Below are 56,235 nucleotides of genomic sequence, written 5' to 3'. Positions count from 1 at the left end.
GACCAACAGCAAGCGCCCGGTCACCAAGCTGGAGGACATGAATGGCATCAAGCTGCGCGTGATGCAGAACAACGTGTTCCTCGACAGCTTCAAGACCCTGGGAGCCAATGCTGTTCCACTGCCGTTCTCGGAACTGTTCACCGCCCTCGAGACCAACACGGTGGACGGCCAGGAGAACCCCTACAACACCATCCTGTCGAGCAAGTTCTACGAGGTGCAGAAGTACCTCACGGTGACCAACCACGTTTACAGCCCCTGGATCGTGCTGGTCAGCAAGAAGTACTGGGACGGCCTCAACAAGGCCGAGCAGAAGGTGCTGCTCGATGCCGCGAGGAAGAGCCGCGACTTCGAGCGCCAGGATACGCGCGCCGAGGCCGACAAGGCGCTGGCCGACCTCAAGGCCAAGGGCATGCAGGTCAACGAACTGTCGCCCGCAGAAGCCAACCGCATGCGCGAGAAACTGGGGGCGGTCAACACCAGCATTGCCGCCAACGTGGGCGAGGCGCTGTGGAAGGACGTGCAGGGCGCCGTGGCGCAGGCGCGTGGGAGCAAATAAGCCTGGGTGAGACGCGGCTGCCGCAACGCCATTGCGGCTCCCAAAGACAAAAGGCCGAGGCCCCGAAAGGGGCCTCGGCCTTTTTGCATTTGCAACTGCCTGCCCGCACCGCCTTGCGGCGCGGGCCGGACGGATTACAGGGAGCCGATTTCGCCGGACGAGATCTTGCCAGTGCGCAGGGCGTCTGCAGCTTGGGCATTCACCGCGTTGCGGTCAGCGGTGGAGGTGTAGACCAAGGCACGCGAACCGACGGGGATGGCACCGCTGGTTTGGGGTACTGCCGAGGCTTCGGCTTGCACTTCGGCACGGGTGCGGTTCGTTTCGAACTTCGTGGCGAACTGCGAGGCATCGACTTCGTCGGCCTGGGCACCGAAAGAAGCGAAAGCGGCCACGGCGGCGATGGAGAGGAAGCGTGCGGTCTTGTTCATGGTGAAACTCCGGTGAAATTCAAAAAAATGAGGGCGATGTACTTGGAAATACGCAGCAGGAGAGGGCCTGGATTCAGCGAATCAAACGCTGATCAACCACGCTCACCCGAAGGGATCTGGCCGGTGCGCACGGCATCGGCGGCCTGGGCACGCACGGCGGCGCGGTCGGCGGTGGATTGATACGTCACCACACGCGAACCTGCGGGCTCGATGGAGCGGGTCTGGGCCACGGTGGCGGCTTCGGCGGCCACTTCGGCGCGGGTGCGGTTCGTCTCGAACTTCGTGGCGAACTGCGAGGCATCGGCCTCGTCGGCCTGGGCACCGAACGAAGCGAAAGCAGCCACGGCGGCGATGGAGAGGAAGCGGGCGGTCTTGTTCATGATGAAAATCCTTGAAATTAAAAAGCGTCTCAGAAAAAACCGGGACAAAGCGGAAAGTGACAACTGCTTCAAACCGGGTTCGGTGAGTCGCCTTGCGGGTTCGGCTCATCGATGGGATGAACTGTACGCCGCGGTGGTACATAGAAAAACTACTCGGTCGCAAACTAACTGTTCCAGTTTTTGAAACAATCCAGACGCCTGTCTTTCTGCCTGCGGCCCGAGGGCCGGTAGCCAGTCGCAAGCGATCGTGGTGGCAGGAGAGGTGGGCGGTGAATCCTTTCGAAAGCGCGTTGGACATGGGCTGTATCGTGCCGGGCGGCGCGGCATGCGTCGTCTCAGCGCGGTTTCGGTTCTTTTCGGTTTGTTTCGGGTTCTCCCGAATGCAACAAGTGCGAAACATGTGCATCGAGTCCGTGGGGAACGCGCCAAAGGTGTGGTGAATGGCACTTGCGCGGGTTGCATCGGCAAGGCTTATGGGCTGAAATCACTCTGTACCTGTTTCAGCCATCACGAGGGAGGTTCCAATGACCGTAGTCGCCAAGATTCTTCAATCCAAACCCGATGCCACCGTGCATACCATCGGGCCCGCCACTTCGGTGTTCGATGCGCTCAAGCTCATGGCGGACAAGGGCATCGGCGCGTTGATCGTGACCGAAGGCGCCGACATCGTGGGCATCTTCACCGAGCGGGACTACGCGCGAAAAATCGCGCTCATGGGGCGCACGTCCTCGGTCACCCAGGTGCGGGACGTGATGACGACCGCCGTGCTGTTCGTGCGGCCCGACCACACCAGCGAGCAGTGCATGCAGCTGATGACCGGCAACCGGCTGCGCCACCTGCCCGTGGTGGACGACAGCAGCAAGCTCGTGGGCATGATTTCCATCGGTGACCTGGTCAAGGACATCATTTCCGAGCAGAAATTCATCATCGAGCAGCTGGAGCAGTACATCACTGGGGCGCGCTGACGGCAGGAGATGCCCGGCAGCCCAGGCGCGTGGGCGAGAAAACCGGTTGGCCGGCAGCCTGTATCGGCCGAGAAGCCGCTGCTAGCCGGCGACGAGAATCGGCTCGCAAGCCTCACCGGCTTGCTGGCGCTCGAACATGATCCGGTAGGCCGTTTCGAGGTCGCGTGTGAAGCGTTGACCATCAAACAGCGGCGAGTTGGTGCGCAGCCTTTGAAGCTTGGCACGAACGGCCGCCAAGGTCTCGGGTTGGCTGGCAAGTTCAATGGCACGGGCTTCGTAGTCCCGCGGGGTGTGGGTAATCAATTCGGGCAAACCCACTGCGGTGAGCAGGCTGGCGGCCACTCGTCCCGCGAAGGCCTGGCCCGCGAGCGTGAGCACGGGTAGCCCGGCCCAGAGCGCGTCGCTGGCAGTGGTGTGGGCGTTGTAGGGCAGGGTGTCGATGAAAAGATCTGCCGCCCGATGGCGCGCAAGATGGTCGTCCAGCGGCATCCGCTGTGCAAAGACCAGGCGAGCGCCACCCACGCCGCGCTTTTCGGCCTCCTTGACGAGATTCTCGGCGGCGGCCTCGTTGTCCTTGAACAGCCACAAAACGCTGCCAGGTACCGCCTTCAGGATGCGCATCCAGCAGTCAAAGGTGTCCGGAAGAATTTTGTAGTTGTTGTTGAAGCAGCAGAAAACGAATCCGCTGTCTGGCAGGCCCAGTTCCGCGCGTGTGAACTGGCGGTCGGAGATGGGGCGGCGGCTGTCGTTGACCTGGTAGCTGTACGGCATCCAGACTGCTTTTTCAGTGAAGAATCCCTGGTGCTCCGGGGGGATGACGACTTCGTCTGCAATGACATAGTCCATGTAATCGGCACCGGTGGTGCCGGGGTAGCCGAGATAGCTCACCTGAACGGGTGCGCAGCGGTTGGCAAAAATGCCCATGCGCCCATCCCGGGTGAATCCTTTCAAGTCGACCGCGATGTCGATTCCCAGGCCCCGAGCCATGGCGGCGATCTCCTGATCTGTGCGCCCATCGACCTCGTGAAAATGGTCCACACTCTGCTCGATACGGCGGCGGATGCCATCCATCATCTGGGGGCCAAGCGAAAACGCGTGAATCTCGAACTGTTCCTTGGCGTGGCTTTCGAACAGTTCGGCCATCAGGTAGGTGGTGGCATGTGTGAAGTAGTCTGCAGAGAAGTACCCCACTCGGATGCGTCCGGGCCGCCGTGCAGGGAAGCTGTGCTGTGCAGCTTTGTCCAGCCGATGCAATTTCAGATATGCACGCGCCAGCTGGAGGTGAAGGAGTGGGTCGTCCACTATCGCAAGGAAGGGAAAGGGGCTGCTTCTTTGCAGCGCACCCTTGCTCCGCAATTCCTCCAGGTAGGAATCGAATCCTGTCCAGTCGCAGATATGCATGCGCACGGGTTGCGCGACGGCTGGATCGGCGTGGCAATGCGCAAGGCTGTCAATGGCGGCGGTGAATCGCTTGAGGTCGATTTCCGATGCCGCCTTGTGAAAGTGGGCAGCCTCCAGCGCGGGGTCGATTTCCAGGGCCTTTTGGTAGTTGGCGATCGCGTCATCGTGCCTTCCCATTCCTGCCAGAGCCCGTCCGCCGATGACGTAGGCGCTGGCTTGCTGCGGATTGATGGAAAGGGCATTTTCCACTTGCGCAATGGCCTGTTCGTGGAGGTGCAGGTCCAGAAGGCAGCCTGCATGGTCCAGCACCACCTGCGCATTGCCAGGCTGCAGTTCGGCGGCACGCCGCAGCAAAGGTTCTGCTTCTAAAAGCAGGCCCTGCGCAGCGAGCGCGCGGGCTTTGGTCAAACACGCCTCTGCATACTGAGGGTGAATCGCCAGCGCCCGGTCGGCTGCAGCGATGGCCGCATCAAGCTGAGCTGTTTCTATGAGGGCGCACGCCAGGTTGTTGAGGGCCTTGAGGTTTTCAGGGGCTGCCGCCAGCACGTGCTCGAAAGCGGCAATCGCTTCCTCGGACCTTTTCAGTTCCAGCAGGGCAATCCCCTGGTTGACCCGTAGCTCGGGGTGGTCGTGCCCCGCTTCGATAAGTTGGCTAGCGCTGGACAGGGCTTCTTCGTGAAAACCTGCCTTGATGAGGATGCCCACGCGGTTCATTTGTGCGGCGGGCATTTCTGGCTGCAGATCTAGAGCCTGATTGATGCGCTCTAGGGCCTCCTGGGGCTTGCCGCCCCCGGCCAGTGCCAGAGCCAGATTCACGTGAGCACCCGCATCCTGTGGCAACAACCGCACTGCCTGCCCAATCAGCCGTTGCGCGTCTGCAAATGCGCCGCTGCCCAGCGCCACCACGCCCAGCATGTGCAATGCACCAGGATGATGGGGACTCCTGGCCAGAATCTGCTGGTAGAGGTTGGCAGCGCCCTGCAGTTGTCCACTGCGATGCAGGGTCAGGGCCTGTTGGAAGGCTTGGTCAATCTGGAAGGCGGCGCTTGCGGTGGGCTGGTGGGGCCTGAAAAAAGGGGGAGATGTCATGTGGAAAGTCGCCATGGATGCGGGATGCCAGGCCCGTCTTCCACAAGAAGCGAATGCGGCCTGCGGATGGGGCCGCATTGTGCCGTATTGGCCCAAGCCAAGGCCGCTTCCCGATGCCCGCCGGGGAAAAGCCCCGGAGACTCTGGCAGTCAGGCCGCCTTCTCCACATGCGCCTGCCGCGTGTACAGGAAGTCGATCACCGCCTTGCGGCACTGCACGTAGCGCGGGTCCTCGGCCAGCTCCACGCGGCGGCGGGGGCGGGGCAGGTCGACGGCCAGCACCTCGCCAATGGTGGCGGCGGGGCCGTTGGTCATCATCACGATCTTGTCGGACAGCAGCACGGCCTCGTCCACGTCGTGGGTGACCATGACCACGGTGCTCTGCGTGCGCGCCACGATCTCCAGCAGCTCGTCCTGCAGCTTGGCGCGGGTCAGGGCATCGAGCGCGCCGAAGGGCTCGTCCATCAACAGCACCTGGGGTTCCATGCTCAGCGCACGGGCGATGCCCACGCGCTGCTTCATGCCGCCCGAGATCTCGCCGGGGCGCTTTTGCCCGGCGTGCGTGAGGCCCACCAGCGCCAGCGCCGCATCGGTGCGGGCCCTGAGCTGGGCCTTCGTTTCCTTGCCGCCAAACACGCGTTCCACGGCGAGGTAGATGTTGTCAAAGCAGGTGAGCCAGGGCAGCAGCGAGTGGTTCTGGAACACCACGGCGCGCTCCGGCCCCGGGCCCCTGATCTCCTTGTTGGCGCACAGCAGTGCGCCGTTGGTGGGCGTGGTCAGCCCCGCGATCAGGTTCAGCAGCGTGGACTTGCCGCAGCCCGAGTGGCCGATCAGCGCGACGAACTCGCCCTTGGCGATCGTGAGGTTGATGTCGCGCAGCGCCGGGAACAGGCCCTTGGCGGTCTTGAAGGTCTGCTCCACGCCATGGACTTCGATGAACTTGGTGGTGAGAGAGGTGTGCATGAGGAACTCCGGGTTGTTTCGAGGACCGCCGCGGCACCGGCTTGGCCGGGCCACTGGGGGGGCACCTGAGGGGATGACGCGCCGCAGGCGCGGCTCAGGGGTGGGTCAGGTTTTGACCTCTTCGAAGGTGAACGCAGTGGCCAGCTTGATGAGCGCGAACTCCAGCACCAGCCCGACGATGCCGATCACGAAGATCGCGATGATGATGTTCTTGACGTTGAGGTTGTTCCACTCGTCCCACACCCAGAACCCGATGCCCACGCCGCCAGTCAGCATCTCGGCCGCCACGATCACGAGCCACGCGGTGCCCACGGCCAGGCGCACGCCGGTCAGCATGTAGGGCAGCACGGCGGGGAAGAGGATCTTGGTGGCGATCTTCCACTCCGACAGGTTGAGCACGCGGGCCACGTTCATGTAGTCCTGCGGCACACGCTGCACGCCCACGGCGGTGTTGATGATCATGGGCCAGATGGAGCAGATGAAGATCGTCCAGATGGCGGCCGGGTTGGCACCCTTGAACACCAGGAGGCCGATCGGTAGCCAGGCCAATGGAGACACCGGGCGCAGCAGGCTGATGAGCGGGTTGAACATGCGCGACAGGAAGTTGAAGCGCCCGATCACGAAGCCCGCCGGAATGCCCACCAGCGCCGCCATGCCAAAGCCCACGGCCACGCGTTCGAGCGACATCAGCACGTTCCAGCCCACGCCCTGGTCGTTGGGACCGTTGCGGTAGAACGGGTTGCTGAAGATTTCCAGCGCCTGCTTCCAGGTTTCCACCGGGCCGGGAATGCTGTTGCCCGTGGTGGCTGACACCACGGCCCACAGACCCACCAGCAAGCCCAGGCCACACAGCGGCGGCAGCACCGCCATCCAGAAGCCGCGCGACAGCGCCGCCCAGTCGCGACCGGCGGGGGCTGCAGGTGCCGTGGGCGCAGGGCTTGCCACCATTGCCGTTTTTGACTGCTTTTGGCTTCTGGCGCTTGCGGGCGAAGCGCTGCTAGCTACATTATTCATAGCGTTCTGTGCAACCACGGGGGCTGCATCCAGCGGGGAGTGAAAGACGGCACTGACCATGGTGTTCTCCTGTGCAGGGTGGACGGGGCAGGGCGCTTACGCCTTGATCTTGAAGCTGTCGGCGTACTTGGCGGGGTCCTTGCCGTCCCACACCACGCCGTCCATGAACTTGCTCGTACGCATTTCGCTCTTGGGCAGCGGCGTCTTGGAAGCGGCGGCCGCCTGCTTGTAGACGTCGATGCGGTTCACGGCCTTGGCCACGTTCAGGTAGTCGGGGTGGTCCTTGACCAGGCCCCAGCGCTTGTGCTGCGTGAGGAACCACATGCCGTCCGTGAGGTAGGGGAAGTTCACCGTGCCCTCGTTGAAGAACTTCATGTGGTTGGGGTCGTCCCAGGTCTTGCCCATGCCGTCCTGGTAGCGGCCCAGGATGCGCTGGTTGATGGCATCGACGCCCGTGTTCACGTAGGCCTTGCCGGCAATGGTCTCGGCCATCTTGTTCTTGTTGGCCAGGCCTTCGTCGATCCACTTGCTGGCCTCCAGGATGGCGGCCGTCACGGCACGGGCCGTGTTGGGGTACTTCTGCACGAATTCGGACGTGGTGCCCAGCACCTTCTCGGGGTGGTCCTTCCAGATGTCCTGCGTGGTCGTGGCCGTCACGCCGATGCCGTCCATGATGGCGCGGTGGTTCCAGGGCTCGCCCACGCAGAAGCCGTCCATGTTGCCCACGCGCATGTTGGCCACCATCTGTGGCGGGGGCACGGTGATGACCTTGGCATCCTTCATCGGGTTGATGCCGTTGGCCGCCAGCCAGTAGTACAGCCACATGGCGTGCGTGCCGGTGGGGAAGGTCTGTGCGAAGGTGTACTCGCGCTTCTCGCTGGCCATCAGCTTGGCCAGGCCCGCGCCATTGACGGCGCCCTTGTCGGCGAGCTTCTTGGACAGCGTGATGGCCTGCCCGTTGTGGTTCAGGTTCATCAGCACGGCCATGTCCTTCTTGGGCCCGGCCAGGCCCAGGTGCACGCCGTAGACCAGGCCGTACAGCACGTGGGCGAAGTCGAGTTCGCCGTTGACCAGCTTGTCGCGCACACCGGCCCAGGAGGCTTCCTTGGTGGGGATGATGGTCACGCCGTACTTCTTGTCGATGCCGAGCACCGAGGCCATCACCACGCTGGCGCAGTCGGTCAGCGGGATGAAGCCGATCTTGACTTCCTTCTTCTCCGGCGCGTCCGAGCCCTGGGCGTGCACCAGCGCACGCAGCGCGGGGCTGACGCCGACGGCGCCCACGGTGGCGGCCTGCAGCACGGTGCGGCGGTTGAGGCTGGTTTTGAGCAGATCGGTCATGGGGCACTTCCTCATAGCGTTGAAAACAAAAAAGGCGTCCTCCCGAGCAGCCTGCATACATGCAGCACCGGTCGGTGAGGGACGCCTCTGTCCATGGCGATACCCGATGAAGGGCTCGCCCAGCACCGGCCCGCCTTTGGGCCCGTGCTGTGTGGGGGTGAGACCGCCATTGGTCTCGCAGGGGTTAATGCAAGTGGCGTGCCAGGCCTTGCCGCACGGGCTCCGCATCAGTTCGGCGCATGGTTTGCTATTGAATTAATAGCTGCTTGCGCAAATGGATCAAGCGCTGGGGGCCTTTTTGACCTGCAAACGCGCGGAGGTGGTGCGCGCGGTGAATGCCGCACTGCCTTTGTGCGGCGCACCATCCGGGAGAAGCCGGTGGACCTGGGCGTGGCCCAGGCCGGGGATGCCGGGCAAGGACCGCTCCACAGCGAGGGGATCGTCCCCTTTCCCGAGCCGGGCAGCGATTCGAGAGGAGGGGCCAGGGGCCGAGGCTCCAAGACTGCCCGCGCAGTCTGGACGTCCCCAGGAGCGGGCGGCCTCTGGCGGCTGCACCGATGCGCGCAGCGCCTCAGGAGGACCTGCTTACCCGAGCAGGTCCATCACGTCGAGCATGCGCTGGGCCACATCCACGAGCTTGAGGCCCTTGTCCATGGCGGTCTTGCGCAGTTTCTCGTACGCGGCCTGCTCGGTCAGGCCCTGGCGCTGCATGAGCAGGCCCTTGGCGCGGTCGATGGTCTTGCGGTCCTTGAGCTCGGTCTTGGCATCGGCGAGCTCGGCGCGCAGCGCCTGCTCGTGCTGGAAGCGCGCCATCGCCACGTCCAGGATGGGGCGGATGCGCTGGGGCGCGAGGCCGGCCACGATGTAGGCCGACACGCCCGCGGCCACCGCGTCCTTGACGTGCGAGGTGTCCTCGTCGTTGGTGAACATCACGATGGGGCGGCGTTCGTCGCGCGTGGCCACCACCACGTGTTCCAGCGCGTCGCGGGCCTCGCTCTCGGCGTCCACGATGATCAGGTCGGGCTGCAGCTGGGCGATCCGCTCGCTCAGGAACACATCCGCGGGCAGCGTGGCGATCAGGTTGAAATTGTTCTCCAGCAGCCCGATGCGCAGCGCCCGCGAACGCTCCGCCTGCAGCACGGCGTGTTCGTCGTCGGGGTCGGCAATGGCCAGGTCCGGGGCCACCACCACGATGCGCAGAGACTCGTTCATACCCCGGAGCATAAGCAATTTTTACGCCACAAATTGGTGCGCCGAAGCGGTGCGCCCCGGGCAGGCGCCCGGTTCCGGCAAGGGCCTTGCCTTGCAGGGTCTGAAACTTGCTAATAGTTTGCCGATTGGCAGGGCATACCCGATAGCGCCTTTCCTCCGTCGTCGCATATACATCTGGTCACATTGACATATTGATGAGGATTCCGCATGAACAAGCATATTGACCGGCGCCGTTTCGCCGCCGGGCTGGCCTTGACCACCGCCGCGTCCATGGCGCTGCTGCTCCTGTCCGGGTGCGGCAAGGTGCCCGACACCATCAAGATCGGCGTGGCGCAGCCCTTGAGCGGCCCCCTGGGCGCCCTCGGGCAGGACTTGCTCAATGGCGTGAACCTGGCCGTGGCCGAACTGAACAAGGGCGGCTACACCGTGGACGGCAAGCGGGTGACGCTGGAGGTGGTGGCGGTGGACGACAAGGCCGACGCGGCCACCGGCAAGACGGTGGCCCAACAGCTGGTGGATGCCGGCGTGGTGGCCGTCATCGGGCACCTGAATTCGGGCGTGAGCATCGAGACCGCGCCCATCTACGCGGCCAAGGACATCGCGCAGATCGCCATCTCCACCAACCCCAAGTTCACGCAGCTGGGTTTTTCCACCACCTTCCGCATGGTGGGCAACGACACGCTGCAGGCGCGCGCCATCGGCTCGTTTGCCGCCACCCAGCTGGGCGCCGCGCGCTATGCCGCGCTGGACGATGGCACGCCCTACGGCAAGGGCCTGGCCGACGGGGCCGCCGCGCAGCTCAAGGCCGAGAAGAAAGAGGTGGTGGTGCGCAAGTCCTTCGACGACAAGACCACGGCATTCGACGAACTGGCCGGCGAACTCAAGGCCGCGAAGGTGGAGGTGATCGTCTCCACCCTCAATGACTTCCAGGCGCTGGCGCTGCTGGAAGCACTGCGCAAGGTGGGGCACACCAAGGTGAGCCTGCTGGGCGGCGACACCATCAAGACCACCGACATGACCAAGGGGGCCGGCATCGTCGAGGGCGTCTATGCCACCTCGCCCGTGCTGGAAGCCAAGGAGTTTTCCACGGGCAAGCCCTTCCTGGAAAAGTACATCGATGCCTACAAGAAGCCGCCCGCGTACGGCGGGCACTACAGCTACGACAGCATGTACGTGCTGTCGGCTGCCATCCAGAAGGCCAAGTCCGCGGACCCCAAGGACATCACCAAGGCCATGCACGGCATCAACGGCTACGCGCCCGTGATCGGCACGATGACCTGGGATGACAAGGGCGAGCAGCGCTACGGCGCGGTGGGCGTGTACGAACTGCGCAGCGGCAGCTGGGAGCTGCGCATGCGCTCGGACCGCTGGTAGGCGCGGCCTGTGACCCTGGGGATGCACGACCCCTGCCGGCCACCGCCGGCAGGGGTTTTTGCATCAGGCCCCCCGCGAGCCCGGGTTTTACACTCGGGGCATGAGTCTGTTGATCCTCGGAATTGAATCCTCGTGCGACGAGACCGGCGTGGCGCTGGTGCGCTCCACGGGCGATGCCGTTCCCACCCTGCTGTCCCACGCCCTGCACAGCCAGATCGAGATGCACCAGGCCTATGGTGGCGTGGTGCCCGAGCTGGCCAGCCGCGACCACATCCGCCGCGTGCTGCCGCTGGCCACGCAAGTGTTGACCGAGTCCGGCCAGACGCTGGCGGATGTGGACGTGGTCGCTTACACGCGCGGCCCGGGCCTGGCGGGTGCCCTGCTGGTGGGGGCTGGCGTGGCCTGCGCGCTGGGCGCGGCGCTGGACAAGCCGGTGCTGGGCGTGCACCACCTGGAGGGGCACCTGCTCTCGCCCTTCCTGAGCGCGGACCCGCCCGAGTTCCCCTTCGTGGCCCTGCTGGTCTCCGGCGGCCACACCCAGCTCATGCGGGTGGACGGCGTGGGCCGCTACGAGATACTGGGCGAGACCATCGACGACGCGGCGGGCGAGGCCTTCGACAAGTCGGCCAAGCTCATGGGCCTGGGCTACCCGGGAGGGCCGGCGCTGTCACGCCTGGCCGAGCAGGGCGATCCGGCGGCCTTCAAGCTGCCGCGCCCGCTGCTGCACAGCGGCAATCTCGACTTCTCCTTTGCCGGGCTCAAGACCGCCGTGCTGACCCAGGCCAAAAAACTGGGCGACGGGCTCGAAGCGCGCAAGGCCGACCTGGCGGCCAGCACCGAGGCCGCCATCGTCGAGGTGCTGGTGAAAAAGACGCTGGCGGCGCTCAAGCAGACCGGCCTCAAGCGCGTGGTGGTGGCCGGTGGTGTGGGCGCCAACCGGCATCTGCGGGCGCAGCTCAATGCTGCCTGCGCGGCGGCCAGGGTGCGGGTGCACTACCCCGAATTGCACCTGTGCACCGACAACGGGGCCATGATCGCCATGGCGGCGGCAATGCGGCTGCAGGCGGGGCAACAGGAGGCGAACACCGACTATGCGTTTGATGTGAAGCCGCGGTGGCCGCTGGATTCCATCGTGCCAGTCGGCTGAAATGGGCCGGTCATTCCAGCCCCGTCGACAAAACTATCCTGCAGAACCGCGCTGTTGCCTGCGCAGTCCCATCCAACCCAGGATGGCAGCCAGTGCAGCCAGTGCCCACGGGTTGTTGACCGGGATGCTGGTGGGGTCAGAGCCCAGTGCCGGAGCCAGCGGATCGCGGATACGCCCTGCGGCAATGTCTGAATCACCTATGCCGTTGTCAGTGATGCTGTACGTCACTGTGCGGCGGTCCGGGCTGAGCACTGCCTCGGTCCATAAGAACCAGGTGGAGGTCTGTGCTCCTGCCGTAGCCGGTCCGAACTTCCAGAACTGCACGCCTTCAGGCAACGGAGTCGGGTACGTGATGGAGATGGTGACGCTGCCGGTGCAGCCGGTGGCGAGGAACTCGAACGCGCCATGAGGCAAGGTGCGGTTGGCGGGGGCCGTAGAAGGCACCGTGAATGCGGAGCTGGAATCCAGCGTACAGCTTGCGCCTCCGCCAGCGAGGGTGACTGAGCCGGTGCCTGACATGCCAGGTACCGTGCCGGTCACCGTCGAAAGTGTTGGTGTGACCACATTGCTGATGCCTGCGGCGGAAGGCCCCTTGTTGTTGGTAGCCACGACGCGGAAGCTGTACGCCGATCCGTTGGTGAGGCCAGAGACCGTGCAGCCGAGCGCACCCGAGGTCGTACACGTTTTGCTGCTGTCTTGCACCGCTGTGACCGTGTAGCCGGAGATGGCGCTGCCGCCATCGTGGGATGGTACTTGCCAGTTCACGGTCGCTTGCCCGTTGCCAGCCGTGACGCTGACGTTCTGGGGCGCACCAGGCACATTGGCCTCGACCTGGATGGAGTAGGACTGCGAACCCGAACAGCCGCTGGCGTCCGCGACTGTCACTGTGAAGTTGAAGGTTCCAGTGGCCGTTGGCGTGCCGGAGATGGTGCCACTACCACCCAGCGTCAACCCGGGGGGCAAAGCGCCAGCAGTCACCGCATAGCTTGGCGCTCCCAGTGCACCCGTCTGTGAAAGGGGGGTGCTATAGGCCTGACCCCAGACTGCCGGGGCCAGCGCGCCCCCCGGTGTCATCGTGAATGCCGGGCACACATAGGGTGTGTACACCGTGTTGTCGATACCGATGTAGTCGGAATTCGTTCCGAGAGCACCGGCCGAGGTGACGAAATAGCGAAACGCCATGCGTCCAGAGGTGGGGGCTGGAAGTCCCGAGATAGTGATGGTGTATTGCGTCCACGTCTGGGGATAGCCGCCGGCCACCAGCGTTGGGTTGACGCTCAGCAGCAGCGCCGTGAAGTCCCCCACGGCGGTGGCGCCTGATCCCACATTTGTGCTTGCGCCATTGGTGCTCAGCCGGACTTCCAGCCGATCGGGATAGTCGGTCCCCGTGGGTTTTCTTGTGAAGAAGGTCAGCACATCCCCATTGCGCAGCGTCCGGTTTGGCATCGCGAGCCAGTTGCTGATGGTGCCGGTGCTGCCGGTGTTGTTGTAGTTGGCGCCAATGTATGCATTGGCTGCGCCGCTATACGCGTTGAAGGGGCCGGGGGTTGGCGTCGCTGTGGTTGCTGTCCCCTGGAACCAGCTGGTTGAGCCGGCCGGGGTGCTGTTGTTCTGCATGAACCATCCATTGCCCGTGAGCAACGTGATGTTGTCAAAATCTTCTGTGAATGCCTGGGCCCAGGCCTGGCTGGAAAAACCAACCACAAAGAGAATCATTGTGGCAATACGAAAACAAATCCTGCTCATGTCTGGCTGTCCGCTGTAGTGATTGACAACGCTGATGCGTGTCCGCTCCCGTGGGAGGCACATTTGCGGCGGTTCGTTTGTCGCGCCATTCATGCTGGACAGCACATTGCGCGAATCTAGTGTGCTGTCACCGCTCAAGCCACATGTTCACGAAATCGGATTTTCACACTCGGTACCGCACTGCAAGTCCTCGATACCGCTGCGGTGGTCACTGAGGGGGGCGCCTGCTTTTTTGAGAATGAAGCCATCGACTTCGTTGCATGCAGCTATTTCCGGGCCGGCGCACTAGCCGATGAATGCTGAAACAATCGCTAACAACCTTATGGGGTGGGCTACCAGCTGTCAAGAAAAAAAGCGCAGGCATCGGCGATGCCCGCGGGGTTGTGCGACGGGCGCTGATTTCTGTGCACCTTTCCCAGAAACCTTTGAATACGCCTCTCAAGCTCGGACGCAGGGGGGTGAATGGCGGCTTGACCGACATTGACCAGGCGCGCGGCATTCAGGTGGACGCTCATGCCCGTCCACCGTACATGGGAGCCGTTTCAACGCCCTCAAAATGGATAGTGCCTCGGGGTTGTCTGCACCGTGATCCAGCGCAGCTCCGTGAACTCCCGCACCCCCGCCATCCCCCCAAACCGCCCGTACCCCGAACTCTTCACCCCACCGAACGGCATCTGCCCCTCGTCATGCACCGTCGGCCCGTTGATGTGACAGATCCCCGACTCGATGCGCGCCGCGACGTTCCACGCCTTGGCCACATCGCGGCTGAACACGGCGGATGACAGGCCGAACTCGTTGTCGTTGGCGCAGGCAATGGCTTCTTCCACGCCATTCACGCGCACCACGGGCTTGACGGGGCCGAACGACTCCTCGCGGTAGATGTCCATCTCGGCCGTCACGTGGTCGAGCACGGTGGCCTGCATCAGCGTGCTGTCGCTCTTGCCGCCGCACACCAGCGTGGCGCCCTTGGCCAGCGCGTCGTCGATGAGCGCGTTGCAGCGGTGCACCGTGGCCATGTCCACCACCGAGCCGAGCACCACCGGGCCCTTGCGCGGGTCGCCCAGGGGCAGGGCCTTGGCGCGCTCGCCGAGCTTGGCCACGAACTCGTCGGCCACGGCGTTGTCCACGACGATGCGTTCGGTGGACATGCAGATCTGGCCCGAGTTGGCGAACGAGCCGAACACGGTGCCGGCCACGGCGGCATCGACGTCCGCATCGTCCAGCACCAGCAAGGGTGCCTTGCCACCCAGCTCCAGCACCACGGGCTTGAGGTACTTGGCACACGTCTGCGCGATGATGCGGCCGACCTTGGTCGAGCCCGTGAAGTTCACGCGGCGCACGGCCGGGTGGGCCACGATGGCCTCGACCACGGCACCGGCGTCTGCGGGTGCATTGGTCACGAAGTTCACCACGCCTGGCGGCAGGCCGGCCTCCTGAAGCGCCTCGATGATCAGGCCGTGCGTGGCCGGGCTCAGCTCCGAGCCCTTCAAGATGACCGTGTTGCCGCAGGCCAGCGGCGTGGCAATGGCGCGCACCCCCAGGATGATGGGCGCGTTCCACGGCGCGATGCCCAGCACCACGCCCGCGGCCTGGCGCACGCCCATGGCCAGGCTGCCGGGCACGTCCGACGGAATCACCTCGCCTGCGATCTGCGTGGTGAGGGCCGCGGCCTCCTGCAGCAGTCCCGCCGCCAGGTGCACGTTGAAGCCGGCCCACAGGCCCGATGCGCCGGTCTCTGCGGCCATGGCGGCAGCAAAGGCGTCGCCCTTGGCTTCGAGTGCGTGCGCCGCCTTGAGCAGCAGCGCGCGGCGCGCATTGGGGCCCAGGGCCGACCAGGCCGGGAAGGCCTTGGCGGCTGCGTCTGCTGCGGCCTTGGCATCGGCCACGGTGGCGGCGGGCGCGGTGGTGGCCACGGAGCCGTCGAGCGGGTTGCGGCGCTCGAAGGTAGCGCCGCTGGCGGCCTGCACGCGCTCGCCGTTGATCAGCATGGAAATGGCAGTCATTGAATGTCTCCTGGATGAATAGGAAGGAAAAGTCGATGGGGATGGGGTGCGGGACGTTCAGGCAACGCCCAGGTAGGCCTGGCGCACGGCGTCGGACTGCAGCAGCGTGGCGGCATCGCCCGAGGCCACGATGCGCCCGCGCTCCAGCACATAGCCGCGCTGGGCCACCTGCAGCGCCTTGCGCACGTTCTGCTCCACCATGAGCACGGTGACGCCCTGAGCCGCGATGCGCTGCACGATGGCCAGCAGCTCGTCCACCATGCGTGGGGCCAGGCCCAGCGAGGGCTCGTCCAGCATCAACAGGCGCGGGCCGCTCATCATGGCGCGGGCCACGGCCACCATCTGCTGCTCGCCGCCGCTCATGGTGCCGGCCAGTTGCTGGGCACGCTCCTTGAGGCGCGGAAAGTCCTCGAAGGCCTGGGCCAGGCGCTCGGCGCGCGTGCGCGAGGGCACCAACCAACCGCCGAGCTCCAGGTTCTCGGTCACCGTCATCTGTGGAAACAGCTGGCGGCCCTCGGCCACCAGGGCCAGGCCGCGTTGCACGCAGGCGGTCGCATTGAGGGCCGGCACGGCCTGGCCGTCGAGCTGCACCGTGCCCTGGCGCGGCAGCAGGCCGGCCAGCGCCTTGAGCAACGTGGTCTTGCCGGCGCCGTTGGGGCCGACGATCACCGTGATGCCGGGCTGGGCCTCAAGCGACAGGTCCTGCAGCACCTGAAAGCCGTTGTAGCCCGTGACCAGCCCTTGTACCGTGAGGTGTGCGCCGCTCATGCCGTGGCTCCTTCGGGTGTTGCCTGTGTGCCCATCTCATCGCCCAGGTAGGCCTCGATCACCTCCGGGTTGCGCACCACCACTGCGGGCGTGCCATCGGCGATCTTGCGGCCCTGGTGCAGCACCAGCACGCGCTCCACGTACTTGAGCAGCGTGGTCACCGCATGCTCGATCCACACCACCGTGAGGCCCCAGTCATCGCGCAGGCGGCGGATGCGTTGGGCCATGGCGTCCACCTCGGCCTCGGTCAGGCCGGCGGCCACCTCGTCGAGCAGCAAGAGGCGCGGGCGCGTGCCCAGGGCCATGCCGATCTCCAGCAGGCGCTGCTGCGAAGGCGTCACATCGGCCGCGGGCCGCTCGGCCAGGGCCGACAGGCCCAGCATGGCCAGGATCTCGTCCTCGCTGCGCAGGCCCACGGGCCCCTGGCGGTGGCGGCCCGCGAACTGCATGCCAAAGCGCACGTTGTCGCGCACCGTCATGTCCGGGAACACGCGCGGCGTCTGGAAGGTGCGCGCGATGCCGTGGGCCGCATAGTGGTGCGGGCCCTTGCCGGTCAGGTTGTCGGCACCGCAGTGCAGCGTGCCCGAGGTCGGTGGCTGCACGCCCGAGATGGCGTTGAAGAACGTGGTCTTGCCCGCGCCGTTGGGGCCGATGATGCCGATCAGCTCGCCTGCGTGCAGGCTGGCGCTCACGCCGTCCACGGCGGTCAGCCCGCCAAAGCGCACGGTCACGCTGTCGATGGTCAGCAGGGCTTCAGACATGGCTGGCCTCTGTTGCAGGCGTGGCCGCCCGCTTGCGCTGCCACAGCGTGGCCAGCCCGTTGGGCAGGTACATCACGCACAGGATGAGCAGCAGGCCCAGCACCATCATGTAGCCATAGGGCAGCTGCAGGCGCAGCGTCTCGGCCAGCAGGCTGAAGACGATGGCCGCGAGCACCGGCCCGCCGATGCTGGCCGCCCCGCCGATCAGCGCGATCAGCACCGTCTGGAAGCCGATGAAGGGGCTGAACACGGCGGCCGGTTCGATGTAGGTCCAGCGCACCGCCATGGCCGCGCCCACGGCGCCTGCAAACGCGGCCGTGATGCCGAAGCCCGCGATCTTGGCCAGGCGCGTGTCCACGCCCAGGGTCTGCGCACGCTGCTCGTCGGCACCGATGCCCGAGAGCGCCAGGCCGAAGCGGCTGCGCTGGATGGCGATGGCCGTGGCAATGGCCGCCGCCGCGATCAGCAGCACCGTGAGGTACACCGTCTCGTTGCTGGGCACCACCGTGAGCACACGGCCCACGGTGCCCGAGACCTGCTTTTCGACAAAGGTCACCGCGTGGCGGATCAGCTCCGTCATGCCGAAGGTCAGCACCGCGAAGTAGGTGCCGCGCAGGTGCAGCACCGCCGCGCCCATGACCACGGCCACCACGGCGGCGATCAGCGCGCCGGCCACGATCACCAGCGGCCAGGGCAGGCTGCCGAGCAACGTGGCGCTGGCATAGGCCCCGATGCCGAAGAAGGCCGATGTGGCCAGCGACAGGTAGCGCGTGGCGCCGCAGAACAGCGACCAGCTGGTGGCCAGTGCGATGTACATCAGGCAACTGAGCAGCACTGAGGCCACGAACTCGGACACCAGCCAGGGCAGGGTGCCGACCACGGCCGTGCCCGCGGCGAGCGCGAGCCAGGGCCTTGAGGATGAATTTTTCATGGAGTTGTTGGTCGTGCTTTGTTTCGCCATGGGCGAAGGGATACGGCGCGATCGAAGCCAGTGCCACCGTGGAACTGGCTTTGCCAGGCCAGGGGTGGCGTCCCCCTCCCGAAGGAGAGGGGGAAGACGCGAAGCGGCTCAGGGGGTGTCATTTCTTGAACAGTCCGTTGGGGCGCCAGATCAGCACGCCGATGAACACCGCATAGCTCAGCAGCATCTTGAGAGAGGGGCTGCTGAAGTGCATGCCCAGCGCCTCGACCACACCCAGCAGCAGGCCACCGGCCAGGCTGCCCGCCAGGCTGCCGAAGCCGCCCAGCGTGATCACGATCAGCGCCGTCACGGTATAGGGCTCGCCCATCGAGGGGGAGATCTCGTAGGTCATCGACAGCAGGGCCCCCGCCACGCCCGACAGGCCCAGGCCAATGCCGAACATCATCGGGTGCAGGCGCCGGGTGTTGATGCCCACCAGTTGTGCGCCCGTGGGCGACTGCATCAGCGCCCGCACGGCCTTGCCCAGCAGCGTGAGCTTGAGCAGCGCGACCAGCGCGGCCGACAGCGCCAGCGCCACGCCGAACAGCACCAGCTTGTTCTCGGTGAAGCGCATGCCCGCCACCTGCACCGGGTCGGCCAGGTATTCGTAGCCGCGCAGGTCGCCGCCCCAGATCAAGAGCGCGGTGTTCTGCACCAGAAACATCAGGCCGAAGCCCACCATCAGGCTGCGCGCCTCGAACACGTCCACGTTCGGCGCGCGCGCCGCCAGGCGCTTGAAGCACAGCGCATGCACCGCCACGCCCAGCACGAACAGCGCGATGAAGGCGATGGGCATCAGCAGCAACGGCGACCAGCCCCAGGCGGTGTGCGCCCACCAGGTGAGGAAGGCGCCGAGCATCAGGAACTCGCCATGCGAGATGTTCATGATGCGCATCAGCCCGTACTGCAGGTTCAGGCCCATAGCCACCAGCGCGTAGATGCCGCCGGTAATGAGGCCGCTGGCGACCAGTTCGGCCCAGGAGGTCAAGGACATGCCGTCTTACTTCCAGGCAGGCTTGTTGGTGTTCAGCTGCGCCGTGGCGCGGTCCTTGGGCCACACCACCTCGAAGTCGCTGCCCTGCCACTGGCTCACCGTGCCAGGGATGGAGGCGTTCTCGCTGCCTGCAAAGCGGATGCCGCCCAGGATGGTCTTGAACTCGTTCTTGGCGATGTGCTCGCGCAGCGCCTTGCGGTCCAGGCCCACCTTCTCCACGGCCTGCTGCAGGATCTGCAGGCCCGCCCAGGCATGGCCACTGGCCCAGCGGTCGGGCTCCTTGTTGAACTTCTTCACGTGGGCGTCGAAGTAGGCCTTGGCCTCGGGGCTGGTCTTCACGCTCCACGATCCCATGCCGATCACGCCTTCGGTGTTGGCCTGCATCACGTTCTTGTACAGCTGGAAGGCGGTGCCCACCGAAGCGTAGAAGAATTTGGGGTTCAGCCCCACCTCGCGCGCCTGGCGGCTGACCAGGATGGTGTCGGGCGGGTAGGTGATGCCGATGAAGGCGTCGGGGTTCTGGTCCTTGATGCCGCGCAGCACGGGCGCCAGGTCCTTCACGCCCAGCGGGTAGCTCTTGCGCTCCACCACCTGGATGCTGGTCTTCTTGAGCGCGTTGTTCAGCGCCGCGAAGTTTTCCAGGCCGAACAGGTCGTCCATGTAGACGATGGCCACCGACTTCACGCCGTTGGCCACCAGCATGTCCACCAGCGCGCCCATCATCTTGTCGGGCTGCTGCAGCAGCGAGAAGAAGTAGGGCAGGTTCATGTCGATCAGCTTGCGCGACAGGGCGGTGGGCGCCAGCAACGGGTAGCCAAAGCGGTTGGCCAGCGGCGCGATGGCGAAGTTGGCGCCCGAGCCCCAGGGCGGCAGGATCAGGTCCACCTTGTCGCTGCCCATGAGTTTCTCGAAGGTGCGCACACAGGTCTCGGTCTCGCTGCGGTCGTCGTAGCCGATGAGCTCGATGGGGCGCTTGGCGCCCTTGATGCTCAGGCCGCCCGCCGCGTTCACCTGTTCGGCCCACAGCAGGTAGTTGGGCTCCTGGCTGACCTGGGCGCCTGCGGCCCAGGGGCCTGTGCGGGCAATCGCGTAGCCGATGCGCACGGGGGCGCTGCCACTGCCTTGGGCCAGCAGCTGCGGCGCCACGGCCAGCGCGCCCACGGTGGCGGCGGCCCCCTTGATCCATTGGCGCTTGGAGGGTTGGGATGGTGAATGCGTTGTCATTGTGTGTCTCCTCGGATGGGAGGCCCGCGCAGTGCAGGCCGTACCCGGATCGTAGGAAGACGCCGCCCGGCACGCTGGGCTGAGCGTGCACAAAAGCCTTGTCCCAGCGTGCACGGCGCAGGGGGTTTACCCGGATTTCCGTGCCCGCCGCAGGAATAGCGGCGCGGCCGATAATCCCGCTGAGACAGGCGGCACCGTCTGCATGACGACTGGAGACACCCATGGCCCACCCTCTGACCGAGGTATCGACCGACACCGTGCCACCGCGCGACCGCCTGCACCTGTGGGGCGATGCGGTGTGGCGCCTCATTGGCGGGCTGGAGTCCGATGCGTTTGGCGACGAGGCCTTCGCGGGCCACATCACGTCGGGCCAGGCGGGCTACGTCAACCTGTGCCAGCTCGACGTGAGCCGCCACCGCGTGGTGCGCACCCCCAGCCTCATCCGCAGCAGCGACCGGGCCTACATCAAGGTGGTGGCGCAGCTCGAAGGGCGCGCCTGCTTCGAGCAGAACGGCCGCCAGGTGTGGCTGTCGCCGGGCGAATGGAGCGTGTACGACACCACGCGCGCCTACGCGGTGAGCAACCCGGAGGCCGTGCGCCAGATGGTGCTGATGATCCCCAAGGAACAACTGCCCGAGCGCAAGCTCAAGCTCGACGACCTGATGGTGCAGCGGTTTTCAGGCACCACGGGCGTGTCGCGCCTGGCGTGGGACACCATGCGCGCTGCGTTCACCGAGCTGCCCAGCATGTCCGACGCCGCTGCCGACGGCGTGGCCGACGTGATCACGCACCTGGTGCAGCTGTCGCTGCTGGAGCGCAACGGCCAGCACAGTGCCGTGTCGCAGCGCGAGGCCCTGCGGGACCGCATCGGCCAGTACATCGACCGCCACCTCGCAGACCCGGACCTCACCATCGACCGTATTGCGCAGGCGCTCAACTGCAGCAAGCGGCACCTGTACAACGCGGTGGCGGACGAGGAGAACACGCTGGCCACCATGATCCAGCACCGGCGGCTGGAGGCGTGCCTGCAAGACCTGCGCAGCAGCGCGCAGGCGCAGCGGTCGGTCACGGACATCGCGCTGTCCTGGGGTTTCTCCAACAGCGCCCATTTCAGCCGCGTGTTCCGCGCCCATGTGGGCTGCAGCCCCAGCGAATACCGCACGCGGGCCCGGGTTCCGGCATTGCCACACTGAGCGCGCTCTCCGGCCGCTGCGCAGGCCTGTCGGCAGGTCGTTTCATAAGAAAAAGCGCCCCTGCCGCTTGCGGCAAGGGCGCTTTCAGCTATTGAATCAATAGCGGTCGTGCTGGCGGCAGGCGGCCCGCCCTGCGCGGGCGGGCGGGCGGGCGGGTAACTGTGCAAGCGCAGCCGTTTACTGGATGCTCAGCGACGTGGCCCGGCTCACGGGCTCCAGGCGGGCCAGCGTCAGCGTCAGCACGCCGTTTTCCAGCTTGGCGGAGCTGTTGGCCACGTCGATATCAGTGGCCAGCTCCCAGGCGCGCTGCACCTGACGGGGCGCGCCCTCCACGCTTTGCAGGCGCACCTGGTTGCCTTCGATGCTGATGGACAGCTGCTCGCGGGCCAGGCCCGGTACATCCAGCTGCAAGGTGGTGGTCTTTTCGTCCTGCGTCACGGCGCAGCCGGCAGAGGCCGGGGCTGCGGGTGCGGCCAGTGCGCCCATCAGGAAACGCTGCAGCGCCAGGTCGGCGGAACGGGGGGACTGGGCATAAGCGGCACGGCGGATCACGGGGGCGAAGATCATGGGTAACTCCTATAAACTGCGCGGCTCTCGACGTGGTCGCCGCATGCCAAGGAGTTGTGTACGGCCGGGTTGCTTTTCAAGGGAAAAATGGCATGAATAAATTGCGCTCCGTGGGCTTGAAAACAGGCGCAGCGGCATTACGTCAACCGGTTTTGGCGCTGGCCACGGCGCTGGTCTGCGCTGTGGCCCCCCTTTCCGCCAGCCATGCCCAGACCGCGCCCGGCACCACGGCCGCGGCCCCGGCCAAACCGGTGAAAGTGGCGCTCATCGAAAGCCTCTCGGGCGCGTTCGCCAACACCGGCGAGGCGGTGTACCGCAACGTCTACTGGGCCATGGAGCGTGTGAACGCACGCGGCGGCGTGCAGTTGCCCGCCAGCAGCGGCGGCCCCCGCCCGCTGGCGCTGGAGCGCTACGACAGCAAGGGCCAGAACGAAGAGGCCTTGTCGGCACTGCGCGCGGCCATCGACGACGGCGCACAGGTCATCCTGCAGGGCAATTCGTCGGCCACGGCGGCGGTGCTGATCGAAGCCATCAACAAGCACAACGAGCGCGAACCGAACAAGCGCGTGATCTTTTTGAACTACTCGGCGGTGGACCCCATCCTCACCAACGAGAAGTGCAGCTTCTGGCACTTTCGCTTCGACGCCCATGCCGACATGCGCATGGCCGCGCTCATGGAAGTGATGCGCGAAGACAAGGGCCTCAAGAGCGTGTACCTCATCGGCCAGGACTACAGCTTCGGCCAGGCCGTGCTGCGCGAGGCGAAGAAGCAGCTGGCCGCCCAGCGCCCCGAGGTGACGGTGGTGGGCGACGAGCTGCACCCCATCGGCCGGGTGAAGGACTTCGCGCCCTATGCGGTGAAGATCAAGACCAGCGGCGCGCAGGCCGTGGTCACGGGCAACTGGGGCAATGACCTCACGCTGTTGGTCAAGGCCGCGCGCGAGGTGGGCTACGAAGGCAGCTTCTACACCTTCTACGGCAACGCCCTGGGCGCGCCCGCCGCCATCGGCGACGCGGGCATCGGCAAGGTGGTGGCCGTGGCCGACTGGCTGCCCAACGTGCCGGGCGCGCAGAGCGAGGCGTTCTACCAGTCGTTCCGCACGCGCTTTCCCAAGCCGCAGGATGACTACGTGCACATGCGCATGCAGCTCATGGTCGAGGCGCTGGCCCAGTCCATCGAACGCGCGGGCGGCACCGACGCCGTGGCCGTGGCGCGGCAGATGGAGAGCGCGAATGTGCAGCTGTCGGGCCAGGGCGGAAGCATGCGCGCGGCGGATCACCAGTTCCAGCAGGCGCTGGTGGTGGGCGTGATGGACAAGAAGGGCGCACCGGGCGTGAAGTTCGACGTGGAAGGCTCAGGCTACGGCTTTCGCGTGGTGCGCCAGATCGCCGCCGCCAAGGCCCAGCAACCCCACAGCTGCACCATGCAGCGCCCCTGACCCACGGCGCGGGCGGTATGCGGCGCAGCGCGCGCCGCATATCGATATGAAAAGTTAGCGCAACCGGTGCAGGCCGTCGGGCCACAGAATTTGTCGCATTGATCACCCATGCGCGAATCGCTGCCTCCACCGTGTCCTACACCCTCTCCCTGCTCGACAAAAGTCCCATCCCCGACGGGGCCACGGCGGCCGAGGCGCTGCAGCGCACCGTAGCGCTGGCCCAGCGTGCCGAGCAACTGGGCTACCGCCGCTTCTGGGTGGCCGAGCACCATGGCAACCCGGGCCTGGCCGGCTCGGCACCCGAAGTGCTGGTGGCCCACCTGCTGGCGCGCACCTCGCGCATCCGCATCGGCTCGGGCGGCGTGATGCTGCAGCACTACAGCCCTTTCAAGGTGGCCGAGGCTTTCAAGGTGCTCGCCTCGCTGGCGCCCGGCCGCGTGGACCTGGGCGTGGGCAAGGCGCCCGGCGGCCTGCCGCTGTCCACGCGGGCGCTGCAGGCGCTGCACGACAAATCCAGGCCGTCCGATTTCAGCGCGCGCTTTGCGGAGCTGGACGCCTTCCTGCACGGCACGCTGGACCCGGACCACGCGCTGGCGGGCGCCGTGGCCTACCCCGCACCGCCCAGCCTGCCCGAGCGCCATCTGCTCGGCGGCAGCCCCGACAGCGCTGTGCTGGCGGCGCGCCACGGCTGGCATTTCACGTACGCGGGCCATTTCAACGGCGACCCCGTCAACATCGAGCGCACGGTGCGCGTGTACCGCGAAGCTGCGGGCCGCGCCCCCTCGCTGGCGCTCTATGCGCTCGTGGCTCCTACCCAGGCACAGGCCGACAGCCTGGTGGGCGCATTGCGCGTCTTCAAGCTGCATTTGTCCACCGGCCAAAGCGTGAACCTGCCCAGCGCCCAAGCCGCCGCGGAGTTTGCGCGCCAGGCCGGCGTGGCGGACTACCGGCTTGAAGAAACCCGGCCCCACGTGATCGCCGGTTCGCCCGACACGGTGCGCGAGCAGCTCGATGCGCTCAGCGAGCGCTACGGCATCGAAGAGTTCGTGGTCGACACGCCCGTCACGGGCTTTGCCGACCGCCTGGCCTCGGTCGAGTTGCTGGCGGGCGCCTATGCCACCGCCGAGGCCTGACCCGTTGGCCGCCCCCCTTTCCCCAGGAACAGACACCATGAGCAACACCCCACAACCCATCCGTTTCGGCGTCATGCTACACGGCGCGGGCGGCCACATGAATTCGTGGAAGCACCCCGCAGGCCCCGCGGACGCGAGCGTCAACCTCGACTTCTACATCGAGACCACGCGGAAGGCCGAGGCCAACGGCATCGCCTTCGCCTTCGTGGCCGACGGGCTGTTCATCAACGCGAAGTCCATCCCGCATTTTCTGAACCGCTTCGAGCCCATCTCCATCCTGTCGGCGCTGGCCGTGGCGACGTCGAAGATCGGGTTGGCGGGCACCATCTCCACCTCGTACAGCGAGCCATTCACGGTGGCGCGGCAGTTCGCGTCGCTGGACCTCATCAGCAAGGGGCGCGCCGGCTGGAACGTGGTGACCACACCGCTGGAGGGCACGGCCAGCAACTACAGCCGCAACCACCCCGACCATGCGCTGCGCTACGAGATCGCCGACGAATACCTGCAGGTGACGCAAGGCCTGTGGGACAGCTGGGACGAAGACGCCGTGGTGCGCAACCGCGCCACGGGCCAGTTCTTCGACCCCGCCAAGCTGCACACGCTGAACCACAAGGGCCGCTTCTTCCAGGTGGCGGGGCCGCTCAATATCGGCCGGTCGCCGCAGGGGCAGCCGGTGATCTTTCAGGCGGGTTCCTCCGACGCTGGCATCGGCCTGGCGGGCAAGTACGCCGATGCGGTGTTCACGCATTCGCCGTCGGTCGAGGAGACGCGCAGCTTTCTGCGCAAGGTCAAGGCCAGCGCCGTGGTGCATGGCCGCCAGGCCGACGACGTGAAGATCTTCCCCGGCATCGGGCCCGTGGTGGGCGCCACGCAGGAAGAGGCTGGCGCCAAATACCAGGCCATCCGCGAGCTGCTCACGGTCGATGAAGCGCTGGCCTACCTGGGCCGCTACTTCGACCACCACGACTTCAGCCAGTACCCGCTGGACGCGCCCTTTCCGGAGCTGGGCGAGATCGGCCGCAACAGCTTTCGCTCCACCACCGACCGCATCAAGGCCGACGCCAAGGCACGTGGCCTGACCCTGCGCCAGGTGGCGCTGGAGGCCGCCACGCCGCGCTCGCAGTTCGTCGGCACGGGCGAGCGCGTGGCCGACGAGATCATCCGCTGGGTGGATGAGGGCGCGGCCGATGGCTTCATCCTGGGCTTCCCCGTGCTGTCGCAGGGGCTTGATGATTTCATCGCGCACGTGATTCCGGTGCTGGAGTCGCGGGGCCGCTACCAGCGCACGCTGCCGGGCCACACCCTGCGCGACCACCTGGGCCTGCCGCGCAAGGCCAGCCGGTACGCGCAGGCCGATGCGGACGCAGCCACGGCGCCAGAGAAGAAGGTGGCGTGATGGGCGCAGCATTGCCCGTAGCGGCTTCCGCACACGACGTGCAGCGGGTGAAAAGCGTGGAAGAGGGCATTGCCGCCTTCATCCACGAGTTCCAGGCATTGCGCCGGGACCTGCACCAGCACCCCGAGCTGTCGTTCCAGGAGCACCGCACCTCGGCCATTGTGGCCGAGCGCCTCGCGTCCTGGGGGTACGAGGTGACCACCGGCATCGCGGGCACCGGCCTGGTGGGCACGCTGCGCAAAGGGCAGGGCACCAAGACCCTGGGCATCCGTGCCGACATGGACGCACTGCCCATCACCGAGGCCACGGGCCTGCCCTATGCCAGCCGGAACGCCGGGGTGATGCACGCCTGCGGGCACGACGGGCACACCACGGTGCTGCTGGCTGCGGCGCGCTTCCTGGCCGAGTCGGGCCGCTTCGACGGCACGCTGAACCTCATCTTCCAGCCCGCCGAGGAGAACGGCGGCGGTGCACAGCACATGATCGGCGAGGGCCTGTTCGAGCGCTTTCCGTGCGACGCGGTGTTCGGCCTGCACAACTGGCCCTGCGTGGGCGCGGGGCACTTCGGCTGCGTGACGGGGCCTGCCATGGCCTCGGTGGACCAGATCACCATCACCGTGCGCGGCAAGGGCGGCCACGGCGCCGCGCCGCACGAGACGGTGGACCCGGTGGTGGCCAGCGCGCACATCATCACCGCGCTGCAGACGGTGGTCTCGCGCAACGTCGATCCGCTCGACATGGGCGTGGTCACGGTGGGCTCCATCCATGGCGGCAACGCGCCCAACGTGGTGCCCGAGAGTGTGGAGCTCAAGCTCACGGCCCGCGCCTTCAAGCGCGAGGTGCGCGAGGTGCTCAAGGAGCGCATTCCGGCCATTGCCCGCGCGCAGGCCGAGAGCTTCGGCGCCACGGCCGAGGTGTCGTACCGGCCCGGCTACCCGGCCGTGCTCAACCATGAGGCCGAGACGGAGCTGGCACGCAGTGTGGCCATCGAAACCTTCGGCGCAGCCCGCGTGGACGCAGGCTTTCGCCCGCGCACGGCCAGCGAGGACTTCGCCTTCATGCTGCTCAAGCGTCCGGGCAGCTACGTGTTCGTGGGTAACGGCGATGGGGCATCGCTGCACAGCCCGTACTACGACTTCAACGACGCCATCCTGGCGCCCTCGGCCACGTACTGGGTGCGGCTGGCCGAGCGGTTTCTGGCCTGAGACCCCTTGCACGAGAAAGCCCTCCCATGAGTGACAGCTTCATCTACACCTCGCCTGCCGATCCCCTGGCCCGCCCGCTCATCGACGAGCTGTCGCACGAGTACGAGTCGCGCTACGGCGAGTTCTACGACCGCGAGGGCGGGCAGCGCGAGATGGAAAAGTATCCGCCCGAGCTGTTCACGCCGGAGCACGGCGGCAATTTTGTACTGCTGTTGCGCGGCGGGCAGGCCATTGGCGGCGGCGCCTTCAAGCGCCACAGCGATGCGCACACGGCGGAGCTCAAGCGCGTGTGGACGCATTCGGCCCACCGCCGCCAGGGCCTCGCCGCCAAGGTGCTGCGGGAGCTCGAAGCGCAGGCGCTGCGCCAGGGCTATGCGCGGCTGTACCTCACCACCGGCTTTCGCCAGCCCGAGGCCGTCGGGCTGTATCTGGGACACGGGTACACGGCGCTGTTCGACACCACGCTGCCACACGAGACGTACCGCCATCTGCCGTTCGAGAAGACGTTGCTCGCAGCGGACGGCCTGGAGTCCGCCGCCACGTTGACGACGGCGCCCGCCACACCGCACGCCCTGGGCGTGGGGCACGCCGCGGTCGTGGCGCAAGCGGCCTGAAAGCCGCCAAGCACACCGGCCCCCGCTCTTTTCCACGAACCCCGACAGCCTGCGAGACCTCACCACCATGTCCACCTCCACCACCCTGGACGCCGCTGCCGGTCTGCCGCTGGGGCCAACCCCTGCCGCGCCGCCAGTGGCCAACAGCCATGCGCCTAGCGCTCCGGCCGCCACCCCATCGCCCACCCCAGTGAAGGGCGACTATTCGCACTACAAAGTCGTGCCCGCGCGCTACCGGGCACGGGCCGCCGGCACGGTGTTTGCTGCGGTGGTCATCGCGCTGGTGCTGTATTCGGTGTTCACCAACCCGCGCTGGGGCTGGAGCATCTTCGGCGAGTATTTCTTCTCGGAGCCCGTGCTGGTGGGCCTGGGCCGCACCCTGCTGCTCACCGCGCTGGGGGCGCTGTTCGGCTTCACGCTGGGCACGGCGCTGGCGCTGGCCCGCGTGTCGCGCTCGCCGCTGCTGGCGGGGCTGTCGTGGACCTTCATCTGGATCTTCCGGTCCATCCCGGTCATCGTGCTGCTGCTCATCATCAACAACCTGGGTTACCTGTACGAGACCGTGAGCCTGGGCGTGCCGTTCACCGGCTGGACGTTCTTCTCGTACCCCACCACGCAGCTCATCAGCCCGTTCGTGGCGGCGCTGATCGGCCTGACGCTGAACCAGGCAGCGTTTGCTTCGGAGATCGTGCGCGGCGGCATCCTGTCGGTGGACCAGGGGCAGCTGGAAGCGGCGGCCGCCCTGGGCCTGCCGCGCCGCCGCCAGGCGTTTCGCATCGTGCTGCCGCAGGCCATGCGGTCCATATTGCCGGCGGGCTTCAACGACATCATCGGGCTGGCCAAGGGCACGTCCAACGTGTACATCCTGGCCCTGCCCGAGCTGTTCTACACCATCCAGATCATCTACCGCCGCAACCTGGAGGTGATCCCGCTGCTGATGGTGGCCACCGTGTGGTACCTCGTGATCCTCACGGTGCTGTCGCTGCTGCAGTACTACATCGAGCGGCATTTTTCCAAGGGCGCGCTGCGCAGCCTGCCGCCGTCGATCTTCAGCGGCATTGCGCAGCGCCTGTGGCCTGCGCGGCGTGTGGCCGTTCAAGGTGATACACCGGTGACCGCACCGGCAGCAGCGCCCACGCCCGCCGTCGCCACCGTGCCGCGCTGGACGGGCGAGCGCAACCGCGGTGGTGAAGTCACCATCCACGGCGTGTCCAAGAGCTACGGCGCCCTGCGAGTGCTCAAGGACGTGACTCTGACGGTGCCGCCCGGCAGCGTCACGGTGATCCTGGGGCAGTCCGGCTCGGGCAAGTCGACCTTGCTGCGCACCATCAACCACCTGGAGCGGGTGGACGATGGTTTCATTGCCATCGATGGCGAGCTGATCGGCTACCGCCAGGACGCGGACACCCTGTACGAGCTGGGCGAGAAGGACATCCTTCAACGCCGGGTGGACGTGGGCATGGTGTTCCAGAACTTCAACCTGTTCCCGCACCTCACCGTGCTGGAGAACATCGTCGAAGCCCCGGTCACCGTGCGCAAGCTGCCGCGTGCCGAGGCTGAAGCGCTGGCGCTGGAGCTGCTGGCGCGCGTGGGCTTGTCCGACAAGGCGCACAGCTACCCGCGGCAGCTCTCCGGCGGGCAGCAGCAGCGCGTGGCGATCGCGCGCGCCCTGGCGCTCAAGCCCAAGGTGCTGCTGTTCGACGAGCCCACCTCTGCGCTGGACCCTGAACTGGTGGGCGAGGTGCTCGATGTGATCAAGGAGCTGGCGCGCACTGGCACCACGCTCATCATCGTGACGCACGAGATCGGCTTTGCCCGCGAGGTGGCCGACACGGTCGTCTTCATGGAGCAGGGCCGCGTGCTGGAGACCGGCACACCCGCCAAAGTCTTCAGCCAGCCCGACCACCCCCGCACGGCGGAGTTCCTGGCCAAGGTGCTCTGAGCCGCCGGCCGCCTCACCCTCATCGTCCCCCACCCGCAGCGGCCCTCTGGGTCAGCCGGCCTGTGGCCCAGGCCGGGCTGCGGCATGGGCGCCGCTGTGATCTGCCCGATTTTTTTGCTTCCTTCCTTTGCCTGCTTTCCTGACCCATCCATTTCATCCCCGGAGCCGATCCATGACCCTTGTGAACCGAACCCTCGCAGCCCTGGCACTGGCCGCTGCGTCCATCGCCGCACTGGCGCCCATCCACGCGGCTGCGCAGGCCATCGACCTGAGTCCCGAGCAGCCCACGCGCGCCCGCTCGCAGAAGGTGGACGAGGCGATCAAGCTCGTCGCCAAGGATTTCAAGTTTGCGAAGGAGGGTGTGCTCACCGTGGGCACCACCACGGGCCGGCTGCCGTTTGGCGCCTATGCCACCGACAACAAAACGCCCGTCGGCAACGCGCCGGACATCGCACAGCTGGTGGCCGACAGCCTCGGGCGCAAGCTGGAGCTGGTGTCCGTGGCCTGGGCCGACTGGCCACTGGGCCTGCAGTCCGGCAAGTTCGATGTGGTGATCTCCAACGTCACCGTCACCGAGGAGCGCAAGGAGAAGTTCGACTTCTCGACCTACCGCAATGACCAGCTGGGCGTGTATGTGAAGGCCGACAGCAAGATCACGTCCGTCAAGGAGCCCAAGGATGTGGCGGGCCTGAAGGTGGTGGTCGGCGCGAGCACCAACCAGGAGCAGATCCTGCTGCGTTGGAACCAGCAGAACATCGCCGCAGGCCTCAAGCCGGTGGACATCCAGTACTACGACGACGATGTGGTGTTGTACTTGGCGCTGGCCTCGGGCCGCGCCGACGCGTACCTGGCCCCCAACGGCATCGCCGCGCACAACGCGCGCGATGGCAAGACGAAACTGGTGGGAACCTTCTCGGGCGGCTGGCCGCAGGCGGCCGAGATTGCCGTGACCTCGCGCAAGGGTTCGGGCATTGCCGACGCGATCACCACGGCACTGAATGCGCAGATCAAGAACGGCAACTACGCCAAGGCGCTCGAGCGCTGGAACCTGCAGTCCGAGGCCATCCAGGTCTCGCGCACCAACCCTCCCGGCTTGCCCAAGAAGTAAGCCTGCAGCCTTCAAGGACCATCCATGATTCTGACTCTCCATTCCCTGTCGCGCCGCAGCCTGGTGGCCCTGGCCTCGGCGTGCGCGCTGTCCTGCGCGTGGACCGTGGCCGGTGCTGCCACCGCGTTTGACTTCAGCCCCGAGCAAATGGGCCGCATCCGCGCCGAGAAAGACGCAGCGGCCGTCCAGGCCATTCCGAAGAATTTCAAGTTCGTGAAGGAAGGAGTCTTCACCGTGGCGATCGCGCCGTTTGCGCCCCCCATCGCCACCTATGCCAGCGACGCCAAGACGGTGGTGGGGTTCGACCCGGACTATGCGCAGCTGATTGCCGACGCCCTGGGGCTCAAGCTCGAACTGCTGCCGATTGCCTGGGCCGACTGGCCGCTCGGGCTCACCTCGGGCAAGTACGACGCGGTGATCTCCAACGTGGGCGTGACCGAGCTGCGCAAGGAGAAGTACGACTTCTCCACCTACCGCCTGGGGTTGCACGGCTTTTATGTGCGCGCCGACAGCAAGATCGCCTCCATCAAGGAGCCCAAGGACATTGCGGGGCTGAAGGTCATCACCGGATCGGGCACCAACCAGGAGCGCATCCTCCTGGAGTGGAACAAGCAGAACGTCGCCGCGGGCCTCAAGCCCGTGGAGCCCGTGTACTTCGACGACGACGCCGCGCGGCTGCTGGGCGTGGTGTCGGGCCGGGCCGACGCCAACTTCAACCCCAACGCGCCGCAGGCCTACCACGCGGCCAAGGACGGCAAGATCAAGCTCGTGGGCACGGTGAACGCGGGCTGGCCGCTCAAGTCCGACGTGGCCATCACCACGCGCAAGGGCTCGGGCCTGGCCGATGCGCTGACGCTGGCCACCAATGGGCTCATCAAGAACGGCAAGTACACGCAGGCGCTGCAGCGCTGGAGTTTGCTGGAGGAAGCGTTGCCCAAATCGGAAACCAATCCCCCGGGCTTGCCCAAGTTCTGAAGCCCTCTGAGCCGCTGCGCGACTTCCCCCTCAGGGGGACGCACCCGGTGGACTGGCGGAGCCAGATCCACGGGTGCGCTGGTATGGGGGCGCGCCGGTTGCGAGCGCTGTGGGCAGCGTTTTGACCGAGTCTGTTGATCCTCTTCTTTTCATCATGGCCATTTCTCACCTTGCATTTTTGACGCCGGGCAACTATGCCGAGGACAGCCCCCTGCAGGGTTTGGAGGACACCTTGCGCCTGTTCGAGCTGGGGGAAGCGCTGGGCTACCAGGGCGCGTGGGTGCGCCAGCGGCATCTGGAGCGGGCGGTGTCGTCCGCGGCCACGCTGCTGGCCGCCGCCACGCAGCGCACGGGGCGCATCGCGCTGGGCGCGGCGGTGATCCAGATGGGGTATGAGAACCCTTTCCGGCTGGCCGAGGACCTGGCGACGGTGGACGTGCTGTCGCGCGGGCGCCTGCAGGTGGGGCTGAGTGCGGGGGCGCCACCGTACGGGCCGCTGCTGGGCGGGCGCTTGTTCGACGGCGATGCGCAGGCCATCGATTTTTCGCACGCGCGGGTGGAGCGGCTGCGCAGCAACCTGCGCGGTGATTATTTCGGCGACGACGACTTTTTCGTGGAGTCGCCCGCAGGACGCCAGCGCCCGCGGGTGCAGCCGCATGCGGCGGGGCTCGTGGAGAGACTGTGGTACGGCGGCGGGTCGCTGAAGTCTGCGCAGTGGGCGGGTGCCCAGGGCTACCACCTGCTGATCGGCAACCTCAACCGTGGTGAGCAGACAGACGATTTCTTCGCAGCGCAGCGCAGTCAGCTCGAACTGTTTCATGCCCACTGGTCGGCTCCCCACGCCCCGCGTGTGGCGCTGGGCCGGGTCGTCGTGCCGCTGGACAGCGCAGATGCTGCGAGCCGGGCGCGCTACCGAGCCTGGGCGGCGCTGCGCGAGGTTCGCACGATGGCACCCCAGGGCGAGCGCCGTACGCTGTTTGCGCGCGATCTGGTGGGGACGTCCGATGAGATCCTGGAAAGCCTGCGCCAGGACCCGATCGTGCCGCGCGTGCAGGAGCTGCGGCTGGAACTGCCATATGATTTCAACGTGCACGAGTACGCGCAGATCCTGAGTGACACCGCGCAGTACATTGCGCCGGAGCTGGGCTGGGTTCCAGCGGCGGCCGGCCCGACTGTCGACGGCTACTGCGTGGACCGCGCAGCCGCGACTTCGCTGCCCAGCTCGATCACCGACATGGCGTAGTAGATCGACCAGTTGTAGCGGGTGATGGCGTAGCGGTTTTCGGTGCCCGGCACGTAGCTCGGCGTATCACGCCGTTGTGTAGTCCGACGAGGCCAGGGGCGCGGCGGCGCCATCCAGCACGCCGCCCTTTGCTTGTATGCTGGCAGCGCTGAAGGTGGGCAGGAGTCTTGCGGTAAGAGGTGATCCAGTTGCAGCAGGCTCAGACCGAACGGGTTGTTTCAAGTTCAAAATGCTGACTCTATGAAGCACCGCCCAGCCCACGTCTTGCGGTGCGTTCAGCGCCGGATGCGCCGTCCCGTCTTGAACACCCACCACACCACGACAAGGCACAGGGCCATGAACACGAATGTCATGCCCGCGCTCACGCCGATGTGGACATCGGCTTGGCCGTAGAACGCCCAGCGCAACCCGCTGATGAGATAGACCACCGGGTTGAACAGCGAAACGGTCTGCCAGAACGGCGGCAGCATGCTGATGCTGTAGAACGCACCGCCGAGAAACGTCAGCGGTGTGATGACCAGTAGCGGTATCACCTGCAGCTTTTGAAAGCTGTCAGCCCAGAGGCCGATGATGAATCCGAACAGGCAGAACGTGACGGCGGTGAGCACCAGAAAGCCCACCATCCACACTGGATGCGCCACTTCGTAGGGCACAAACACCCTGGCGGTGGTGAGGATGAGCACCGATACCAGCAGCGACTTGGTGGCCGCGGCGCCGACATAGCCCAGCAGCACCTCGACCCAGTTGACCGGCGCGCTGAGCAGCTCGTAGATGGTGCCGGACCACTTGGGCATGTAGATGCCAAAAGCCGAGTTGGAAATGCTTTCGGACAGCAGCGACAGCATGAGCAGGCCGGGGATGATGTAAGCCCCATAGCTCACGCCGCCGATGTCGCCCATGCGCGAGCCAATGGCTGAGCCAAAGACGATGAAGTACAGCGCTGTGGACAGCACCGGTGCGATCAGGCTTTGCATCCAGGTGCGAAAGGCCCGGTTCATCTCGAAGCGATAGATGGCACGCACGCCATGCAGGTTCAGGCCGGTCATGCTCGGGATGCTTTCTGTTGCGACGGGGCGTGGTCCTGGTCCTTGTCCTTGTCCTTGTCCTGGTGCACCAGGCCCACAAAAATGTCTTCGAGCGAACTCTCGCTGGAATGCAGGTCCTTGAAGTCAATCCCGTGTTCGGCCAGCGCGCGCAAAAGTGCGGCAATGCCTGTGTCTTCTTGCTGGGTGTCAAAGGTGTAGGTGAGCATGGTGCCACCCTGGCTAAGCACCAGTGGCCAGCGGGCCAGCGACGCGGGTATCTGCTGCATCGGTTGCTGCAGCGTGAGTGCAAGCTGCTTCTTGCCCAGCTTGCGCATCAGCACATCTTTGTCCTCCACCACGATCAGCTCGCCCTTGCGGATCACGCCGATGCGGTCGGCCATGTCCTCGGCTTCCTCCAGGTAATGCGTGGTCAGGATGATGGTGGTGCCCGCATCGCGCAGCGCCCGCACCAGGCGCCACATGTCGTGGCGTAGCTCCACGTCCACGCCCGCGCTGGGCTCGTCGAGGAACAGGATCTTGGGCTCGTGCGACAGCGCCTTGGCGATCAGCACGCGGCGTTTCATGCCGCCCGAGAGCGCGAGGATCTTGCTGTCCTTCTTGTCCCACAGCGACAGGTCCTTCAGGATCTTTTCGATGAAAGCAGGGTCGGGAGCCTTGCCGAACAGCCCTCTGCTGAAGTTGACCGTGGCCCACACGGTTTCAAACGAATCGGTGTGCAGCTCCTGGGGCACGAGGCCAATGGCCGCGCGGGCGGCGCGGTAGTCCCGCACGGTGTCATGGCCGTCGGCGCTGATGGAGCCCGCCGTGGCATTGCTCATGCCGCAGATCACGCTGATGAGCGTGGTCTTTCCCGCGCCGTTGGGCCCGAGCAGGGCAAAGATCTCGCCGCGCCGGATGTCCAGGTCGATGTTCTTGAGTGCCTGGAACCCGCCAGCGTAGGTTTTGCTCACGCCGCGCACACGGACGATCGCGTCCGCAGCGGGCATGGAAGAAGGTGATGCAGGCATGGGATGGTGGTCAGGAATAGTGCATGCCGCCGCGGCGGTTGCCGGGCAAGCGGGGGAGCGACGCATTGTGGCTTGAGTTGCGCAACCGCGCTGGCAGGCGCTGGCAAACCCCGCTTTGGCCCTGCGGCCAGGACAGGTCTTTCCCCTTCGCCACCGGATGCGTGCGGTGCGGGTAGCACAGCTGGCTCCGATCCGCAGCCCCACCAGGCAGTTCGGCTCGCGAAGGGTATTGCGGGCCATCCGGTGCTCGGCCCCTCGGTCGACCCTGTGCGCCTGCTCCGGCCGTCGCAGCGCCAGGATCAGCGCGCTCGCGCCGCCGCCACCTCGCGGCCCAGCTCGATCACGGCCATCGCGTAGTAGCTGGACCAGTTGTAGCGCGTGATGGCGTAGAAATTCTCGGTGCCTGCCACATAGCTGGCGGGCTCGCCGCCGTTTTGCAGTTCCACCAGTGCCAGCGGGCCGGTGTGCTGCGCGCCCTGGGCATCCAGCACCGCGCCTTTGGCTGTCATGCTGGCCACGCTGAAGGTGGGCAGGATGTCGGGTGCCAGCAGGTCGTCGAGCTGCAGGCGCGCGGCGTCGAACTGCACGCCAAAGTGCGTGGGCATGCCTGGCGTCCAGCCATGGCCGCGGAAGTAGTTGGCCACCGAGCCGATGGCGTCCGCCGGGCTCTTGAACAGGTCCACGCGGCCGTCGCCATCGAAGTCAATCGCATAGCGCACCCAGCTCGACGGCATGAACTGCCCCAGGCCCATGGCACCGGCGTAGCTGCCACGGGGCTCGAACGGGTCGGTGTCGCTGCGGTTGGTGAGGCTCAGGAACTGCTCCAGCTCACCGCGGAAAAATGCGGTGCGCTCCTTGGCACGCGGGTGGGTTGACGGGAAATCAAACGCCAGCGTGGCCAGCGCGTCCATCACCCGGAACGTGCCCATCTGCTGGCCGTAGATGGTCTCCACGCCGATGATGCCCACGATGATCTCGGCGGGCACGCCGTACTCGCGCTCGGCCCGCTCCAGCGTGGCCTCGTTCTCCTGCCAGAACCGCTGGCCGGCGCGGATGCGGATGGGGTCGATGAAGCGGCTGCGGTACACGCGCCAGTTCTTGGCGGTGCCTTTGGCTGGCGGCAGCATGAGGCGGGGGACCTGTGGCAGGAAGTGCGCCTGCCCGATGGCCTGGCGCACCCATTCGCGGTCCAGGTCGCGGCGCGCGGCCAGGTCGTCGGCAAACTGCAGGGCCTCGGGGCGCGATGCATAGGGCACCGCGGGCTTTTGCTTCGTGGCGGTGGGTTTAGAGGGTTTTTGGGGGCTGGCGCTTGCTGTTATTGTGCAAGATGCTATTAAAAATATAGCAATGTTGGCCCATCGGGCTGTCTTCTTCATGTCGGTTGTTCGTTACTTTGTTGTGTCCCTGCGCCGCGCAACCGGCGCGGCCCGGGCCGGCGTCACCGCGCAAGGGCAGCCCCGCCGCGCTGGCGGCGCCCCCCTTCGTGGCGGAGCCGAGAGAAGGGGCTGGGGGCCGCGGCTCCAGGCCTGCCAGCGCAGGCTGGGACGGCCCCGAAGGGCTGCCGTCTCTGGCGGCTGCACGGAGCGGCGAAGCCGCTCAGGGGGATGATTCATTTCCTTGGCCAGGGCAGGGTGCGGAATTCGCGCCGCAGCGTGCCCAGTTCGGTGTCGGGGTGGGGGGCGTAGCGCAGTCGCTCCAGCCGCAGCAGCCAGTCTGCCACTGCGTCGGCTGGCGCCCCGAATTGTGCCCGCACCCGTTCGGCCATCGCGCGCGGTGGCAGGGTTTCCGGCAGTGGCAGGCCCGCGCGCGCCAGGCGCTGGCGCGTGCGGGCCAGCAGCCGCAGCCAGGGGTCGTGCTGGCTGCGTTCCCACAGGCTCCAGCCCATGCCGCCCAGCGCGGCCGCGATGACCAGGGTGCCCAGCACGGTGGTGAGGTCCTGCCAGCTGGGGGATTCAAACCCCAGCGCCTTGAGCAGGTCCATCTGGCGGCTCTGCGTGTAGTTGAGCACCCACTGGTTCCAGCTGTTGTTGACGGCTTCCCACACGGCGCGCAGGTTCTGCACCATGCCCGGGCTGAGGGTGCCCATCGCGGCCGCGAACGCGCCTTGGGGCGCCTGCAGGCGCTGGAACGCCCCCACGCGGCCTGGCGAGACGGCGCCCGTGGGGTCCACGCGCACCCAGCCGCGGCCTTCCATCCACACCTCGGCCCAGGCGTGGGCATCGGCATTGCGCACGGTCCAGTAGCCGTCCACGGGATTGCGTTCACCCCCCTGGTAGCCCGTGACGATGCGTGCGGGCACATCCAGGGCGCGCATCAGCACCACGAAGGCCGAGGCAATGTGTTCGCAAAAACCTTCCTTGCGGTCAAACCAGAACTCGTCGGCGGTGTGTTCGCCATAGACGCCGGGATCGAGGGTGTAGGTGTAGCCGCCCGTGCGCAGGCGCTGCAGGGCCGCATTGACCAGCGCGCTTGTTCCGCCGCTGGCCAGCGCGGGGTCTGCGCGCATTTGCGCGGCCAAAGCCAGGGTGCGGGGGTTGAAGCCGGGGGGGAGCTCCGTGTACACGCGCAGCTGCCGCACCGACTGCTGGGGGCCATGGCGGTACTCGGGGTAGCTCACGGCCTGGTAGCGCATCACCTCGGTGATGGGGCGTGAGGTCATCCACTGCAGGTCCTGGGTCATGTAGGCCCGCATGTTGTTGGGCAGCTCGGGCGCCTCGGGGGTGGCTTCCAGCACCATCAGCCAGGGTTGCCGCTGGGGCTCGAGCGTCACTTCGTAGCGCACGGCCGGTCCGCTGACCTGCAGGTTGGCTGGCGGGGCCGCGCGTGCGGCCCAGGCGCTGTCTTCGCGAAACGGCTCGGCCTGCCATTGCCGGCCATCGAACGCCGTCATGACGGGGCCGCGGAAGTACAGCGCCGATTGGGGCGGGACATCGGTGGGCGCCCCCGCGAAGCGCAGGCGGATGGCCACGCGTTCGTCGAGCGCGATCTCGGCCATCTCGCCGATCTTCATGGTGCCCGACAGGCCGCTGCGCCCCGTGAGGTTCTCCCCGGGCATGCCCCACAGCGGCGCCATGCGCGGAAACAGCATGAACAGCGCCACCATGATGGGGGCCCCCAGCAGCGCCATGGTGCCCGCCATGCGAAAGGTCTGCGCCAGGGGCGGGCGCCCCACCGGCATGTGGGCATTGACCAGCGCCATGAGCAGGCCCAGCAGCGCCACCAGCATGGCGGCGGCGGTGAGCAGCGACTGCGAGAAGAAGAAGTTGCTGAGCATCGTGAAGAAGCCCAGGAAGAACACCACCATCGCGTCGCGGCGCGCGCGCAGCTCCAGCATCTTGAGCGCCAGCAGCATGACGACCAGGGTGACGCCCGCATCGCGCCCGAGGATGGTGCGGTGCGTGAACAGCGTGCCCGCCACCGCCGCCACCAGCAGGGCGCCCACGGTCCAGCGCCCGGGCAGGGGCCGGCCTTTCCAGGCGAGCCAGCCGCGCCACAGCAGCAGCCCGCCGGCCAGCAGGCTGGTCCACACCGGCAGGTTGGACACCTGCGGTGCGATGACCCAGACGATCACGAACAGCAGAAAGAGCGCGTCGCGGGCGTCGCGCGGCAGGGAAACAAGGGTCTGGCGCAGGTTCATGGCAACGGTCCAGGCCCGGCTTGGAGTGGTGGACATGCTATAAAAAATATAGCTCCCTGCGCCTTGCCTGTATGCGACAGGGGCCCACTGGATACGGATTTTGAAGCGGGGTTCAGCACAGCGCCAGTGCCTCCAGGCAATTTCGTCGGTGCGCCGCACCCGTGTCCGGGGCGATCTCGACACCCGGCAGGCGCAGGCCATAGTCCAGCCCCAGCCGGTCGGCCTGCAGCACCCAGGCGGCCAGGCGTGAGATGCGGGCTTCGTGGTCGGGCAGCGAGGCGCGGGCCAGGTCCAGCCACAGTTCGTGCCGTTGGGCTTGCTGGGCGTCGCGGCTGACCAGGTCGTCCGTGCCGGTGCCCAGCGATTTGGCGGCCTTCTTCCAGACCACGAGCTTGAGCGGGTCGCCCCGGCGGTAGGCGCGCACGCCGTCGAATTCGCCAATGCCCTGCGTGGGCGTGTTGCCGGCGCCGCCCGCGCGCGGTTCGCCGGTCGGCAGCGGCGGTGCCGGGGTCTCGGGCGCGGGGTAGACCAGCACCTGGGCCGCGGGCCGCCAGTAGGTCCAGACGCGGAAGGTGCCGAGCGGAAAGCGCGTCTCGGCCGTCAGCGTGGGCACGCGGTGCAGGCCCCGGCGCGGGGGCTTGAAAGCGACCTGCACGCTCGACTGGCCCTGCGCGGGCACGTCGGTCCAGGCCCAGTGGTGTGCCTCCTTGCCCGTGCCGTGCACCGACAGGGCGATGCCGTAGCGCGGCGTCTTGCGCTCGCTGGACAGCTGGATGTCAAACGCCGTGCTGGTGCCCATGAAGTGTGGCTCGGGCGCCTTCAGGTGCAGCGTGAGGCCGCGCAGGTTGGCGTGGCAGATGTGCATGCCCACCACGGCGCTGCCCGCCAGCAGAAAGGTCAGCAGGTAGCCCAGGTTGAGCTGGTAGTTGATGGACGCGATGAGCAGCACGATGAGCGTCAATGCCAGCATCCAGCCCGAGCCGGTGGGCAGGATGTAGACATTGCGCTGCGTGAGCGCGAGCGTGTCGCTCAGCGGCAGGCGCGCCTGCCACCAGCGCTGGAAGCGGCGGCGCAGTGGCGCAAGCGGGCTCACCCGGGCCAGGATGGCGCGCCAGCCCCCGGTCGGGCGGAGCGTGGCGGGGGGATGGGCGGCTGTCATTTCACGGCAGCGGCACGGCCTCGACCATGGCGCGCACCTGTTCCACCGCGCCGCGTCCGGCATCGCCCACGGGCACCAGGCGGTGGGCGATGGTCTGGGGCAGCACGGCCTGCACGTCGTCGGGCGCCACGTAGTCGCGCCCGCTGATGAGGGCCTGCGCCTTGGCCGCACGCACCAGGGCAATGCCCGCGCGGGGCGACAGGCCCTGCAGGAACCACCGGCCCGAGCGCGTGGCGGCGATGAGGTCCTGCACATAGTTGAGCAGCGGGTCGGCCGCATGGATGGCCTGCACCTGGCGCTGCAGCTCGGCCAGTTCCTCGTCGGACAGCAGGGGCAGCATGGTGTCCACCATGTCGCGCCGGTCCGCGCCCGCCAGCAGCACGCGCTCGGCCGCGCGGTCGGGGTAGCCGATGGAGATGCGCATCAGAAAGCGGTCGAGCTGCGATTCGGGCAGCGCGAAGGTGCCCAGCTGGTCGTGCGGGTTCTGGGTGGCGATCACGAAGAAGGGGTGGGGCAGGGCCCGCGTCTCGCCCTCTACCGACACCTGCTTTTCCTCCATGGCTTCGAGCAGCGCGCTTTGCGTCTTGGGGCTGGCGCGGTTGATTTCGTCGGCCAGCAGCACCTGGGCGAACACCGGGCCAGGGTGGAACACGAAGGCTTCCTTGCCGCGCTCGTAGACCGAGACGCCCGTCAGATCGCTGGGCATCAGGTCGGCCGTGAACTGCACGCGCGAGAACTGCAGGCCGAAAGTGCGCGACAGCGCATGGGCCAGGGTGGTCTTGCCCACCCCCGGAACATCCTCGATGAGAAGGTGCCCGCCGGCCAGCAGGCAGGCCACGCAGTCCTGTACCTGGGCCTGCTTGCCCACGATCACCGTGTTAAGCTGATCCAGAAGCGATTTGATCTTGTGCTGTGCATTCATTGTCATGGCGCGACGTTATCCGAAAACCATCCAAAAAAATACGAGACACGGGGATTGACTGTGAGCAAGACGGGCTATTTCACCCATCGGGATTGTTGGAAGCACGAGATGGGCCCGGGCCACCCAGAATGCCCCGAAAGGCTCGATGCCATCGAAGACCGCTTGCTGGTCACCGGGGTGGGCGATGCGCTGGAGCGCTACGAGGCCCCCGAGGCCTCGCTGGCCGACATCGAGCTGGCGCATGGCCGCATGCACATCGCGGCGCTGCGGGGCCTGTCCGACCGGCTCAACGAAGAGCTGATGGCGGGCGGCCCGAGCTACGCGCAGATCGACACCGACACCTCCATCAACGCCCACACCTGGAAGGCGTCGCTGCGCGCCGCGGGTGCCGCGCTGGCCGCCACCGATGCGGTGATGGCCGGCGAGGTCGAGAACGCGTTCTGCTCCGTGCGTCCGCCCGGGCACCATGCGTGCCGCGACAAGGCCATGGGTTTTTGCTTCTTCAACAACGTGGCGGTGGCCGCCAAATATGCGCTGCAGCGCTACAACCTGCAGCGCGTGGCGGTGGTGGACTTCGATGTGCACCACGGCAATGGCACCGAGGACATCCTGGCGGGCGACCCGCGCGCGCTGATGGTCAGCATCTTCCAGCACCCGTTCTACCCGTACAGCGGCGACCAGGACCCGGCCCCCAACATGGTCAACGTGCCCGTGCCAGCGTACACCCGTGGCATGGACATCCGCGAGATCATCGAGATGATGTGGATGCCGCGCCTGGAGGCCTTCAAGCCCGAGATGATCTTCGTCTCCGCCGGCTTCGACGGCCACCGCGAGGACGACATGGGCCAGCTGGGCCTGACCGAGCAGGACTACGCCTGGATCACCCAGCGGGTCAAGGACGTGGCGCGGCGCTATTCCCAGGGCCGCATCGTGTCGTGCCTGGAGGGCGGCTATGTGATGGGGCCGCTGGCGCGCAGCGTGGAGGCGCATCTGCGCGTCCTGGCTGATCTTTGACTCCCCCTGAGCAGCCTGCGGCGTCTTCCCCCTGAGGGGGACGCCACCCGTGGCCTGGCGAAGCCAGTTCCACGGTGGCACTGGCCTCATGCGCGCCTGTTTCAAACGCCCCTCGCATTGCTGTGCACAGGAGAAACAACATGACGATTCCGAATTCTGACGAGCTGCTGCTGATCACCCGTGATACGCGCGGTGTGATCACCCTCACTTTGAACGACCCTGCACGCTTCAATGCGTTGGGCTCTGAAATGCTGACAGCCCTGCAACAGGCGCTGGACGAAGCGCACCGCGACGAATCTGTGCGCGTGGTGGTGCTGGCCGCAGCGGGCAAGGCCTTCTGTGCCGGGCACAACCTCAAGGACATGGCGGCGAACCCGGAGCTGGCGTACTACCAGAAGCTGTTTGCCCAATGCAGCCGCATGATGCTCACCATCCACAAGCTGCCCGTGCCCGTGGTCGCCAGGGTGCAGGGCATGGCGACGGCGGCGGGCTGCCAGCTGGTGGCGCAGTGCGACCTGGCCGTGTCGGCCGACAGCGCGAGTTTTGCCACCAGCGGCATCCACTACGGCCTGTTCTGCGCGACGCCCAGCGTGCCGCTGGTGCGCAATGTGCCCGCCAAGCGGGCGATGGAAATGTTGCTCACCGGCGATTTCATCGATGCCCCCACCGCGCTGGCACAGGGCCTGGTGAACCGCGTGGTGCCCGCCGATGCGCTGGACGCCGAGGTGGAGATGCTGGTGCAGTCCATCCTGCAAAAGCCCCGCGTGGCCGTGGCCATGGGCAAGGCGCTGGTGTACCAGCAGCGCGAGCTGGGCATGGATGCCGCCTACCAGCTGGCGGGCCAGGCCATGGCCACCAACATGATGGACGAGGCCGCGCAGGAGGGCGCGCGCGCCTTTGCGGAAAAACGCCAGCCCCGCTGGAAGCGCTGAGGATCGCCACGATGGACAAGCCGATGCTCGACGATGTGGGCCTGTGGGTGCAGTCCTTCCTCAGCCCGACGGTGCTGGTGGAGCTGGCGGCCTTGGCGGGGTGCGTCGCCCTGGCCTGGGGCCTGGTCTCGCTGCTGCAGCGGGGCCTGCACCGGGGCGATCCACGCTCCATTCTGTTTGGCACCCGCATCGTGGATGGCGCGCTGTTTCCGCTGGTGCTGCTGAGCCTGGCCTATGTGGCGCGCACGCTGCTGCACCACTGGGTGGCGCTGGCCGCCTTCAAGCTGGCGATCCCGGTGCTGGTGGCGCTGGTGGTGATCCGCATTGGCGTGAAGGTGCTGCAGGTGGCATACCCGGACGCTGCCTGGGTGCGGCCCATCGAACGCTCCATCTCCTGGCTGGCCTGGCTGGGCATGGTGCTCTGGGTCACGGGACTGCTGCCGCTGGTGCTGGAGGAGCTGGACCAGATCCACTGGAAGGTAGGGGGCGCGACGCTGTCGGTGCGCACCATCATCGAAGGCGCGCTGACCGCCGGTGCGGTGCTGCTCATCGCGCTGTGGATCTCCGCCGCCATCGAGTCGCGCCTTCTGCGCTCGGCCACGGGGGCGGAACTGTCGCTGCGCAAGGCGGTGAGCAATGCCGTGCGGGCGCTGTTGATCTTCGTCGGGCTCATCATGGCGCTGTCGGCCGTGGGCATCGACCTGACGGCGCTGTCGGTGCTGGGTGGTGCCGTGGGCGTGGGCATCGGCTTTGGCCTGCAGAAGCTGGCGTCCAACTACGTGAGCGGGTTCGTCATCCTGGCCGAGCGCAGCATGCGCATCGGCGACAACGTGCGCGTCGACAATTTCGAAGGCCGCATCACCAACATCAATGCGCGCTACACCGTGGTGCGTTCGTCCACGGGGCGCGAGTCCATCGTGCCCAATGAAATGCTGATCACCCAGCGGGTGGAAAACCTGTCATTGGCCGACCCCCGCGTGTGGCTGTCGACCGTGGTGAGCGTGGCCTACGAAAGCGACGTGGACCTGGTGACCCGGCTTCTCGCGGACGCCGCGCTGGCCAGCAGCCGGGTGCTGCGCGATCCCGCCCCCAGCGTGGCCCTCTCGGCGTTTGGGGCCGACGGGCTGGAGTTCACGGTCGGCTTCTGGATCGCCGACCCCGAGAACGGCTCACTGGGCCTGCGCTCGGAGATCAACCGCGCCATCCTGAGCGCCTTGCGCGCCCACCAGATCGAGATTCCCTACCCCCAGCGGGTCATGCACGTGCAGGTCGAAGGGGGGCTGGCGGCGGCGCTGTCACCCGGCGCGCCAGCGGCGCCTGGGGCTGCCACCGCGCGGTGACCGGGCCCCGGGGGCCGCGAACGGGGTGCCGCATGCGACAGCAGACTCTAGACAGGCGCCCGGTGCACTCGCCTATAATCGACAAAAAGCACGATCGTTCTTTTTTGGAATCGTGAGGTCTGTGTTCCGGCCCCGTAGCGCTTTCGTTGCAGTGCGGCATAGAATGTTCTAGTTTACGTAAACGTCAATTCAACCAACTCTATCTAGGAGCCGCAGCAATGAAGGTCTTGGTCCCTGTCAAGCGCGTGGTGGACTACAACGTGAAGGTCCGCGTGAAGTCGGACAACACGGGTGTGGACATCGCCAACGTGAAGATGAGCATGAACCCCTTTGACGAAATCGCCGTCGAAGAGGCCGTGCGCCTGAAAGAAAAAGGCCTGGTGACCGAAGTCATCGCTGTCTCGTGTGGCGTGGCCCAGTGCCAGGAAACCCTGCGCACTGCCATGGCCATTGGCGCCGACCGCGCCATCCTGGTGGAAACCGACGTCGAACTGCAGCCTCTGGCCGTGGCCAAGCTCCTGAAGGCCCTGGTGGACAAGGAGCAGCCCTCCCTCATCATCCTGGGCAAGCAGGCCATCGACGACGACGCCAACCAGACCGGCCAGATGCTGGCGGCTCTGGCCGACCTGCCCCAGGCCACGTTCGCCAGCAAGGTGGAACTGTCGGCCGACAAGGTCAACGTGACCCGCGAAGTGGACGGCGGCCTGGAAACCCTGGCCTTGACCCTGCCTGCGGTCATCACGACCGACTTGCGCCTGAACGAGCCCCGCTACGTCACCTTGCCCAACATCATGAAGGCCAAGAAGAAGCAGCTCGATACCGTCAAGCCCGAAGACCTCGGCGTGGACGTGGCTCCGCGCCTGAAGACCCTGAAGGTCACCGAGCCCGCCAAGCGTGGCGCGGGCGTGAAGGTGGCCGACGTGGCCGCCCTGGTCGAGAAACTCAAGAACGAAGCGAAGGTGATCTAAATGTCGGTACTCGTTATTGCTGAACACGACAACGCGTCCATCAAGGGCGCCACCCTGAACACCGTGACCGCCGCCGTGGCCTGCGGTGGCGACGTGCACGTGCTGGTCGCCGGCCACAATGCAGGCGCTGCCGCAGCCGCCGCGGGCCAGATCGCTGGCGTCGCCAAGGTCATCCATGCAGACGCGCCCGGCCTGGAGCATGGCCTGGCGGAAAACGTCGCCGCGCAAGTCCTGGCCATCGCCTCGAACTACAGCCACATCCTGTTCCCCGCCACCGCCAGCGGCAAGAACGTGGCGCCCCGCGTGGCCGCCAAGCTCGACGTGGCCCAGATCAGCGACATCACCAAGGTGGTCGCCGCCGACACCTTCGAGCGCCCCATCTACGCGGGCAACGCCATCGCCACCGTGCAAAGCGCCGACAGCGTGAAGATCATCACCGTGCGCACCACCGGCTTTGACGCCGCAGCCGCCACCGGCGGCTCTGCCGCCGTCGAAACCGCTGCTGCTACCGCTGATGCCGGCAAGAGCACCTTCGTGGGCAGTGAAATCGCCAAGAGCGACCGCCCCGAACTGACCGCCGCCAAGATCATCGTCTCTGGTGGCCGGGCGCTGGGCAGCAAGGAAAAGTTCGACGAAGTGATGACCCCGCTGGCCGACAAGCTGGGTGCCGCCCTGGGCGCCAGCCGCGCCGCGGTGGACGCGGGCTACGCCCCGAACGACTGGCAAGTGGGCCAGACCGGCAAGATCGTGGCGCCGCAGCTGTACATCGCCGCCGGCATCTCGGGAGCCATCCAGCATTTGGCGGGCATGAAGGACTCCAAGGTGATCGTGGCGATCAACAAGGACCCCGAGGCACCGATCTTCAGCGTGGCCGACTACGGCCTGGAAGCCGACCTGTTCACGGCCGTGCCAGAGCTGGTCAAGGCCCTGTAAGAACGCCACCGTGCACACAAAGGCATCGCTCGCGATGCCTTTTTTTTGACGAAATTCCCCGGAGACACCCATGAGCTACACCGCCCCCCTCAAGGACATGCTGTTCGCCATCGAGCACCTGGCCAACATTGAACAGATCGCGCAGATCCCCGGCTTTGAAGACGCAGGCCTGGACACGGCCGCCGCCGTGCTGGAAGAGTGCGCCAAGTTCAACGAAGGGGTGCTGTCTCCGCTCAATTTCGAAGGCGACAAGAACCCGTCGAGCTGGAAAGACGGTGTCGTCACCACCACCCCCGGCTTCAAGGAAGCCTTCCGCCAGTACGGCGAAGGCGGCTGGCAGGGGTTGCAGCATCCGGCCGACTTTGGCGGCCAGGGCCTGCCCAAGACCATCGGCGCGGCCTGCATCGAGATGGCCAACAGCGCCAACATGAGCTTCGCGCTGTGCCCGCTGCTCACCGATGGCGCCATAGAGGCGCTGCTCACCGCGGGCAGTGACGAGCTCAAGGCCACGTACCTTGAAAAGCTGGTGACGGGCGAATGGACTGGCACCATGAACCTGACCGAGCCCCAGGCGGGCTCGGACCTGGCCCTGGTGCGCACGCGTGCCGAACCCCAGCCCGACGGCACCTACAAGATCTTCGGCACCAAGATCTTCATCACCTATGGTGAACACGACATGGCCGAGAACATCGTGCACCTGGTGCTGGCACGGGTGGCGGGCGCGCCCGATGGCGTGAAGGGCATCAGCCTGTTCGTGGTGCCCAAATTCATGGTCAACCAGGACGGCAGCCTGGGCGCGCGCAACGACGCCCATTGCGTGAGCATCGAGCACAAGCTGGGCATCAAGGCATCGCCCACGGCGGTGCTGCAGTTCGGCGACCACGGCGGCGCCGTGGGCTACCTGGTGGGGCAGGAAAACCGGGGCCTCGAATACATGTTCATCATGATGAACGCAGCCCGCTACGCCGTGGGCATGCAGGGCATCGCGATCTCCGAGCGCGCCTACCAGAAGGCCGTTCAGTACGCCAAGGACCGCGTGCAAAGCCGCCCCGTGGACGGCAGCATCAACGCCAGCGCCGCCATCATTCACCACCCTGACGTCAAGCGCATGCTCATGACCATGCGCGCCACCGTGGAGGGCTGCCGCGCCATGGCCACCGTGGCCGCTGCTGCGTTCGATGCCGCTCACCACCACCCCGATGCCGAGACGCGCAAGCAGAACCAGGCGTTCTACGAATTCATGGTGCCGCTGGTCAAGGGCTACAGCACCGAGACCAGCCTGGAGGTGACCAGCCTCGGTGTGCAGGTGCATGGCGGCATGGGTTTCATCGAAGAAACCGGCGCCGCGCAGTACTACCGCGACGCCAAGATACTGACCATCTACGAAGGCACCACCGCCATCCAGGCGAATGACCTCGTGGGCCGCAAGACGGCACGCGATGGGGGCCAGGTGGCCAAGGGCATCGCCGCGCAGATCGAGACCACCGAAGGCGAGCTGCTGGCCAGCGGCACCCCGGCCGCACTGGCCGTGGCCAGGCGCCTGACGGCCGCGCGCAAGGCGCTGCTCGACGTGATCGACTTCGTGGCCGGTGGCACCAAGGCCCAGCCCAACGCCGTGTTCGCGGGCAGCGTGCCCTACCTGATGCTGGCAGGCAACGTGGTGGCGGGCTGGCAGCTGGCGCGCAGCCTGCTGGTGGCGCAGGACCTGTTGCACAAGGGACAGGACGAAGCCTTCATGCGCGCAAAAATCACCACGGCCCAGTTCTATGCCGAGCACATCCTGGTGAAGGCACCGGGGCTGCGCGACAGCATCGTGGACGGCGCCGCCAGTGTGACCGAACTGGCGCTGGACGCCTTTTGAAGGTTGAGCGTGTTGTGAGGAGACTGACTGCCCGCAGAGCGGGCAGCTCATTGATATAAAAATGATAGCTGCTAGCGCTTGATGAATAAGCGCTAGAGCCCTATTTCATCCAAAAACCTGTTCAGGAAGTTGTTGCCATGTCCAAACTGCCTCCCGTGTTGCAAAACCTGTCGCTCCCCGTCATCGGCTCGCCGCTGTTCATCATCAGCAACCCCAAGCTCGTGATCGAGCAGTGCAAGGCGGGTGTGGTGGGCTCCATGCCCGCGCTCAACGCCCGCCCCGCCGAACTGCTCGATGAATGGCTGGCCGAGATCACCGAGACGCTGGCCGCCTACAACAAGGCCCATCCCGACAAGCCGGCCGCGCCCTTCGCCATCAACCAGATCGTGCACAAGAGCAATGACCGGCTGGAGCACGACATGCAGGTGTGCGCCAAGTACAAGGTGCCGATCATCATCACCAGCCTGGGCGCGCGCGAGGACGTGAACCAGGCCGTGCACGCCTGGGGCGGCGTGGTGCTGCACGACATCATCAACAACAAGTTCGCCCACAAGGCCATCGAGAAGGGCGCCGACGGCCTGATCGCCGTGGCCGCCGGTGCGGGCGGCCACGCGGGCGTGAAGAGCCCGTTCGCGCTGATCCAGGAGATCCGCCAGTGGTTCGACGGCCCCATCGCGCTCAGCGGCTCCATCGCCAGCGGCGACGCGGTGCTGGCGGCGCAGGCCATGGGTGCGGACTTCGGCTACATCGGCTCGGCCTTCATCGCCACGCACGAGGCCCGCGCCAGCGATGACTACAAGATGGCCATCGTGGAAGGCAGCTCGGACGACATCGTCTACAGCAACCTGTTCACCGGCGTGCACGGCAACTACCTGGCGCCGTCGATCCGCGCGGCGGGCATGGACCCCGACAACCTGCCCGAATCGGACCCGAGCAAGATGAACTTCGGCGGCGACGCGAAGAAGGCCTGGAAGGACATCTGGGGCTGCGGCCAGGGCATCGGCGCGATCAATGCGGTGACCAGCACCGCCGAGCTGGTGGCCCGGCTGCGCGCGGAGTACGAGGCTGCCCGGGCGCGCCTGAAGCTCTGATCCCCGGCGAGGTCTGCCTTGTGCGCCCGCAGCGTGCCATGCGCTGCGGGCGCCGCCGTTTGTGCGGCCCCGTGGGGCGGGTGTGGGCTGGTCGCGACAGGGCAAACCCCCAATGGACGGCAGCGCAGGTCGTGGACAATGATGATGATTAATAACCAGATGGGTGCCACATCGTGTGGCGCCGTCCGTCATCGTCGCGGGGAAGGTGCCATGCTTCGTTCATGTTTGCTGGGGCTGATGCTGGCCCTCTGTGCCAGCCAGGGGGCGCACGCCCGCAATGAGGGCGTGACCGGCGACGAGATCCGCCTGGGCGCGTCCGCCGTGCTCTCCGGGCCGCTCGGCGCTCAGACCGCGCAGTATGGGGAAGGGTCGCGGCTGATGTTCGACGCCGTGAACGCGCAGGGTGGCGTGCACGGCCGCATGATCCGCTACACCACGCTGGACGACGGCTTCGACACCCAGAAAGCCGTGGAGAACACGCGCCAGCTGCTGGAGAACGACAAGGTCTTCATGATCTACAACAGCACGGGCACGGCGCAGACGGCGGCCATCCTGCCCCTGGTCAAGGAACACCGCACGCTGCTGTTCGGGCCGGTCACGGGGGCCTCGGCGTTTCGGGAAACCTTGAATCCCTATGTCTTTCACGTGCGGGCCGGCTACGCCAGCGAGGCCGGCAAGATCGTCTCGCAGCTGCGCCACCAGGGCATCAGCCGCGTGGCGGTGTTCTACCAGGACGACGGCCTGGGCAAGACGCTGCTGGCCGAGCTCAAGAAAGCCTCCGAGGAGGAAAAGCTCGCCTTCGTCGCCGAGATCAAGGTCGACCCCAAGCAGCCCGACTTCGCGGCCGCCGCGCAGGCCACCGACAAGGCACAGCCCCAGGCCGTCATCGTGGCGACGGCGGGCACCACGTTCACCAGCTACATCAAGGCGGTGCAGTCCACGGCGGCGCGGCCCGCGTACTACGGGTTTTCCGTGGCCAGCATGGACGTGATCCACCGCGAGCTCAAGGACAAGGCGCGCGGCATCATCCTGGCGCAGATCATGCCGTCGCTGCGCAGCACCACCGTGCCCGTGGTGGCCGAGTACCTGGCCCTTCTGCGCGCCAAGTCACCAAGCGCCCAGCCGTCGGCCTCGCAGTTCGAGGGCTTCGTGCACGCCCGGCTGCTGGTGGAGGGCCTGCGCCGCACCGGGCGCAACCTGACCACGGAGTCCTTCGTCAAGACCATGGAGGATGCGGGCGACATCTCGTTCGGGCGCTTCAACGTCAAGTATTCGCCCAGGAGCCACAACGGCTCCACCTATGTGGAGCTGGCCATCGTGGATGCCGAGGGCAGCTTGCGGTATTGATCCCATATCTGGGGCGCAGCGCGCCCGCCTCCAGGGGGAAGCCGCCCGTGCTGCGGGCGGGCCACGGCGCCCTGGCAGCGGGCCTGGGCGCGTGTCACAGCCCGTAGGTCAGCTCCCGCGCCTTGCCCCAGAACACCCGGTACATGAAGACCGTGTAGACGATGATGGCCGGCAGCGTGATGGCCACCCCGATGCCGATCACCGCGAGGGACTCCGGCGCGCTGGCGGCTTGCCACACCGTGAGGCGGTCGATCACGATGTACGGATAGATGCTGTAGGCCAGCCCGAAAAAGGCCAGCACGAAGATCAGCACCGTGGCCGCGAACACGATCCAGCCATAGCCCGCCTCGACCACGCGGGGCGTGGCCAGCACGTGGCGGATGGCGAAGAAGGCGGCCACGCAGGCCAGCGGTATCGGCAGCAGGGCGAACAGTTCGGGCAGCACGAACCACTTGGCGAACACCGTGTGGCTGACCAGCGGCGTGGCCAGCGAGATGCCCATGAGCGCAAACCCCATGGGCCACAGGGCCCCCTGGCCCCAGCGGGCAGCCTTGCGCTGCAATGCGCCGTCGGTTTTCATGAGAAGCCAGCCGGCGCCGAGCATGGCGTAGGCCGCGGGCAGGGTGATGGCGATGCCCGTGGAAAACAGCAGGCCCCAGGTGTCGTTCTGGAAGCCGGTGACATAGGCGCCCAGCATCCAGCCCTGGGCCAGGGTGGTGACCAGCGAGCCCGCGGCAAACAGGCGGTTCCAGGCCGTCTTGTGCGAATCGCGGGCCTTCACGCGGAAGTCGAACGCCACCCCCCGCAGGATCAGGCCCACCAGCATCACGGCCACGGGCAGGTACAGGGCGGACAGCACCACGCCGTGGGCCATCGGAAAGCAGATCAGCAGCACGCCCACCCCCAGCACCAGCCAGGTTTCATTGGCGTCCCAGAACGGGCCGATGCTCGACACCATGACGTCCTTTTCCGCATCGCTCGCGAAGGGCAGCAGGATGCCCACCCCGAGGTCATAGCCGTCCAGGATCACGTAGGCGAGCAGCGCCAGGCCCATGATGGCCATGAACGCCAGGGGCAGGGTGTGGGCCAGGGTCATTTCCATGGTGTCCTCCTTACAGCGGATGGGGTGGCGCGGCGGGCGGCGCCACGGCGGGAACCGGCATGGCCGAGTGCTCCGCCATGTACTTGATCACCCCGACGTAGGCCGCGAGCAGCAGCACGTACACGGTGAGGTAGGCGGCCAGGGTGGAGGCCACCATGGCCGGAGGATGCGCCGCCACGGCGTCGGCGGTCTTGAACAGGCCATAGACCAGGTAGGGCTGGCGGCCGATCTCGGTCACGTACCAGCCGGCCAGGGTGGCCACCCAGCCGGAGAACGTCATGCCCACCAGCGCGTACAGCATGGGCCGGGGCAGGGTGGCCAGGTCGTGCCTGCGGCGGCGGTACAGCACGACAGCACCCGCCCAGGCGACCGCGAGCATCAGCATGCCCACGCCGACCATCACGCGGAACGCCCAGAACACCGGCGCCACGGGGGGATGGGCGCCAGCAAACTCGTTCAGGCCCTTGAGCTCGGCATCGATGTCGTGCGCCAGGATCAGGCTCGCCGCCTTGGGGATCTGGAGGGCGTAGTCGGTGCGGCCTTCCTTTTCGTTGGGCAGCCCGAACAGCGTGAGGGGCGCGCCCCGCTCGGTGTGCCAGATGCCTTCGATCGCCGCGATCTTCGCGGGCTGGTGCTCCAGCGTGTTCAGGCCGTGCATGTCGCCCATGAGGATCTGCAGCGGGATCGCCATGGCGACGGCGGCGACGGCGGTGCGCAGGGCCTTGCGGGTGCCTTCGGTGGCCGTGCCCTTGACGAGCTGCCAGGCGCTCACCCCGGCGATGAGAAAGCCCGCGGTCAGGGCCGATGCCAGCAGCTTGTGGCCCAGCCGGTAGGGGAAGGAGGGGTTGAAGACGATCGCCAGCCAGTCCACCGCGTGGAACTTGCCGTCGATGATTTCGTAGCCCACGGGGGTCTGCATCCAGGAATTCAGGCTCAGGATCCAGAACGCCGACAGCGTGGTGCCAAACGCCACCATGAGTGTCGCGACGAGGTGCATGCGCTCGGACACGCGGCCCCGGCCGAACAGCATGATGCCCAGGAAGGTGGCCTCCAGGAAAAAGGCCGTGAGCACCTCGTAGCCCAGCAGGGGCCCGGCGATGTTGCCCACATGCTCCATGTAGCCCGGCCAGTTGGTGCCGAACTGAAAGCTCATCGTGATGCCCGAGACCACACCCATGGCAAAGGTCAGCGCGAACACCTTGGTCCAGAAATAGTAGGCCTGCTCCCAGCCCGGCGCGGCCGGTGTGCCGCGCGTGGCCGAGTGGCGCAAGCGGAAGAACACCAGGAACCAGCACAGCGCGATGGTGATCGTGGGAAACAGGATGTGAAAGCTGATGTTGGCGGCGAACTGGATCCGCGACAGCATGAAGGTGTCCATGGTTTCAGGCTCCCTGGTGGTTGCTCTTGCCCTTGGCGGGGCCGCCCTTGCCGGTCAGCCGGTCCTTGAATTCGAGCACGCGGGTGACGGCGGTGCCCATGCCCATGAGCTGCATCGCCGTCTCGGGCGCGAGGCGCTGCACGTCGTCGAACCAGGTCATGAGCCGGTCGATCAGTTCGTGCATGTCGCGCATGCGCTCCTGGGCATGGCGCTCTTCGTCCGATCCGGGCTCCTCGAGCAGCGCCATGCGCAGCATCGACAGCGTGGGCTCGATCTCGCGGCGGCGGCGCTCCTCGGCCAGGACGCGAAAAATCTCCCACACGTCCTTGGGCGCCTCGAAGTACTCGCGCCGGTCGCCGGGCTGGTGGCTCAGCTTGACCAGGCGCCAGGCCTGCAGCTCCTTGAGGCCCATGCTCACGTTGGAGCGCGAGAACTCCAGCGTCTCGGCGATCTCGTCCGCGTTGAGCGGGCGCGGCGACAGGAAGATGAGCGCATACATCTGGCCCACGGTGCGGTTGATCCCCCACCGGCTGCCCATCTCGCCAAAGTGGGCGACGAACTGGCGGTTCAGGGGTGGCAGATGATTGATGTAGGTCATGGACACCGATTGTGCCTCATTTCCTGAATTTTCAGTAAATACTGAAAATTCAGGAAATTGTGGATTGCAGGGCTGGGTTATCCGGCAAGACACCTGGGCGACCAGCATCGAATCCGAAGGACGGCGACAATAGAGGGTTTTGGGCTGTGTTCCTGTAGGCGCACGGCTTGCCCACTATCTGCCGCAGCATGTCCTCTTCCCTTTCCCGCACGCCCGTCATCGACATGGCCAAAGGCCTGGCATGCATCGCTATCGTCTGGCACCACCTGGCCTTCTACGGGCCCATGTCGGACATCGCGCAGCCCCTGGCTCCGGGGCTCATCGCCTGGCTGTACGACTACGGCCGCATGGCGGTGCAGGTGTTCCTGGTGCTTGGTGGCTACCTGGCCGCCGCCAGCCTGGCGCCGCAGGGCGTGCCGCGCTTCGACCACGCAGGCCACGCGATCGCCAGGCGCTTCGTGCGGCTGGTGGTGCCCTATGCCGTGGCGCTGCTGCTGACGGTGGTGGTGGCCGCGCTGGTGCGGCCGTGGATGGAGCACGCTTCCGTGCCGGACGAGCCCACCCTGGCGCAGCTGCTGGCCAACGCGCTGCTGCTGCAGGACATCGTCGGCGAGAGCGCGCTTTCCGCGGGCGTCTGGTACGTGGCCATCGACTTTCAGCTGTTCGCGGTGAGCGTGCTGGCATGGGCTGGAGCGCGCGCGTTGCCTGGCGCCTGGGCCCGGCGGCATGCGGCGCGGCTGGCGCAGGGCGCGATCGTGGCGGGCGTGGCCCTGTCGCTGTGGGTGTTCAACCGCATGCCCGAGCTGGACATGTGGGCCGTGTATTTCTTCGGCGCGTACGGGCTGGGCATGCTGGCCTACTGGGCCGTGCGGGCGCGCCAGGCGTGGGGCTGGCTCGCCGCGATGGTGCTGCTCGGGGGCGTTGCGCTGGCCATTGACCACCGTGGCCGCATCCTGGTGGCCCTGGCGACGGCGCTGTGCCTGGTGGCCGCCCTGCGCTCTGAAGGCGTGCGGTCATGGCGCGGGGTGGGGCCGCTGGTGCAGCTCGGGCAGATGTCGTACTCGGTGTTCCTGGTGCACTTCGCGGTGTGCCTGCTCGTGAACGCGGTGGTCAGCCACCTGTGGCCCGCATCGCCGGTGCCCAACGCGCTGGGCATGCTGCTGGCGTTCGTGCTGTCGCTGGCGGCGGGGCGGCAGCTGTATCTGCGCGTGGAGCGCCACGTGCCCTCCTGGACCACGGCCTTGCGCTGGCAGATGGGGCTGGTGGGGGCGGGCATGCTGGTGGCGGTATCCAGCAACTGGGCATGAGGCAGGAACAGGTTCTGAGGGCCGCAGCAAACCCCTGAGGTGCCGCGCGGCGGCACCTGGCGCAATCAGCCTCGCAGCTTGCGTTCCCGGCGCTTGCGCTGGCGGTCGAGGAACCAGGCCATGAAGGGCAGGATCAGCATCGATCCAGGAATCACCCAGATGAAAAGGTAGGGGCTGACGGAAGACGCCGACCGCATCACATCGCGCAGGTGCGTGCGTTCGTCGGCGGTCCAGTTGCCCTGGCGGCGCTGCTGCACCAGCCACACCACCGAGCCCTTCATCGTGGCCATCTCGCGCTTGAGGCGGCTCTTCTCGCGGCTGTTGCCGGCCAGGAACGAGCAGAACCATTCCGGCGCGCGCTCCATCCGCCTTTGAAAGGCGACGGTCGAGTCCGGGTCGAACGTTTCGATGAGCGGGTTGTCGGGGGGTGGAGGCGGGCTGGTCATGGCGGATGCCATTGTCACTGCATGTGGCGGTGGCACCAAGCGTGGTGCAGCCAGGCGACGTTTCGTCGCGCGGTCAGCGGTGGAGTTCGCCCGCGCTTTCGGGCTGGTACAGAAGGTCCTTCACCCGCACCGTCATCGACTTGCCGCCCGGGCCGGGCCAGGCGAGTTCGTCGCCCACGGACAGGCCCAGCAGGGCGCTGCCCACGGGCGCGAAAATCGAGATCCGGTCCGCGCTGCCGTCCATGTCGCGGGGGTAGACGAGCGTCAGGCAGAACTCCTTTCCCGTCTCCAGGATCGAGAACTGCACGGTGGAGTTCATCGTGACCACGTGCGGCGGGATTTCTTCCGGGGCCACCACGTCGGCGCGGTCCAGCTCCGCCTGCAGTTCGGCCTTGCCCGGAAAGACGCTGGCCGGAATGGCTGCCAGAAGGGCCTCGATGCGGTCAACGTCCAGGGACGACAGGATGATCTGGGGCTTGCGCGCCATGGCGGTACCTCGGTGGTGTGTTGCAAAGCGCGGGACTGTAGACCATCGCCAATCTCGCACTGCCGCGCACGGTCATTCGGGGCGGCCCCACGGCGGCCCGCCCGCTTCCCCCGGTGGGGACGGCGCTGGGGGCCCGGAGGGTCAATCCCCCTGGATGTTGCGCGCCTTGATCAGCGCTCCAAACCGTGTGCTGTCGATGGATGCACGGGCGTTGAAGTCGGCCGGGGACATCGGTGCGGGAACGCCTCCGAGTGCCGCGATGCGCTCCTTCACGGCCGGTGTGGCCAGCACCTTGTTGATCTCGCGGTTCAGGCGGCTGACCACCTCGGGCGGCGTGCCAGCCGGGGCGTAGAAGCCGAACCAGGTATCGGCATCGAAGCCCTTGAGGCCCACCTCTTCGAGCGTGGGCACGTCCGGGAACAGCGGCGAGCGCCTGGAGCTGCCCACCGCCAGCAGCTTGAGCTTGCCCGCCTTCACGTGCTGCAGGCCGATGCCGGGGTCGAACATGAAGTCCACCTG

General features: G+C 66.7%; 50 protein-coding genes and 1 pseudogene (2 of these 51 running past the window's edge). 23 read left to right on the top strand and 28 right to left on the bottom strand.

The features are described 5' to 3' along the window. Window positions 1–556, top strand: partial view of a TRAP transporter substrate-binding protein gene (locus AC07PV_RS07405; protein ID WP_492806012.1) — the 3' portion only. Its footprint begins 464 nt before the window's first position; 556 of the gene's 1,020 nt are visible here — the last part of the coding sequence; its start codon lies off the left edge, out of view; the stop codon is at window positions 554–556. Window positions 557–690: 134 nt separating this feature from the next. Here the strand turns inward: AC07PV_RS07405 and AC07PV_RS07400 are convergent, their stop codons facing one another. Together AC07PV_RS07400 and AC07PV_RS07395 are read right to left on the bottom strand one after the other, a co-directional pair. Then, entirely contained in the window at window positions 691–984 is a 294-nt protein-coding gene (locus AC07PV_RS07400) for a DUF4148 domain-containing protein (RefSeq protein WP_218293876.1), read from the bottom strand. Window positions 985–1,076: 92 nt separating this feature from the next. After that, window positions 1,077–1,364, bottom strand: a complete 288-nt coding sequence (locus AC07PV_RS07395; RefSeq protein WP_218293877.1) for a DUF4148 domain-containing protein — start codon at window positions 1,362–1,364, stop codon at window positions 1,077–1,079. A 524-nt stretch (window positions 1,365–1,888) separates the two neighbouring features. Between AC07PV_RS07395 and AC07PV_RS07390 the strand changes: the two genes are divergently transcribed. Further along, window positions 1,889–2,329, top strand: coding sequence for a CBS domain-containing protein (locus AC07PV_RS07390; protein ID WP_218293878.1), 441 nt, complete (start codon window positions 1,889–1,891; stop codon window positions 2,327–2,329). Between the two features lie 81 nt (window positions 2,330–2,410). Here AC07PV_RS07390 and AC07PV_RS07385 read toward each other — a convergent pair whose 3' ends face one another. The 5 genes from AC07PV_RS07385 to AC07PV_RS07365 form a co-directional block, all read right to left on the bottom strand. After that, window positions 2,411–4,819, bottom strand: a complete 2,409-nt coding sequence (locus tag AC07PV_RS07385; RefSeq protein ID WP_494629835.1) for a tetratricopeptide repeat protein — start codon at window positions 4,817–4,819, stop codon at window positions 2,411–2,413. A 149-nt stretch (window positions 4,820–4,968) separates the two neighbouring features. Beyond that, complete coding sequence (locus tag AC07PV_RS07380) at window positions 4,969–5,781, bottom strand: ABC transporter ATP-binding protein (protein WP_369641895.1); 813 nt, start codon at window positions 5,779–5,781, stop codon at window positions 4,969–4,971. A gap of 105 nt (window positions 5,782–5,886) precedes the next feature. Continuing rightward, window positions 5,887–6,855, bottom strand: a complete 969-nt coding sequence (gene ntrB / locus AC07PV_RS07375; protein WP_494629834.1) for a nitrate ABC transporter permease — start codon at window positions 6,853–6,855, stop codon at window positions 5,887–5,889. Window positions 6,856–6,891: 36 nt separating this feature from the next. Continuing rightward, window positions 6,892–8,136 carry a CmpA/NrtA family ABC transporter substrate-binding protein gene (locus tag AC07PV_RS07370; RefSeq protein ID WP_218340636.1) on the bottom strand — a complete coding sequence of 415 codons (1,245 nt, stop codon included), beginning with the start codon at window positions 8,134–8,136 and terminating at the stop codon, window positions 6,892–6,894. 585 nt (window positions 8,137–8,721) lie between these two features. After that, on the bottom strand, window positions 8,722–9,348 hold the full coding sequence (locus AC07PV_RS07365; RefSeq protein WP_218293883.1) for an ANTAR domain-containing response regulator: 627 nt from the start codon (window positions 9,346–9,348) through the stop codon (window positions 8,722–8,724). Window positions 9,349–9,555: 207 nt separating this feature from the next. On the opposite strand from AC07PV_RS07365, the gene AC07PV_RS07360 reads away from it, so the two are divergent. Beyond that, on the top strand, window positions 9,556–10,722 hold the full coding sequence (locus AC07PV_RS07360; RefSeq protein WP_218293884.1) for a branched-chain amino acid ABC transporter substrate-binding protein: 1,167 nt from the start codon (window positions 9,556–9,558) through the stop codon (window positions 10,720–10,722). Window positions 10,723–10,822: 100 nt separating this feature from the next. Further along, on the top strand, window positions 10,823–11,869 hold the full coding sequence (gene tsaD, locus AC07PV_RS07355; RefSeq protein WP_369641897.1) for a tRNA (adenosine(37)-N6)-threonylcarbamoyltransferase complex transferase subunit TsaD: 1,047 nt from the start codon (window positions 10,823–10,825) through the stop codon (window positions 11,867–11,869). A 33-nt stretch (window positions 11,870–11,902) separates the two neighbouring features. On the opposite strand, the gene AC07PV_RS07350 is transcribed toward tsaD, so the two are convergent. From AC07PV_RS07350 to AC07PV_RS07320, 7 genes are all read right to left on the bottom strand, one after another. Continuing rightward, window positions 11,903–13,615: an IPTL-CTERM sorting domain-containing protein gene (locus AC07PV_RS07350; protein ID WP_494629832.1), complete on the bottom strand. Its 1,713-nt coding sequence runs from the start codon at window positions 13,613–13,615 to the stop codon at window positions 11,903–11,905. Between the two features lie 551 nt (window positions 13,616–14,166). Further along, window positions 14,167–15,618 (bottom strand): aldehyde dehydrogenase, encoded by a 1,452-nt coding sequence (locus AC07PV_RS07345; protein WP_494600467.1) that lies wholly within the window; start codon window positions 15,616–15,618, stop codon window positions 14,167–14,169. Window positions 15,619–15,675: 57 nt separating this feature from the next. Beyond that, window positions 15,676–16,386 carry an ABC transporter ATP-binding protein gene (locus AC07PV_RS07340; protein ID WP_494600468.1) on the bottom strand — a complete coding sequence of 237 codons (711 nt, stop codon included), beginning with the start codon at window positions 16,384–16,386 and terminating at the stop codon, window positions 15,676–15,678. Beyond that, window positions 16,383–17,147 carry an ABC transporter ATP-binding protein gene (locus AC07PV_RS07335; RefSeq protein ID WP_494629831.1) on the bottom strand — a complete coding sequence of 255 codons (765 nt, stop codon included), beginning with the start codon at window positions 17,145–17,147 and terminating at the stop codon, window positions 16,383–16,385. Before AC07PV_RS07335 ends, AC07PV_RS07340 begins: the two co-directional genes overlap by 4 nt. Further along, a complete protein-coding gene (locus AC07PV_RS07330; protein ID WP_494629829.1) occupies window positions 17,140–18,078 on the bottom strand; it encodes a branched-chain amino acid ABC transporter permease in 939 nt (312 codons plus the stop codon). Before AC07PV_RS07330 ends, AC07PV_RS07335 begins: the two co-directional genes overlap by 8 nt. 148 nt (window positions 18,079–18,226) lie before the next feature. Then, window positions 18,227–19,102 (bottom strand): branched-chain amino acid ABC transporter permease, encoded by an 876-nt coding sequence (locus AC07PV_RS07325; RefSeq protein WP_494629828.1) that lies wholly within the window; start codon window positions 19,100–19,102, stop codon window positions 18,227–18,229. 6 nt (window positions 19,103–19,108) lie between these two features. After that, complete coding sequence (locus AC07PV_RS07320; RefSeq protein WP_494600469.1) at window positions 19,109–20,326, bottom strand: amino acid ABC transporter substrate-binding protein; 1,218 nt, start codon at window positions 20,324–20,326, stop codon at window positions 19,109–19,111. A gap of 221 nt (window positions 20,327–20,547) precedes the next feature. Between AC07PV_RS07320 and AC07PV_RS07315 the strand changes: the two genes are divergently transcribed. Then, entirely contained in the window at window positions 20,548–21,519 is a 972-nt protein-coding gene (locus AC07PV_RS07315) for an AraC-like ligand-binding domain-containing protein (protein WP_369641903.1), read from the top strand. A gap of 177 nt (window positions 21,520–21,696) precedes the next feature. Here AC07PV_RS07315 and AC07PV_RS07310 read toward each other — a convergent pair whose 3' ends face one another. Continuing rightward, a complete protein-coding gene (locus tag AC07PV_RS07310) occupies window positions 21,697–22,086 on the bottom strand; it encodes an Hsp20/alpha crystallin family protein (RefSeq protein ID WP_218293895.1) in 390 nt (129 codons plus the stop codon). A 92-nt stretch (window positions 22,087–22,178) separates the two neighbouring features. On the opposite strand from AC07PV_RS07310, the gene AC07PV_RS07305 reads away from it, so the two are divergent. The 9 genes from AC07PV_RS07305 to AC07PV_RS07265 all read left to right on the top strand — a co-directional run bounded on the left by AC07PV_RS07305 (window position 22,179) and on the right by AC07PV_RS07265 (window position 33,141). Beyond that, complete coding sequence (locus AC07PV_RS07305; protein WP_218340646.1) at window positions 22,179–23,525, top strand: branched-chain amino acid ABC transporter substrate-binding protein; 1,347 nt, start codon at window positions 22,179–22,181, stop codon at window positions 23,523–23,525. Window positions 23,526–23,656: 131 nt separating this feature from the next. Further along, window positions 23,657–24,658, top strand: coding sequence for an LLM class flavin-dependent oxidoreductase (locus AC07PV_RS07300; RefSeq protein ID WP_494629826.1), 1,002 nt, complete (start codon window positions 23,657–23,659; stop codon window positions 24,656–24,658). 37 nt (window positions 24,659–24,695) lie between these two features. Beyond that, window positions 24,696–26,054 (top strand): LLM class flavin-dependent oxidoreductase, encoded by a 1,359-nt coding sequence (locus AC07PV_RS07295; protein WP_494629825.1) that lies wholly within the window; start codon window positions 24,696–24,698, stop codon window positions 26,052–26,054. Beyond that, the gene (locus tag AC07PV_RS07290; RefSeq protein ID WP_494629824.1) at window positions 26,054–27,259 is read left to right on the top strand and encodes a M20 aminoacylase family protein; all 1,206 of its coding nucleotides are present in this window, start codon (window positions 26,054–26,056) and stop codon (window positions 27,257–27,259) included. Before AC07PV_RS07295 ends, AC07PV_RS07290 begins: the two co-directional genes overlap by 1 nt. Before the next feature lie 26 nt (window positions 27,260–27,285). Then, on the top strand, window positions 27,286–27,873 hold the full coding sequence (locus AC07PV_RS07285; RefSeq protein ID WP_494629823.1) for a GNAT family N-acetyltransferase: 588 nt from the start codon (window positions 27,286–27,288) through the stop codon (window positions 27,871–27,873). Window positions 27,874–27,940: 67 nt separating this feature from the next. After that, window positions 27,941–29,815: an amino acid ABC transporter permease/ATP-binding protein gene (locus AC07PV_RS07280; RefSeq protein ID WP_494629821.1), complete on the top strand. Its 1,875-nt coding sequence runs from the start codon at window positions 27,941–27,943 to the stop codon at window positions 29,813–29,815. A 172-nt stretch (window positions 29,816–29,987) separates the two neighbouring features. Further along, complete coding sequence (locus AC07PV_RS07275) at window positions 29,988–30,923, top strand: ABC transporter substrate-binding protein (protein WP_494629820.1); 936 nt, start codon at window positions 29,988–29,990, stop codon at window positions 30,921–30,923. A gap of 24 nt (window positions 30,924–30,947) precedes the next feature. Continuing rightward, the gene (locus AC07PV_RS07270) at window positions 30,948–31,898 is read left to right on the top strand and encodes an ABC transporter substrate-binding protein (protein ID WP_494629818.1); all 951 of its coding nucleotides are present in this window, start codon (window positions 30,948–30,950) and stop codon (window positions 31,896–31,898) included. Between the two features lie 154 nt (window positions 31,899–32,052). Further along, a complete protein-coding gene (locus AC07PV_RS07265) occupies window positions 32,053–33,141 on the top strand; it encodes an LLM class flavin-dependent oxidoreductase (RefSeq protein WP_494629817.1) in 1,089 nt (362 codons plus the stop codon). Here the strand turns inward: AC07PV_RS07265 and AC07PV_RS07260 are convergent. From AC07PV_RS07260 to AC07PV_RS07230, 7 genes and pseudogenes are all read right to left on the bottom strand, one after another. Continuing rightward, a pseudogene (locus tag AC07PV_RS07260) lies at window positions 33,081–33,350 on the bottom strand (lytic murein transglycosylase B); the annotation flags it as partial. The gene AC07PV_RS07265 and the pseudogene AC07PV_RS07260 overlap by 61 nt on opposite strands. Before the next feature lie 66 nt (window positions 33,351–33,416). Then, window positions 33,417–34,178 carry an ABC transporter permease gene (locus AC07PV_RS07255; protein WP_218294445.1) on the bottom strand — a complete coding sequence of 254 codons (762 nt, stop codon included), beginning with the start codon at window positions 34,176–34,178 and terminating at the stop codon, window positions 33,417–33,419. Between the two features lie 5 nt (window positions 34,179–34,183). Beyond that, the gene (locus AC07PV_RS07250; RefSeq protein ID WP_494629816.1) at window positions 34,184–35,194 is read right to left on the bottom strand and encodes an ABC transporter ATP-binding protein; all 1,011 of its coding nucleotides are present in this window, start codon (window positions 35,192–35,194) and stop codon (window positions 34,184–34,186) included. Window positions 35,195–35,493: 299 nt separating this feature from the next. Next, complete coding sequence (gene mltB / locus AC07PV_RS07245) at window positions 35,494–36,570, bottom strand: lytic murein transglycosylase B (RefSeq protein WP_494629814.1); 1,077 nt, start codon at window positions 36,568–36,570, stop codon at window positions 35,494–35,496. A 233-nt stretch (window positions 36,571–36,803) separates the two neighbouring features. Next, entirely contained in the window at window positions 36,804–38,831 is a 2,028-nt protein-coding gene (locus tag AC07PV_RS07240) for a transglutaminase TgpA family protein (RefSeq protein WP_494629813.1), read from the bottom strand. Between the two features lie 112 nt (window positions 38,832–38,943). Then, window positions 38,944–39,990: a DUF58 domain-containing protein gene (locus AC07PV_RS07235; protein ID WP_218340658.1), complete on the bottom strand. Its 1,047-nt coding sequence runs from the start codon at window positions 39,988–39,990 to the stop codon at window positions 38,944–38,946. A gap of 1 nt (window position 39,991) precedes the next feature. After that, window positions 39,992–40,912 (bottom strand): AAA family ATPase, encoded by a 921-nt coding sequence (locus tag AC07PV_RS07230; protein ID WP_218294447.1) that lies wholly within the window; start codon window positions 40,910–40,912, stop codon window positions 39,992–39,994. Between the two features lie 108 nt (window positions 40,913–41,020). Between AC07PV_RS07230 and AC07PV_RS07225 the strand changes: the two genes are divergently transcribed. The 8 genes from AC07PV_RS07225 (at window position 41,021) to AC07PV_RS07190 (ending at window position 50,398) form a co-directional block, all read left to right on the top strand. Next, a complete protein-coding gene (locus tag AC07PV_RS07225; protein ID WP_255591329.1) occupies window positions 41,021–41,926 on the top strand; it encodes a histone deacetylase family protein in 906 nt (301 codons plus the stop codon). A 140-nt stretch (window positions 41,927–42,066) separates the two neighbouring features. Further along, a complete protein-coding gene (locus AC07PV_RS07220) occupies window positions 42,067–42,858 on the top strand; it encodes an enoyl-CoA hydratase (protein WP_218340659.1) in 792 nt (263 codons plus the stop codon). Between the two features lie 11 nt (window positions 42,859–42,869). After that, entirely contained in the window at window positions 42,870–44,198 is a 1,329-nt protein-coding gene (locus AC07PV_RS07215; RefSeq protein ID WP_218293909.1) for a mechanosensitive ion channel family protein, read from the top strand. Window positions 44,199–44,416: 218 nt separating this feature from the next. After that, window positions 44,417–45,166, top strand: coding sequence for an electron transfer flavoprotein subunit beta/FixA family protein (locus AC07PV_RS07210; RefSeq protein ID WP_494629812.1), 750 nt, complete (start codon window positions 44,417–44,419; stop codon window positions 45,164–45,166). Beyond that, window positions 45,167–46,099, top strand: coding sequence for an electron transfer flavoprotein subunit alpha/FixB family protein (locus tag AC07PV_RS07205; RefSeq protein ID WP_494594558.1), 933 nt, complete (start codon window positions 45,167–45,169; stop codon window positions 46,097–46,099). A gap of 70 nt (window positions 46,100–46,169) precedes the next feature. Then, a complete protein-coding gene (locus AC07PV_RS07200) occupies window positions 46,170–47,960 on the top strand; it encodes an acyl-CoA dehydrogenase (protein WP_494629810.1) in 1,791 nt (596 codons plus the stop codon). Window positions 47,961–48,097: 137 nt separating this feature from the next. Continuing rightward, window positions 48,098–49,051 (top strand): NAD(P)H-dependent flavin oxidoreductase, encoded by a 954-nt coding sequence (locus AC07PV_RS07195; protein ID WP_218293913.1) that lies wholly within the window; start codon window positions 48,098–48,100, stop codon window positions 49,049–49,051. Window positions 49,052–49,261: 210 nt separating this feature from the next. Next, complete coding sequence (locus AC07PV_RS07190; protein ID WP_494629809.1) at window positions 49,262–50,398, top strand: ABC transporter substrate-binding protein; 1,137 nt, start codon at window positions 49,262–49,264, stop codon at window positions 50,396–50,398. Window positions 50,399–50,492: 94 nt separating this feature from the next. Here the strand turns inward: AC07PV_RS07190 and AC07PV_RS07185 are convergent, their stop codons facing one another. Genes AC07PV_RS07185 through AC07PV_RS07175 form a run of 3 tightly spaced genes read right to left on the bottom strand, consistent with a single transcriptional unit; the run spans window position 50,493 to window position 53,476 of the window. Beyond that, complete coding sequence (locus tag AC07PV_RS07185; RefSeq protein ID WP_370628452.1) at window positions 50,493–51,494, bottom strand: cytochrome d ubiquinol oxidase subunit II; 1,002 nt, start codon at window positions 51,492–51,494, stop codon at window positions 50,493–50,495. Window positions 51,495–51,510: 16 nt separating this feature from the next. Next, window positions 51,511–52,878 carry a cytochrome ubiquinol oxidase subunit I gene (locus AC07PV_RS07180; protein WP_492254886.1) on the bottom strand — a complete coding sequence of 456 codons (1,368 nt, stop codon included), beginning with the start codon at window positions 52,876–52,878 and terminating at the stop codon, window positions 51,511–51,513. A gap of 4 nt (window positions 52,879–52,882) precedes the next feature. After that, window positions 52,883–53,476 carry a GbsR/MarR family transcriptional regulator gene (locus AC07PV_RS07175; protein WP_369641917.1) on the bottom strand — a complete coding sequence of 198 codons (594 nt, stop codon included), beginning with the start codon at window positions 53,474–53,476 and terminating at the stop codon, window positions 52,883–52,885. Window positions 53,477–53,664: 188 nt separating this feature from the next. On the opposite strand from AC07PV_RS07175, the gene AC07PV_RS07170 reads away from it, so the two are divergent. Then, on the top strand, window positions 53,665–54,783 hold the full coding sequence (locus AC07PV_RS07170) for an acyltransferase family protein (protein WP_494629808.1): 1,119 nt from the start codon (window positions 53,665–53,667) through the stop codon (window positions 54,781–54,783). A 65-nt stretch (window positions 54,784–54,848) separates the two neighbouring features. On the opposite strand, the gene AC07PV_RS07165 is transcribed toward AC07PV_RS07170, so the two are convergent. The 3 genes from AC07PV_RS07165 to AC07PV_RS07155 form a co-directional block, all read right to left on the bottom strand. Then, window positions 54,849–55,229 carry a hypothetical protein gene (locus tag AC07PV_RS07165; RefSeq protein WP_218293919.1) on the bottom strand — a complete coding sequence of 127 codons (381 nt, stop codon included), beginning with the start codon at window positions 55,227–55,229 and terminating at the stop codon, window positions 54,849–54,851. Window positions 55,230–55,302: 73 nt separating this feature from the next. Then, on the bottom strand, window positions 55,303–55,716 hold the full coding sequence (rnk, locus tag AC07PV_RS07160) for a nucleoside diphosphate kinase regulator (protein ID WP_218293920.1): 414 nt from the start codon (window positions 55,714–55,716) through the stop codon (window positions 55,303–55,305). Between the two features lie 141 nt (window positions 55,717–55,857). After that, window positions 55,858–56,235, bottom strand: partial view of a Bug family tripartite tricarboxylate transporter substrate binding protein gene (locus tag AC07PV_RS07155; protein WP_494629806.1) — the final stretch only. It continues 621 nt past the right edge of the window; only the last 378 of its 999 coding nucleotides appear in the window; the start codon falls outside the window, past its right edge; its stop codon occupies window positions 55,858–55,860.

This window comes from Acidovorax sp. GW821-FHT09A11, assembly GCF_059418365.1.
Note: the sequence above shows the minus strand (reverse complement) of the source record. Positions and strands in the feature narration are given on the sequence as shown.

Bases quoted from the DNA above. Each gene is read 5' to 3' on its own strand.
- AC07PV_RS07395 (WP_218293877.1), bottom strand. From the start codon at position 1,364: ATGAACAAGACCGCCCGCTTCCTCTCCATCGCCGCCGTGGCTGCTTTC.
- AC07PV_RS07205 (WP_494594558.1), top strand. From the start codon at position 45,167: ATGTCGGTACTCGTTATTGCTGAACACGACAACGCGTCCATCAAGGGC.
- AC07PV_RS07335 (WP_494629831.1), bottom strand. From the start codon at position 17,147: ATGTCTGAAGCCCTGCTGACCATCGACAGCGTGACCGTGCGCTTTGGC.
- AC07PV_RS07230 (WP_218294447.1), bottom strand. From the start codon at position 40,912: ATGAATGCACAGCACAAGATCAAATCGCTTCTGGATCAGCTTAACACG.
- AC07PV_RS07215 (WP_218293909.1), top strand. From the start codon at position 42,870: ATGGACAAGCCGATGCTCGACGATGTGGGCCTGTGGGTGCAGTCCTTC.
- AC07PV_RS07400 (WP_218293876.1), bottom strand. From the start codon at position 984: ATGAACAAGACCGCACGCTTCCTCTCCATCGCCGCCGTGGCCGCTTTC.
- AC07PV_RS07340 (WP_494600468.1), bottom strand. From the start codon at position 16,386: ATGAGCGGCGCACACCTCACGGTACAAGGGCTGGTCACGGGCTACAAC.
- AC07PV_RS07190 (WP_494629809.1), top strand. From the start codon at position 49,262: ATGCTTCGTTCATGTTTGCTGGGGCTGATGCTGGCCCTCTGTGCCAGC.
- AC07PV_RS07240 (WP_494629813.1), bottom strand. From the start codon at position 38,831: ATGAACCTGCGCCAGACCCTTGTTTCCCTGCCGCGCGACGCCCGCGAC.
- AC07PV_RS07320 (WP_494600469.1), bottom strand. From the start codon at position 20,326: ATGACAACGCATTCACCATCCCAACCCTCCAAGCGCCAATGGATCAAG.
- AC07PV_RS07295 (WP_494629825.1), top strand. From the start codon at position 24,696: ATGAGCAACACCCCACAACCCATCCGTTTCGGCGTCATGCTACACGGC.
- AC07PV_RS07370 (WP_218340636.1), bottom strand. From the start codon at position 8,136: ATGACCGATCTGCTCAAAACCAGCCTCAACCGCCGCACCGTGCTGCAG.
- tsaD (WP_369641897.1), top strand. From the start codon at position 10,823: ATGAGTCTGTTGATCCTCGGAATTGAATCCTCGTGCGACGAGACCGGC.
- AC07PV_RS07195 (WP_218293913.1), top strand. From the start codon at position 48,098: ATGTCCAAACTGCCTCCCGTGTTGCAAAACCTGTCGCTCCCCGTCATC.
- AC07PV_RS07265 (WP_494629817.1), top strand. From the start codon at position 32,053: ATGGCCATTTCTCACCTTGCATTTTTGACGCCGGGCAACTATGCCGAG.
- AC07PV_RS07330 (WP_494629829.1), bottom strand. From the start codon at position 18,078: ATGAAAAATTCATCCTCAAGGCCCTGGCTCGCGCTCGCCGCGGGCACG.
- AC07PV_RS07200 (WP_494629810.1), top strand. From the start codon at position 46,170: ATGAGCTACACCGCCCCCCTCAAGGACATGCTGTTCGCCATCGAGCAC.
- ntrB (WP_494629834.1), bottom strand. From the start codon at position 6,855: ATGGTCAGTGCCGTCTTTCACTCCCCGCTGGATGCAGCCCCCGTGGTT.
- mltB (WP_494629814.1), bottom strand. From the start codon at position 36,570: ATGAAGAAGACAGCCCGATGGGCCAACATTGCTATATTTTTAATAGCA.
- AC07PV_RS07235 (WP_218340658.1), bottom strand. From the start codon at position 39,990: ATGACAGCCGCCCATCCCCCCGCCACGCTCCGCCCGACCGGGGGCTGG.
- AC07PV_RS07220 (WP_218340659.1), top strand. From the start codon at position 42,067: ATGACGATTCCGAATTCTGACGAGCTGCTGCTGATCACCCGTGATACG.
- rnk (WP_218293920.1), bottom strand. From the start codon at position 55,716: ATGGCGCGCAAGCCCCAGATCATCCTGTCGTCCCTGGACGTTGACCGC.
- AC07PV_RS07345 (WP_494600467.1), bottom strand. From the start codon at position 15,618: ATGACTGCCATTTCCATGCTGATCAACGGCGAGCGCGTGCAGGCCGCC.
- AC07PV_RS07325 (WP_494629828.1), bottom strand. From the start codon at position 19,102: ATGTCCTTGACCTCCTGGGCCGAACTGGTCGCCAGCGGCCTCATTACC.
- AC07PV_RS07285 (WP_494629823.1), top strand. From the start codon at position 27,286: ATGAGTGACAGCTTCATCTACACCTCGCCTGCCGATCCCCTGGCCCGC.
- AC07PV_RS07315 (WP_369641903.1), top strand. From the start codon at position 20,548: ATGGCCCACCCTCTGACCGAGGTATCGACCGACACCGTGCCACCGCGC.
- AC07PV_RS07275 (WP_494629820.1), top strand. From the start codon at position 29,988: ATGACCCTTGTGAACCGAACCCTCGCAGCCCTGGCACTGGCCGCTGCG.
- AC07PV_RS07385 (WP_494629835.1), bottom strand. From the start codon at position 4,819: ATGACATCTCCCCCTTTTTTCAGGCCCCACCAGCCCACCGCAAGCGCC.
- AC07PV_RS07350 (WP_494629832.1), bottom strand. From the start codon at position 13,615: ATGAGCAGGATTTGTTTTCGTATTGCCACAATGATTCTCTTTGTGGTT.
- AC07PV_RS07290 (WP_494629824.1), top strand. From the start codon at position 26,054: ATGGGCGCAGCATTGCCCGTAGCGGCTTCCGCACACGACGTGCAGCGG.
- AC07PV_RS07175 (WP_369641917.1), bottom strand. From the start codon at position 53,476: ATGACCTACATCAATCATCTGCCACCCCTGAACCGCCAGTTCGTCGCC.
- AC07PV_RS07210 (WP_494629812.1), top strand. From the start codon at position 44,417: ATGAAGGTCTTGGTCCCTGTCAAGCGCGTGGTGGACTACAACGTGAAG.
- AC07PV_RS07280 (WP_494629821.1), top strand. From the start codon at position 27,941: ATGTCCACCTCCACCACCCTGGACGCCGCTGCCGGTCTGCCGCTGGGG.
- AC07PV_RS07185 (WP_370628452.1), bottom strand. From the start codon at position 51,494: ATGACCCTGGCCCACACCCTGCCCCTGGCGTTCATGGCCATCATGGGC.
- AC07PV_RS07170 (WP_494629808.1), top strand. From the start codon at position 53,665: ATGTCCTCTTCCCTTTCCCGCACGCCCGTCATCGACATGGCCAAAGGC.
- AC07PV_RS07390 (WP_218293878.1), top strand. From the start codon at position 1,889: ATGACCGTAGTCGCCAAGATTCTTCAATCCAAACCCGATGCCACCGTG.
- AC07PV_RS07270 (WP_494629818.1), top strand. From the start codon at position 30,948: ATGATTCTGACTCTCCATTCCCTGTCGCGCCGCAGCCTGGTGGCCCTG.
- AC07PV_RS07305 (WP_218340646.1), top strand. From the start codon at position 22,179: ATGAATAAATTGCGCTCCGTGGGCTTGAAAACAGGCGCAGCGGCATTA.
- AC07PV_RS07360 (WP_218293884.1), top strand. From the start codon at position 9,556: ATGAACAAGCATATTGACCGGCGCCGTTTCGCCGCCGGGCTGGCCTTG.
- AC07PV_RS07165 (WP_218293919.1), bottom strand. From the start codon at position 55,229: ATGACCAGCCCGCCTCCACCCCCCGACAACCCGCTCATCGAAACGTTC.
- AC07PV_RS07380 (WP_369641895.1), bottom strand. From the start codon at position 5,781: ATGCACACCTCTCTCACCACCAAGTTCATCGAAGTCCATGGCGTGGAG.
- AC07PV_RS07180 (WP_492254886.1), bottom strand. From the start codon at position 52,878: ATGGACACCTTCATGCTGTCGCGGATCCAGTTCGCCGCCAACATCAGC.
- AC07PV_RS07225 (WP_255591329.1), top strand. From the start codon at position 41,021: ATGGGCCCGGGCCACCCAGAATGCCCCGAAAGGCTCGATGCCATCGAA.
- AC07PV_RS07250 (WP_494629816.1), bottom strand. From the start codon at position 35,194: ATGCCTGCATCACCTTCTTCCATGCCCGCTGCGGACGCGATCGTCCGT.
- AC07PV_RS07365 (WP_218293883.1), bottom strand. From the start codon at position 9,348: ATGAACGAGTCTCTGCGCATCGTGGTGGTGGCCCCGGACCTGGCCATT.
- AC07PV_RS07310 (WP_218293895.1), bottom strand. From the start codon at position 22,086: ATGATCTTCGCCCCCGTGATCCGCCGTGCCGCTTATGCCCAGTCCCCC.